This is a genomic window from Alphaproteobacteria bacterium (assembly GCA_033762625.1).
In the GTDB taxonomy this organism is placed as follows: domain Bacteria; phylum Pseudomonadota; class Alphaproteobacteria; order UBA9219; family RGZA01; genus RGZA01.
The window spans coordinates 1-57671 of sequence record JANRLI010000013.1 but is presented as its reverse complement, the minus strand read 5'-3'; the positions used below and the strand labels follow the sequence as shown (position 1 = coordinate 57671).

Sequence of the window (57671 nt, the reverse complement as noted above, 5' to 3'; positions counted from 1 at the left end):
CCAGGTAATCCTGCAACAAAACTTATGTTTCCATCAGCATTGCATCTTTCTGCGCCTTCAGTCGTTGAACATGCTGGTACAGTGTTAGGAAAAGGAAATAGGTCAGTCTCATCAGTTGCAGTATTTTTATATGCACCGCGACCATTTGCACCATGGCTTAGCAATACAACAGCAATGTTTTGCTGTTCGTTCGCTCCACTTAATCTGACTTTCAGTGATGTAGCGGATGAAAATGCAAGGCTACACAGACCATCTGGCCCATTTACAGGTAACATCTTGCTAGGCGGTGTGACAGCAAATTTCGCTAAATTTATGTCAACTGCATAAGTTAACCAGCGCCCATAAGCATCTTTAGCAAAGCTTTGTGATAATCCTAATGACTGAAACGGCACGACCCCAACTGCAATATCGCAATCGCGCTTGCTTTCACTAAACGGAGCGCCTGGATCGATTGGACACGGCACATAACCCGATGCCTGCACAAACGCCGCAATCGAACGCATCACGGTTTGTAGATTTTGTGTTGTAGCTCTTGCTTGTTCGGCAACGCGCACCGATAACAGCGTAGGCACCATTAATCCGATCACAACAGCTATCACAGCCAAAGCAATTGCTGTTTCGGCCAGCGAAAATCCCTGCTGATTTAGGATTAGAGCGCGCGGGTGCATAAAATGTAGGTATTGTTTTCTACATATGGATTTGCAGCGGCCGCACCATCAATCGCTGTGCCAGATCGTATATTTCCTTCCTGCGGGTTTCCATCATCCTGCCGCTGGTCAATAATCGCAGCTGCTGAACCGGGCACATTATTAATGCAGATCACATTCGTGCCAGCAGAAATGCCATTTGTTGTGAATGCACCGTTTTGTATTCCGAATACACCGCCGAACGAATTACCGGGAAATCCTGTATCGTTTTTATCGCCTTTAATCAGCCCTGCAGCGCGAAGATTGGTCCACACCATACGGCTTTCTGCGGGGCCATTACCATTGGCCAGAGCAGCAGCTGTATTGTAGCTTGTAGCATTCCCCACGATACCATCACCGCCACCTTTATTGGCAAGACCAAAACGTGTGTCTGCCTTGGCATCATCCCCCGGCACTGCACCGTAATTTTGATTATATGTGGAAACCGCAGATTGAATGCTTTGCAATGTGCTTATGGTGCTGGTGATGCGCGCATTTTGTAAAATATTCACCGCAACCAGAATACTGCCAATCAGCAGGCCAATCACGACAAGCACAATTGAAACTTCAACAAGGGTAAAACCGGAATTATTATTTTTCGTTAGTCGCGCATACATTTGTAACCTCATGAAACGAAAGTGAACCTGAATAATCCCGTATTCGTTTTTAGCGTATGCGGGGGTGGGCGAGAAGTTCTTTTAGTGCTTGGAATGCTTTTTCTTTTTGTGCTTTTTGACTTTGTGTTTCTTCTTGTGCTGGGCCAGTGGTTTGGCTGCTTTTCTAACAGGCAACGCTTGGGCTGTCGTTTCGCTTTCGTCCAGAACATCTACGGCTTGGATTGAAGCAGCTTGGGGCAGCGGCACTTTTCCATCATCCACAAACTGACCATCAATTTCATCATCATCCCTATCACGAGGTTTATTGCGTGCAATCGGCAATGGGCGACGGTCATGATTGAATTTGTGATATAACTCTGCATCGGCATCATCCGGTTTTACTCCGTCATTCACAACCGTTGCCCGCAGTAGAATGACTAGCTCCGTCAGCTTCGATGAATTGCTACGCGATTTTCCAAGGTTGCCGACAATCGGCACGTCATCAACAAACGGCACACCCTTTTCAAGATTGCCGGATGAATCCTGCATAAGGCCACCCATCACCGCCACCGTGCCTGATTTAAGGGTAAGCACGCTATCCATCTCACGTACCGCAACAACAGGAACGGATGATGATACTTCTGGCACATTGGCATCCGCCGCGGCAATCTTCACACCGGGGTCTTCCACACGGTCAACGATGAAAGAAACGGTTGGACGCAAATTCAGCGTCACTTCATCTCTGTTTTCATTAATCGATGGCTGCACGGTCATTAAAAACCCAACGGGTACCGTGTTTGGTGTGCTGTTTACGGTACGTGTTACCCCCACGGGGCTGCCGCCATTCGTACCGATAATCGGCGTTGTTTCAATGGTCGATGTAAAATAGACCTCGTTGCGCGCAACCTTTAAAACGGCAGGCTGGTTATTGAGCACTGTTAAACGTGGGCTGGATAGCGTGCGCGACGTACCAAAGCTGCGCACAAAATTCAGAATACCACCAAAATCACTATCTTTAAGCGATAACGTCACAACACCGTCAGTCGCGGTTCCAGCAGTTGCGAAAGGAGCGCCTGCTGCAACAGGACCAAAACGCGCCGCAACATTTGCCGTGTTGTTTAATAGGGTGCGCCAGTTAATGCCACTTTTGTAATCTTCATTTAATTCTACTTCCATAATTCGCGCTTCAATCAGAACCTGCGAATTTACGTTATGCTTTATTTTTCCAAGATAAGCTTCAACCGCTTTGTGTTGGCGTTCATTACCAAAGACACTAATCAATCCGGCCTGCTTGTTTACCGCGAAGGCTTTAGTTGGTGAAATGCCTTCCTGTTTTAATTCCTTCGCCGTGTCGCTATCAACGCGCATGGTTCGTGCGCCTTTAGTATTCGTCATAATCGCTTCAATATTCGTCTCAATTTCGCCCCAAAAATCGGCAATCGCCTGTGTTTCTACCTTGGTTGTTGAATTATTGCCGCTAGTGACATCGCTTCCATTATTTACATTGCTGTTTCTGCCTGTGCCCTGAATGCTGGAAAATACATTGGTTGCAATGCCGATTTCACTGTTTGATTTACGGATAAGGGTTAAATAATCAATCGGATAGCTTTTGATATACGGTTCATCAAGTTCGATGCGCAGGAAATTATCTTCAACCGTGTAACGCAGGCCAGCCATGCTACACAAACGATCAAGCACTTTTGAAAAAGGCTGACGAATGGCGGTAAAAATCACGCCGCCAGTGATACGCGGATCAAGCTCCAGATTTACTTCTGCCTTGCTTGCCAGTTCCTGCAACACATCTTTGACCGGAACTTTTTCAGTGATTGAAATAGAAATGATTTTGTCGTTAGCAATTTTATTTTTTGCCTGACGGTTTGATTTAAAAGGAACATAGGGAATGGGCGGGCCATCGGCTTGTTCGCGCTCGCGGCGCAAATCGCGATAATCATCGCGATTCAAATCCATTACAGGATCGATTTTATCCAGCTGCATCTCGTTACAGGCTGTAACCGGAAGAAGTAAAAGTAAAAGCAGAGCCCAAAAACGCATAAAATACCCTTATGAATATTGGGATATGTTTTAACTGGCCTCCATTTAAACTGAAAGAGCGAATTATGGCAGTTTGTTTCGGTATCGTTATTTGTAGGTAACGCCTGTAAAATATAGGCCATGGGGCGGTGCGGTTGGCCCTGCCTTGGCACGTTCCTTGGCTTCAAAGGCGCGCTTGAACTCTTCGACGCTCCACTGCCCTGTTCCAACAAAGAACAGTGTTCCAACCATATTTCTTACCTGATGATAGAGGAACGACTTAGCACCAAAATGGAAACGAAATTCCTCGCCATTTTGCTCAACCCGTGCATCAAGCATGGTTTTCATCGGTGATGGAGATTGGCACCCATCAGCGCGGAAAGATGTGAAGTCATGATGGCCAAGTAATAGCGCGGCCGCTTCTTGCATCGGTTTTAATGTTAGGGGTTTATAAAAATGCACGGCATAGCCACGATCAATGGTCAGCGGACGCGGGCGGTTAATTACGCGGAACATATAATTGCGTGATACGGCAGAAAACCGCGCATGAAAATCAGTAGTTACGGGCTCCGCCTTTAGCACAATCACAGGATGATGCCGCATGTAATAATTAATCGCGTCTCGCACAGTGTCCGCATCCGTTGGGCGGTCAATATCCGCATGGCACACCTGCGCCAGTGCATGAACGCCTGCATCGGTGCGGCCAGCTACGTGAATGCGTACATCTTCATCACAGAATTTTTTTATTGCTTCTTCAATTGTGCCTTGAACGGAACGCGCGTCTTTTTGCAACTGCCAGCCGGAAAAGCCTGCGCCATCGTATTCTACAGTAAGTTTCCAGCGTTGCATTATAATAATTCGCCCACTTTAACAGAAAACCCGCGCAGAAACGATGCGCCATCTGTTGCACTACGGCCTTGGCGCTGCACCTTCGTGAGGGTAATCGCGTCTTCGCCGCAAGCAACCGTGAAGTCATCCTTTAGCAAAGTACCTGCTGCGCCGTGCATGCCGAAGACCACGGCCGCCTCCAGAACTTTGATACGCTCGCCCTTGCTTTCGAAATAAACACCGGGCCATGGCGACAAACCACGTAATTTGCGTTCAATTTCTGCTGCGCTTTCCTGCCAGTTGATGCGACCTTCATCCTTGGTCAACTTGGTTGCATAGGTAACACCTGCTTCAGGCTGCGGGATTGGCTTGATGCTGCCGCTGGCAATCTGCGGCAAGGCTTCGACAATCATTTCCGCGCCTAGTTTGCTCAATTCATCATGCAAGGCGCCAGCTGTAGTTTGGGTGGTGATGGGCACGCTGCGCTTCAACCACATCGCGCCGGTATCAAGCCCGACATCCATCTGCATAATCGTAATACCGCTATCGGCATCCCCTGCCAGTATCGCGCGCTGAATGGGCGCAGCCCCGCGCCAACGCGGTAATAAAGACGCATGAATATTGATACAGCCATAGCGCGGCGCATCAAGTACGGGTTTGGGCAACAAAAGCCCATACGCAACCACCACCGCAACATCTGCATTCAGATCTGCAAAGGCTTTTTGTTCCTCGGGTACTTTCAAACTAAGCGGTGTACGCACTTCAATACCATGCGCTTCGGCGGCCTGATGCACTGCTGATTTTTGTACTGCATGACCACGATTTGCTGGGCGCGGCGGCTGGCTATACACGCATATTATATCGTGCCCAGCCCCACGCAGCGTATTCAGCGCGCCAACGGAAAACTCCGGCGTTCCCATGAATATAATACGAAGGGGCTTAGATGCTGTGACCATAACAAGAAAAGTAGACGAAACTATAGCGCCTTACCATCCTGCTTTTCTTCTGCGGCTAAACGCTGCGCTTTTTCAACGCGTTTCAGCATCATATCGCGTTTCAGCTTTGATACATGGTCAACGAATAACACACCATTTAAATGGTCAATTTCATGCTGGATGCAGGTAGAAAGCAGATCTTGGGCTTCCATTTCAATACGCTTATTGTTCACATCGGTATAGCTGACCTTAATGTGTTTCGGGCGTGTAACTTCAGCATATTGGCCGGGGATGGAAAGGCAGCCTTCACGGTAGGTAAATAATTCTTCACTTCGCCATGTGATTTCAGGATCCGCCATCATGAAAGCCTTAGCGGCGTTCTGTTCCTCTTCCACATCAACCACGATTACGCGTTTTAATTCACCAACCTGTGGCGCAGCCAGACCAACGCCTGCGCTAGCATACATGGTTTCTAACATTTCGTGCATAAAGCGGCTCACCTCGCGGTCAACCGTTTTCACAGGATCCGCAAGCTTGCGCAAAACAGGGTCAGGTACGATACGTAGTTTCAAAACCATAATTCATGTTCACATAAAAGATTTAAGGAAATATATGTGCCTTAACATGCTGATTTCAAGGCTGTTTAGGCAACTTCTTGCTTTTTATTGGGTATTTGCGGAGCAAATACATCATCTTCCGTTATAGTTAATTGCCGTGGGGCAATATCCACCGTTTCGAGGACATCAATTTTCTTATCACTATCAATGCTGTATTCGTCGGCTAGGCGGCGCGCACGGGAAAAGACACGGCTCTCAAACGAACCAACAGACCTATTATAATGCTCTACAGTCTTTCGCAGATTATCACCAATATTTTCAAAATGCGTTGCAAAAGATGCCATCGCTTCATACAAATCTTTTCCAAGACCAGCGATTTTCTGTGCCTGGTCTGCCAGCTTTTCCTGACGCCACGCATGGGCAATCGTTTTTAATAGACCAATCAAATTAATTGGCGTTGCCAGAATTACCTTGTTGGAAAATGCGAAATCAAAGAGCTCAGGGTCGTTTTGTAGTGCGATTGACAAAAAATGCTCCCCCGGCACAAACATAACCACAAAATCAGGCGTTTCATCAAACTGATCCCAATAGGCTTTTTGGCTGAGGCTTTTCACATGGTCGCGTAAATGTCGCGCATGACGTTGGTGGGTTAGTAAAATCTGTTCAGGTTCTGCACTTGTTGCATCCAACAATGCTTCCAGCGGGGTTTTACAATCAATCACAATTTGGCGATTGCCGGGCAAATGCACAATTACATCCGGGCGTAGGCGTTTGTTATCTTGCGTTGTGGTATTGGTTTGTTCGGTGAAATCGCAATGCGAAATCATACCTGACATTTCAAGCACGCGCTTCAACTGCATTTCACCCCAGCGCCCCCGACCTTCCGGTTTACGCAGCGCTTGTTTCAATTGTATTGTTTCAAAACGCAGTTGCGTTTGGGTTTCTGACATCTGACTTAGATGCTGCTTTAATCCCTCATAAGCGCCGATACGTGCCTTTTCCATTTCGCCTGTTTGCGTGTGCAATTGCGTTAGTCGCATTTCCAGCGGTTTAAGCATTTCCGCAACGCTGCTGGTGCGCTTTTCCCAATCGGCACGCGTATTTTCACGTTCATGCGACAATTCATTTTTTGCTAGGTTCAACAATACATCTAAATTTTGTGTCAATGCTTCATTTGATAACGCTTTAAATTGTTCGCTAAGGCGCTTGCGATTAAAGCTTTGCAAAAGTGTTGCAATCACAAACCCAACAACTATTCCGCCAAGACCACATGCAACCCACTCAATTGGAAAGTTCATTTGCTTTTTCCTGTTTCATTCCATGCGTTGACATACGCTGCTTCAAGATCTTTAACAAAGGTCTGGCTGTCAAATAACGGCAACTTCTCGCGGCCCTGCTGCAAATGATGCCGAATGGCTGAACGCTTGCCTTCATCTTTGAGCAATTCACGGATTTTAGTTTCATAAATATCAAGCGACGGCGCAATCAGTTCGGGCAACCCTGCGGCTTTCAACAGGCTTGCGGAAACACGCGAGGCAAAGCTTTTGCCCATCAATCCAACCACAGGCGCACCCACCCATAACGCATCGCTGGTAGTGGTGTGCCCGCCATAGGGCGCCGTATCAAGCACCACATCGGCATGGCGGTAACGCGCAATATGGTCGGCTTGGTTCATTCGGTCAGCGAATATTAAACGCTGTCCTGCCACGCCGCGCTTCTCGGCTTCTTTGCGCAGATTTTCCTGAACAATCGCTTGTGGCGCAAAGAGCCACAGTACCGTCTGCACATCATCTTTTAATATGCGTATCCATACATCAAATACGGAAGGTGTGATTTTATAAGTTTGGTTAAAGCAGCATAGAACTGTCGCATTTTCTGGCAGATGGTATTCGCTGCGTTTTTTTGCTGCAAGTAATGGTCGTTCGCGGTCGTTGATTTGATAACTGTTAGGCAACCGGATAATTTTTTCAGAATACGCCGCGCTTTGTTCAACTGGAATAATCGTTTCATCGGCTATAATGTAATCAACAAATGGAGCTCCCATACTACCGGGGTAGCCCAGCCATTGGATGATAACCGGCGCAGGGCGCGATGCGAGCACTTCGGGCAAGCCACCACGCGTGTAGCCTTTTAAATCAACCAGAATATTGATGCGGTCATTGAAAATACGCTCGGCTATCGCAACAGGCGGTTGGCCTGCGCAATTCACCCAGTGCTCCACGCCGCGCTGCATGCGCGTACGAATGGGGCTTTCGCCCGCCTGGCCATAGCTATAAACAAACACTTCAAACTGGCCACGATTATGATAACCGAATAATTCGGCCAACAAATAACTGGTTGCGTGTTCATGCAAGTCATTTGACAGGTAGCCGATACGCAGGCGCGATGCAGTTGGTGATGGCTTGGCATCAAATTGCGCAACGGGTTTGATACTCCCCGCACCTTTTTTTACGCATTCCAGATGCTTGAATGCATCATCAATAAACACAGGTGCAAGATTAGCAGGCGTTTTATCCAGCGGCAGTTCCTTCCCGCTCCAATCCGCCATCTGGCGGCGCGTCATCGCAATCACGGCTTCCATATCGTGGTTTTTTGGGTCTAATTCCTGCGCTTTTTGAAAGGCAGGAATACTTTCCATCAGCATGCCGCTTTGGCGCAGCGCATGACCAAAATTCGCCCACAAATGCGCGCGCGTTGGCGCAAGCAGCACGAGTTGTTCATATAATGGCACAGCATCTTTAGGCTGGTTGGTAGCCAGCAAAAATACCGCAAGGTTATGCATGATATCGGGCTGGTCTGGGCGCAGCGCATGCGCCGTACGTAGCAGCTTATCTGCTAATTCAATCTCGCCGACATTTTGTTTGATGATGCCGCCAAGGTGTAAGAAATTGATGTTATCCGGATAATCAGCAAGCGCGGATTCAACCTTGATATTCGCCTGTTTCAGATTTCCGGATTGCACAAGGCGCGACACATCTTCAAAGCGTTCGCGCAGATCATCAGTTGGTTTTTGAGCTGTTTTTGACATGCCGTTATTATAGGCCGAGCCGCTTTTTATTGTCAGTAGATTTACGCAGTTGCAGGCACAATTATGCTATTTTTTGGCTTACGACGTGGCCAAACATTAATAAACGAAAGCACAATCGCCGAAAGATAAGGCAGGCTCTGGACAATTAAAATACCCGACCACAGCAGGGCCTGATTATTCGCAGCGCTATACTGCATCACAAGGCCAATGGAGCACACCAGCAGGCCAATAAAGATGATGATTTCATCTCTGGCCATCGCGAAACCTTGATAGAGCGCGGGTTTATCCTCGCATTTAGGTGTTCTAAAGAACGGCTTGCCGCTAGTAAACAAGCCCTGCAACATGGCCGTGCCTACCACGTGGCTGAGCGCGGTGCCTGCGATTGCCGCACCAAAGCGTTCAGGCCAGCCAATTTTTACACGAAGGCCATACATCATGAATCCGCTCAGGATTTTGAATGCAAATACCGCGAGCGTCGGCCATTGAAAAATTTCTGGTGGAAATTCCACCAGTTCAAGAAACAGCAAGATTGACCAAACCAACGAACCCAATACGAACGTCAAATTTGCTGCATCAGCAATCCATGGTAGCCAGCCCGCAATAAAATGGTATTTCTGCGCGAAGGTTAGCTCCCTACGGCCGGGCGCGAATAACGGCAAGTGCCGTTTCATAATCTGCATCGCGCCATAAGCCCAGCGGAAACGCTGTGATTTATAGCCCGCAAAACTATCCGGGATAAGGCCTTTACCAAAACTTTGCGATAGATAATAGGATTCATATTTATGCTCGAACAGCTTCAGGCCCAATTCGGCATCTTCACATATACACCATTCGGCCCAACCCTTTACCTGCTGCAATGCGGTTTTACGGATAAGCGTCATCGTACCATGCTGGATAATCGCATTACGTTCATTACGTTGAACCATGCCGATATGGAAGAAGCCCGCATATTCCCAATGGCACATGGTTTTGAACTGGTCGCCTTCCCAATCGCGGTAATCCTGCGGCGATTGCACAAATCCGACATTCGGCTTTTCAAATAATGGGACAAGCGATGACAGCCAATGGCTATCTACTTGATAATCACTGTCGATAACCGCGATGATTTCTGCATCCTGAGCAGTTTGTTCGAGCGCAAAGTTCAGTGCCCCTGCCTTGAAGCCAGGCCATTTGGGCAGATGATAAAAACGGAAACGCGGGCCAAGTTTTTCACAATAATCCTGCACAGGCTTCCATACCGCTTCGTCTTTGGTGTTGTTGTCAATCACCAGCACTTCGTAATTTGGGTATTTCATCGCCACAATAGCATCAAGTGTTTCCATAACCATCTGCGGTGGTTCATTGTAGCAGGGTATGTGAATGGAAACTTTGCGGGCATTTTCATGCGCATCACTGCCTGAAACATCAACCTTGCGGCGCCAATTTTCGGTCCATACGGTTTCCGTAAATTCCAATCCATCCACCAACAAAACAGCAAATAAAAACAGCTGGAACAGTACAAGGCCTGCCCATGCAAACCCAATGGTTGCGGTATAGACCTCGCCATGCGCGGATAATACGCTCCAAACCAATACGGAGAATATGCCCTGAATAAGCAGACCAAAGAATGCCTGACCCGGCCATGAAATATGCCCCGCCTTGCGCATGAAAAGAATAATAGGTAACAGCGCAAGCAACATCGCAATCAAGCAGGCCTGCGGCCAGTTGCGGCGTTCATTCACATTACCAAACAGCGGGAATTTCTGCTGGCGATGATTATCCCAAATACCCCACCCTGTTCCAACCGTGCCTTCAATTTCCCATTTCCAAGCCTGGTCAAACGCTTCAACGATGATGTAATCCAGCTTTCGCTCGGTCGCAATGTTTAGGAAATCACGGATGAACCGCGCTTGGTTGACCTGGCTTGGCTCCGCGCCATAAATCCATTGCCCCTTGCTGGGCCAGCCAATTTCGCCGATTAATATATGCTTCGATGGAAAAGCGGTGTGCACTTCATCATAACGCTGCAACGCATAGGCAACAGCTTCATTTGCAGGCTTTCCTTCCCAATATGGCAGTGTATGGATGGTAATAAAATCAACAGCCGCCGCAAGACGCGGATTTTTTAGCCATACGTGCCAAGGTTCTGCGGTACTTACCTGTACCTTCACGCGGCGCTTAATCCAGTGGATCATATCGACCATTTCATCAACGCTTATATCGCCGCGCAGAATGGCTTCGTTACCAACCAGAATGCGGTTGATGTTGCGGTTCTTGTTGGTGAGTTCCACAAGGCTGTTCAGCTCTGCCAAGTTTTCTTTGGCATTGGTGCCGTACCACGAGCCCATGGTGACCCACAGACCATATTTTTTGGCGGCCGCAGGAATAGTTTCTAATCCATTGGTCGCGCCATAACTACGAATAGAGCGGACATAAGGCGCAACCGTGCGCACATCTTCTTCAATCTCCTGCGGGGTAGGAAAATTATGCTTGGCGGGATTATGATCGTCGCGGTACGGGGTAAACGAAACGCCAGCTATCACGCCATCCCATGCGCTGCTGTCGCGGCTGAGATTGATTACGCCCCATAATGTGATGTTCACCATAAATACAAAGGCGAGCACAAAAATAATGCGTAAGGCAGATGGGCGTTTTTTCATCGGATGAAGGCATAAAGTCAGTAAATTGGGCAGTATAAATAGCATTTAACTTGCGCCAATGAAACAATATTAACCATGATTTATCGTTGCCGGAAGCCTTTTGGCTGAATATAAAACATCATTATTTTTAATTGATTTTTCAGGATCATTATGAGCAGCGCGCCCGCTTCACCAGCACCCACCACAGTGTGGTCAACCACAGTTGGGGTTGCTGAAAACATCCTTACCCAATATCGCCGCCTAGAAAATAAACCAGCATGGCAAAAGCTTCTCAAAGTACTTGATGTGGGGATGTTGAATAGTTTTCATCCGCCTGTTTTCTACGCAATTATTGGAACAAAATTTGGATGGGGCGCAGCTTTACCGTTTATTGGTGTTGCGCCCATACCAATCATCATCGGTCTTGCCACGGCTGTAACCGCTTATAATATTGTGTTACGACTGCCGATTTTGTTTCCCAAACTTGGCAAATATTTACCCGAGGCCTATTCGAACAATAATCTAAGTGCCATCAAAACCCAAAAGGCGGTAGGTCTATCGCTGCTTGCATTTGGCGCCCTTTCAATGTTATCGGGGACGGCCATGCCAATGATCGCTGGAGCATGGTATGGAGGCTTTAGCGGTTTATCCAACTGGCTACAGGGATTACGAACCGATGCAGTCAACAAAGGTAATGATCCTGAAACTGCGCTGTTCAATACTGCTTACGGCCGTTTTTTAGAACGGACGATTGGCCGCAAATGGGCACAGCGCACACATTTCCCGCCTATGCTGGGGGGTATCAGCATGCTGGGCATGGGTATTATCATGACTGCTGAGGCTGGCAGCACTCTAACCCAAACATTATATGCCGCAGCAACAAAAGTTCCCGTGCTTATTGGCTCCGCATTATTTGTGACCACGGCTGCATTTCAGGCAGCGCGCGTTGCTGGTTATTCGAATTGGGGTGGTTCATTTGGCCGCGTATTGGCAGGCACAGGAATGACCACGATCGCTGCAACCATCGCCGCGACACAAGGTGTTATGAATATGAACTTCCTCCTCGCCTCAGCTTCAAGCTTAACGAACTTTCTTGTTGCGCGCATTGAAGATACAAAGAAAATATCCGGCAAACCAACACCATGGCCTATTAAACTGCCGGCATTCCTGCGCCGCAGTCATGCAGTAGTAACGATACCGCATGCTGCGATGCCATCCATCACGCCTGTGCGCAGTTATGTTCCTGCACCGCAAATCATTTTTGGCGGGGTCACACCTGTTGAAAAGCTACAACGCAGAATTGATCAGCTTCCTAAATCAGGATCAGGCCGCCGCAATCTTGCGGCATTAAGAACGCCGCATGGGGAAACCATTCCAAACCGTCCTGTACGCAGTGGCAAAGTACGCAGAGCCAGCGGCCAACGCCCTCGCATCACTTACAGAAACTGGAACTTACAAGCTTAAATTAGTGGTTATTACTGCGCGAGCTGTTTGCTCTTTTGTTCCAGCACGTTCAGCAAGCCATCTGCGCCACTGGCACGAATAACCGAACCGAATTCGGAACGGCGAGTTGCCATTTCACTAATCGCGCCGTCCACGAATACATCGGCTACTTGCCAACCATTACCGTTGTTGACCATCAAGTAATTGAGCTGGTGAGTGTCTTTGCCGCTTTTCAATGTGGTTTCAACAATTCGTTGATTGGCATTTGGCGCTGGTTTTTCACCAGTTACAGTGAATTCTTCGCCATCATAGGTTTTGAACTGGCTTGCGTAATTCGCAACGGTGAAGTTGTGAAAAGCACGGGTTAGCTTATCTTTTTGTTCCGGCGAAGCCTGTACCCATGACGGACCATAGGATACGCGAGTCATATCGCTTGCGCTGAAGGTTCTCGTAACAGCTTCTTCCAGTTTATGTGCTCGGCCTTCAAACCCAAGCTTATCGCCTTCTTTCATCACCACTTCCAAGGTACGATAAAAATTGCTGATGACTTCACTTGCACTTTGCTTAGCTGCAGCGGGTGGACGCATCGCAACTTCCTGAACGCGGGCCGCATGGCCAGGCATTGCAATTCCAAGCATCATCACGATCAACAGACCAAATAAGCGCATCACAAATACTCCTGAAAAGGTTTAAGTAAAAAACGGTTTAAACGACAATTATGCCCGAACTTTGGCAAAACGCTGCACATTACCACCAGCAGCTGCATTGCCAATCGCCGCACGCGCGGTTGCAACAATATGCTTCGCGTTCAATTGCGCTTCGTCATACTGTTTCACAGGATTGTCATGATCCTGGAAGATATCCGGCAATGTCATGGTGCGTAGCTTCAGGCCATTATCGAGCAGCCCTTCATTCGCCAAGAAATGCGAAATGTGCGAGCCAAAGCCGCCCACTGAACCCTCTTCAATGGTAATGAGCACTTCATGCTCCGCGGCCAATTGACGAACGAGTTCTTTATCAAACGGCTTGGCAAAACGTGCATCCGCAACGGTGGTGGTAAGACCTTGCGCGGCCAGCTCATCAGCAGCTTTCAATGATTCCTGCAGGCGTGTGCCAAGGCTTAAAATCGCAACGCGTGTACCTTCACGGATGATGCGACCTTTACCAATTTCTAAAACCTGACCACGTTCGGGCAATTGAACGCCGTAACCTTCACCGCGTGGGTAACGTACACCGCATGGTCCTTCGTTATAGGCCGCAGCAGTTGCAACCATATGGAACAATTCGGCTTCATCACTTGGCGCCATCAACATCATGTTCGGCAAGCAACCAAGATAGGCAAGATCAAATGCGCCCGCATGGGTGTAACCATCCGCGCCAACCAAGCCTGCACGATCCATCATGAAGCGCACGGGTAGCTTTTGCATTGCTACGTCATGCACCACTTGGTCATAACCGCGCTGCAAGAATGTCGAATAGATGGTGCAGAACGGCTTCAAGCCTTCGGTTGCAAGTCCAGCAGCGAAGGTAACCGCGTGTTGTTCAGCAATACCAACGTCAAAGGTACGCTGCGGAAAACGCTTTTCGAATATATCAATACCAGTACCTGATGGCATTGCGGCGGTAACTGCCACCACCTTGTCATCAGCTTCCGCTTCTTTAATCAGTGCGTCAGCATAAACACGCGTATAGGTTGGGGCAGATGCTTTTACCTTGACCTGTTCGCCTGTTACGACATCAAACTTGTTAACGGCATGGCATTTATCAGCAGCGGTTAATGCTGGCGCAAAGCCTTTACCCTTTTGGGTTACGACGTGAATCAAAACCGGACCGGGATCTGCATCATCGCGGATATTTTCAAGCACAGGCAATAGGTGGTCTAGGTTATGACCATCAATCGGGCCTACATAATAAAAACCTAATTCTTCAAACAAGGTTCCACCGGTCACCATGCCACGCGCATAGGATTCAGCCTTGCGCGCTGCTTCGCGAACAGGTTTGGGGAAAATCTTCGACATGTCTTTGGCAAGATTGCGTAGACCGCGATATTCCTTGGACGACACGATACGTGACAGGTATGCGCTGAGCGCGCCGGTTGGCGGCGCAATCGACATGTTGTTATCATTCAGGATAACGATAAGCTTGCTGCGCATAGCGCCTGCGTTGTTCATTGCTTCGTACGCCATACCCGCGCTGATAGAACCATCGCCAATAACTGCAATAACGTGATTTGGTTTTTGCAATACGTCGCGCGCAACCGACATCCCTAAACCAGCAGAGATTGAGGTGGAGCTATGCGCCGCACCAAATGGGTCATATTCGCTTTCGCTGCGCTTGGTAAAACCGGATAAGCCGCCACCTTGACGCAGCGTGCGAATACGGTCACGGCGACCTGTCAAAATCTTATGCGGGTATGCTTGGTGACCAACGTCCCAAATTAATCTGTCGTCCGGCGTATTAAACACGTAGTGCAATGCAACAGTAAGCTCCACAACGCCTAATCCAGCGCCCAAGTGACCACCTGTAGTTGACACAGTGTCGATGGTTTCCGCGCGGAGTTCGTCAGCAACTTGCTGCAATTGCTCAGGCGCCAGTTTGCGCATGTCTTCTGGAATAATAATGGTGTCCAGAAGTGGGGTTTTATGATGTGGATTAGTTGAAGGATTTGGCACGTATGCGCTCCACTACTAAAATAAAAGTTAACAAACTGATGGGATTCACTCAGAATTTTACTGGGAATCTTACGGCTTGATACGAAGTGCTGACCTTAACGAAAGCGGTGCTTAAAAAGCAAGCAAATGAAATGCTTGCATGGGAAAAAAGCGTTAAAGACTACATTTATTGTGGTGTTTCAGGCACTTTGTTGCCATTAAGTTCTTGAAATAATCGCGTTTAAGTTAACGCCAGCGCCTTTTTTAAATCACCTTCCAACACAGACTCGCAATCCCAGTTTCCACGAATGATATAACTGGGATGATAGGTCGGAATGACCGGAATGCCCGGTGCAAGGCGGCAATCCTGTTGCTGTCCGCGAATGTTCAAAATTCCTTCCAAACCGGTGAGCGCCCAAAGCGGTGTGCGGCCCAGCGTGATAATCGCTTTTGGTTTTTTGGCGCGAAGCGTTTCACCCAGATGCTCAAGTTCACCTGCATATTTTTTTAAAACATATTTGCTGGCAAAGCGGCCATATTTTTCTTCAATCTCCTCCCCGCGCTCGATTGCGCCGCGAATGGAGGAGAAAAAATGATCGACTTTATTTTTGGGCGGCTGGAAACGGAACACATTTGCAACCAGAATAGATGCCCGCACAATACCGGCGCTCTGCATATTTTTTTCCAGCAATTGCCCGCTACGTCCTACAAACGGCCTACCCTGCTTTACTTCATTTGCGCCAGGCGCCTCACCCACTACCACCAATAATCCACGGTCACTTTTTTGTGTAGGAAATTGATAGTCAACAAATGGAAGCTGGTCATCAGTGCCATGTTGCGGAAAAAGATTTTGGGTTTGTTGGAGTTGCGATTTGGACATTGCCGCACTTTGCAACGGATGTGCAAACGCTGTCAATAAAGGGGTAGGTGCTATGCGCTTGGCGGCAAATTACGGCGTTCAAATTGCCGCGCCGTTTCTACACCCAGAATACCATCTTTGAATGTACGGCCTGGTGCATTCATGGATAACTGCTGCTGTGCTTCAAAGGTTGCTTTTTGCAAAGCACGTGCAGCAATGTTGGTTTCAGGACCAAAATGCCCAGCTGTAAATTGTTCCCGCGTCAATTGACCTTTGTAATAACCGTAATCATACAGGAATTGCTGGAATTTCTGGCGTTCTTCCACTGTCAAATGCAATCCCTTACCACGCAGTGCGGCTGTATGAGCTTTGCCAAATGCTTCTGCTGCCCGGTAAAGGTCTGTTTCATTCGGTGTCCCCACTGCGCGCGCAAGATTATCTCTGAACTGATCATAGACGGCTGTTGGGCGTTGTTGTGGCGAAGCAGATGGAACTGAAGAGGGAGCATTCGATGGAACTTCAGATGGTGCCGAAGAAGGCGCGCTGGATGGTACCGAAGAAGGCGCGCTGGATGGCACCGCAGATGCCTGCGTACTTGCCGCAAGGCTCTCCAATGTAATTTCTGGTCTGTCAGTTAACTTATAAGGGCCATTCCATCCGGGTGCTGATATCGCCGTAGTTGAAAGTGTACTTGTTGGTGCACTGGACGGCGTACTTGATGGAGCACTTGATGGCGTACTTGATGGAGCACTTGATGGCGCGCTAGATGGAGCAGATGACGGTGCACTTGTTGGTGTTGTCAGTTCCTCAGCATCAAGTGCACGTGCTTGCAACCTAGCTACCTCACTTTGAATCAATGCTTGCGAGATACGTTCCGTTAGATTTGCAGCACCCGAAATGCTATCATACGCTTGAACAAAAGCTTGAGCTTCGCGCGCGGAGATGTTGTAATAGCTACCTGCCTTTGCAACCGCTTCAGCACCCGTAGGATCTGGATCTTTGTATCCACGCAATAATCTATAATCCCGATAGATATCACTAAAGACACCCCAAGCATTCGACATCTCACGAATAGGCACGCGCGCATCGAACGCCGCAATCAGATCGTTCGTAATCGGGCCATCCATATTTGGGATGTACGGTTTATTATCCGCCACAGGTAATCCTATAGAAATTCGTCTTCGCTAAGTGTGCAAAATATAAGGATTAGTGTACTGGTTGGGTGCTAATGGTTATTTAATTTTAACTGCAATTTCTGCGTTATTGTTTCTTTAACAATCTAAAAGCATCAAAGGCTTAGGTGGCTTTCTTCATCTTCCACAACATGGTTTTGATATTTCCTGGTCTATCCATGCTGGCTGGAAAGTCAGGATAATCAATCCGCTGGTTTTCACGCATAAAGACTAAACGCTGGCTCAGCCTATCGCGCATCTTGAGGTTTTCGCGGCGCACTTTCCCAAACGGGCTATCCAAACAAAATCGGAAACTGTTTAACCAAGCAGATGCACGCACATTCACCTCATCAATGATCGCGCACATGCGGTCATAGGAAATACGGTAAGTAGCAGAAAAATTGATGGGTTCAGGCACATAAATGGAAAGTGTTTTTACATGATGCGCTTCGAGTTTTTGCATCAGTTCCAATAACACATCCGCATGGTCATTTACATGACGTAGCATAGGAAAATGGTTGTATAACCGAATACCATGCGCATGCATGCGCTCCAGCAACGCAGCCACCTCATCACAAATTTCATAAGGATGCACGCTGTGCAAAATCATCCGCACATTATGTTTTGCAAACAGAGCCAATTTATCATCATTCTTCAATGCCGCGGGAGAAAAAATCGGTACACGTGTGTGAATTCGCACATCGGTTACTGTTTTTACAGTCGCAATTTTTTCAAAAATGGTTTGCAAATCACCGTATGAAAGCGTGAGCGGATCGCCGCCCGATAAAATCACTTCATACACTTCCGGATGCGCTTTTAAATGCTTTATCAGCGCATCGCATTGCTGTTCGATGCTTGGACGCGGTGCAGTTTTTTGTTGGCTTAGCACATCCTGACGGAAACAATAGAGGCAATGCGCAGCGCAGGTGGATGTCGGTGTAAACAACACGCGGTCAGGATATTTTTGAATAAAAATATCTTTCGCATCATCTTCCATATTACTGCGGTCATCGACCCAATCCGCCACTTCTCCCGGTGCACGAAGTGTAAGACGTTCAGCGCTGGGATATACCGTGCGCGCCAACGGCCCTTCGTAATGGCCAAGCGCTGCAACTTCCTGATCAATTTTTCTTTGATAGAATGGCGTAACTTTTACCGATAACAAGCCATGTGTCTTGGCTAATGCAGCATAGGCTGTATTGCGGTCTTCTTGCGTATCAATGAATTGACGCTGCGCGACTAACATTACATTCCAAACATGGTTTGTGATGCATTGCTGTTTTTTAGCGTTTTATAGCGTGCCAGCGCCCATTGCGGGAAGAACGCCTTATAGCCGTGATAGCGAAGATAAAACACCTTTGGGAATCCAACAGCGGTGTAATAATCCTCGTTCCACAGGCCTTCCGGCGTTTGTGTTTTGAGCAAGTAGTTTATGCCCTTATTCACAGCATCGCTGTCGATTTCACCAAATGCCATCAACCCAAGAATAGCCCAAGCGGTTTGCGCAGGCGTGCTTACCTTGCCCTCACCTTTCGGCTGATCGCTCCAATAGCTTGCGCCATCCTCGCCCCAACCGCCATCGTCGCGTTGCTTGGATACAAGCCAGTTAATAGCACGGCGAACCATCAAATCATTCTTGCCTATACCAATCGCGTTTAGAGCGTTCAGTACCGACCATGTACCGTAAATATAGTTCGTGCCCCAACGGCCAAACCAGCAACCTTCTTTTTCCTGTTCTTTACGCAGGTAAGCAATGCTGGCTGCAACCGCAGGATGGTCAATTTTGTAACCCAGCTGCGCAAGCATACCCAAACAACGTGCTGTCACGTCCGCGCTTGGTGGATCAAGCAATGCGCCATGGTCAGCAAACGGAATGTGGTTGAGATAGTAATAGGTGTTGTCAGCATCAAATGCGCCCCAACCACCATTTTTGCTTTGCAGACCCAATACCCATTCCGTGCCGCGCTCAATGGCTTCGCGGTATTTGGCGCTATCCAATCTATCCATTGCCATAACAACCACAGCGGTATCATCCAAATCTGGATAATACGCATTGTTATATTGGAAGGCCCAACCGCCTGGGCGAACATTCGGGCGCCAATTTGCCCAATCGCCAACGACATCTAATACCTGGAGTTTTTTGAGCCATTCTGCTGCACGCCTTGTTGCCGCAATTGCTTCCGGGCTGCCGTCTTCCAGCATGGCATGCGCCATGAGCGCTGTATCCCAAATGGGTGAGAAACATGGCTGGCAATAAGCGCTGGTTTTTTCTTCAATCACCAGATTATCAACGGCTTTGGTTGCAATGACGCGGTCTGGATGATTTTTATCATAACCCAGCGCGGAATACATCATCACCACATTTGCCATAGCGGGATAAATCGCGCCAAGACCATCTTCGCCATTCAGGCGCTCCTTTACAAAGGCAACCGCCTTGTCAATCGAGTACTGCCGAAGCCCCTTTGGCATGTAGGGTTCAAAGAAACGCAGCACATCGTCCAGTACACGAAAAATGGGGTTGAGTATGGATTTGGTTTCATTCGAATTCCAATCTTTCACCGTTTCAGGTGGCGCAACGAATAATTCATCCAATGTAATTTTCTTTGGATTGACAGCTTGCGGCTTTAACGTCATCAAAACCAGCAATGGCACAATCACGGTGCGTGACCAATACGCCACTTTTGATAAATGAAATGGAAACCAACGCGGCAGCACCATAATTTCTATCGGCATGACCGGCACAGCATGCCAAGGCAAAATGCCGAATAATGCCAATTGAATGCGGGTAAATACATTGCATTTGGCAAGGCCGCCATGTTTTAAAATCGCATCACGCCCACGGATCATATGCGGCGCATCAGCGCTATCGCCTGCGGCCTTCAATGCGAAATACGCCTTCACACTGGTACTGATATTGAAATCGCCGCCATGAAACAGTGCCCATCCATCATGCACATTCGATTGGTCATTACGTAAATAGACCGCCATCTTGTCATGCAGCGGCTGGTTTATCTCATCCAGAAAATGTTGTAGCAAAATGTATTCAGCAGGAATGGTCGCATCGGCTTCCAATGGGAATGCCCAGTGGCCATCCGCCTTTTGGAGTTTAAGTAACGCATCGCGCGCGTTATCCACGCCCTTGGCAACATCATCGATGCTGAAGCCCGCCGCATCGGCCAGATTCTTTTCCTTACGTAATGGCTGAGTGTACATGCCCGTTCCTAGCAATTAAAAAAAGGCAAAATAGCCAAAAAAAGCCAATAAAGCTACTGGTTTATAGAGGGGTCTAATCGCTTCAATTTTTGATGATTTGGCAGCGATGGCCTTGTTCTGAAAATTTAACATGCCATACTACGTCGCATGACCCATGACCATCTTATGCTTTCATTGGCAATTGCGCTGCTGTTGTTTATCTCTGCCTTACTATCGGCCGCTGAAACCGCGTTTACCTCCTGCTCCAAGCCGCGCATGCTCACTCTCGAAAACGAAGGGAGTAAACGCGCAGCGTTAGTTAACCGTATTATGCGCCAGCCCGATTTGCTGATTGGTGCTATTCTGGTGGGGTACAATGTTATTAATGTTGTCTCATCCGCCCTGACGACCGCTGCGATGATTGATGCTTTTGGCGAAGCGGGCTTGGCATACGCCACCGCCATTATGTCGGTGTTGATTGTACTGTTTGTTGAAATACTGCCAAAAACGGTTGCGCTACAACGCCCAGACGGCACCGCGTTGCTCCTTGCACCCTTTGCACAATTGCTAGTGTTTATTCTTGTGCCCATCACCATGGTGTGCCGCGCGATTATCAATTTCATTCTCAAGCCATTTAAACTTGCCAAACAGGATGTCGAGATTGAAGAAAACGCGGAACAGGAAATCCGCGGCGTGATTGATATGCATGCCGATATTCTCGGCGCTAGCCAAGCAACCGCCAGCATGCTTCACGCTGTGGTTGATTTAAAAGAAATGACGGTTGCCGATGTAATGACCCACCGCCGCGATATGGTTAGTGTTTCATCAGCCCTACCCGCTGACACGCTGATTAAAGCATTGCTGGATGCAAAACATAGCCAAGTTCCATTATGGGGCAAAACACCGGAAGACATTGTTGGCGTCATTGATGCGCGCAAACTAATCAGCGAACTTGCCATTCGTGAAGGCAGCACAGCAGGAATTGATGTTGCTAATATCGTTGCAACGCCGTGGTTTATTCCAAATACTACCGGGCTGCTTGACCAGCTAAGCAGTTTCCGGGCTCGCGATGTGCGCGTTGCATTTGTGATTGACGAATACGGCGTATTGCAGGGCATGCTTACCCTTGCCGATATTCTGGAAGAAATTGTTGGCCATTATGACAAGGGCCAGTTCAATGCCCTCGCCGTTCCCAAGGCCCAGCCCGATGGCAGTATTATTATTGATGGCCGCTTTCCCATTCGTGAGCTTAACCGTGAAATGGGCTGGGAATTATCGGACGAAAACGCAACCACCATCGCAGGTTTTATCATTCATGTAGCCGAGCGCATTCCAGAACCCGGCGAGACGATCTATTTCGACCCGTTTGCATTTCAGGTATTGGCACGCAAACAAAAGCAGATTTCCAAAGTCAAAATCAGAATACGGAAGACTTCGTAATGGACAATAAAGCCATTGGCATCCTTTGCGGGTTTGAAGCAGAAGCGATGGTTGCACGCAAACTGACGCAGCATGTGGCATGCAGCGGCGCAGTCGAAGCCCTCGCCTTTGAACGTGCGGAAAGTCTTGTTCAACGTGGCGCAAAAGCGCTGGTTAGCTTTGGCGTGGCTGGCGCATTAGCGCCGGATTTAGGTAGCCATAATATTGTTGTTGCAAGCCATGTCGCCGGAAAAGGCGGCCAAACATGGCGTTGCGAAACTGGGCTGGTTTCACGCTTCATAACTGCTGCAAATTATGCGCTATCGGGCGGCGTCTATGGCAGCACCGTTCTGGTGCCAACGCCGGAAGAAAAAAAGCAGCTGCATGTTCAAACATCCTGCCTGATTGTGGATATGGAAAGCCATGTAGTAGCGCAGGTTGCAAACAAACATAACCTGCCGTTTGCGGTACTACGCGGGGTAAGTGATAGCGTGAATGATAGCTTTCCGGACGCCGCATTAAACGGCATCAATCCCGATGGCACAAACAACATGAATGCGGTTTACAAAAGCCTGCTACGCAACCCCTTGCAAATTCCCGCATTGATGAAGCTGTTCAAGCACACAGGCATTGCGCTCAAACAACTCGATGCGGTTATAGCTAAACTTTAATTATTCGGCAGCTTCAGCAGAACGTGATACAGCGGCGTTCTTGGCCTTTGCATCCTCTTCAATCTTCGCCATGCGGTTTTCAACGTGACGGCTGAATACGTATTCAGCAGGGCGTTGGTTCGCGAGCGAGATTTCAGGCGCCATTTCACCTTCGGTCTTTGGACCGTGCAATGCGGCTTGCAATGCCTTCAACGGGTTCTTCACGGAATCCATAACTGCTGTTGCTTCAAAACCGGAATGCACCATGCAATCAGCACATTTTTCGTAATTGCCGGTACCGTATTTATCCCATTCGGTTTCTTCCATCAATTGCTTGAAGGTTTGGGTATAGCCTTCGCCCAGCAAATAGCATGGACGCTGCCAACCGAATACGGTGCGCGTTGGATTGCCCCATGGGGTGCAATGATATTCCTGATTACCAGCAAGAAAATCCATGAACAGGCTGGATTGGCTAAAACGCCATTTCTGCTTGCCTTGGGATGCGCGTTCTTTGCCCATGCGGAACACATCGCGGAACAATTCCTTGGTCGCCTTGCGGTTCAAGAAGTGTTCTTGGTCTGGCGCACGTTCATACGCATAACCTGGGGAAATGGTCATCGCGTTTACGCCAAGCGCCATGACATCATCAAAGAAGTTGGCAATTTTTTCTGGCGCGATACCTTTAAAGAAGGTCGCATTGATGTTCACGCGGAAGTTTTTGTCTTGTGCAATTTTAATCGCGGCAACCGCTTTTTCGTAAACACCTTGTTGGCATACACTGCGATCGTGTTCTTCCTTCGCACCATCCAAATGCACCGACCAGTTGAAACGTGGGTGTGGCTTGAATTGATCAATTTTCTTTTCCAGCAGCAATGCGTTGGTGCAAAGTGTTACCCACTTGCCCTTGGCCAGCAACCCTTCCACGATTGCTTTGGCATCTTTGTGCAGCAATGGTTCACCGCCTGCCAATACAACGATTGGCGCGCCGCATTCATCCGCTGCAGCAAGGCAATCTTCAACGGAAATACGTTGGTTTAAAATCGCATCCGGGTAATCGATTTTACCGCAGCCAGCGCAAGCAAGGTTGCAACGGAACAATGGCTCCAGCATCAACACCAAGGGATAACGCGCCTTCTTGCCTTTGAAGAATGCACTGATGTGTTGGCCCATAATATAAGAACCAACGTCGATTTGTTGCTGTAGTGGTACTGACATTAAAACCTCGAATTATAATAGAATGATTAAGCAGCGCCTTGCGCGGACCGTTCTGCGCGGGGTTCAGCCTTGGTAAGGGACAATGGCAAACGGAATTTCACATTTTCCTGAACACCATCAAGCAGTTCAACTTCAACCGGTTCAATCTTGCGAATGGCTTCGATTAAATCCTGAACCAAATCTTCCGGCGCAGAAGCACCAGCAGTAATACCCACCGCCTTTTTGCCTTTGAGCCATTCGGGTTTCAGCTTACTGGCATCTTCAATCAGATAGGATGGGATGCCATGCTCCTCAGCCAATTCGCGAAGACGGTTGGAGTTGGATGAGTTATGCGCACCAATCACCAGAACCACATCAGCGTGCTTTGACAAATCACGCACTGCTGCTTGGCGGTTTTGCGTTGCATAACAAATATCCTTGGTGGATGGGCCAATAATCGCCGGGAAGCGTTTTTGCAACGCTTCAATCACCTCTCTTGTATCATCAACGCTGAGTGTAGTCTGAGTGATGTATGCCAGTTTCTCAGGATCCGATACTTGCAAATCGGCAACGTCTTCAACTTCGGAAATCAGATGGATTTTTCCTGGAACGCGGCCCAGTGTGCCTTCAATTTCCGGATGGCCTTCATGACCAATCAGGATGATTTCGAGCCCCATCTTGGTGTAACGCTGGCCTTCGGTATGCACCTTGGAAACCAGCGGGCAGGTCGCATCAATGATTTCGAGGCCGCGGGTTTTTGCGTGATCTTCAACAGCTTCAGCAACACCGTGCGCACTGAAAATGGTAATCGCGCCTTGCGGGATTTCATCCGTTTCCTGAACAAAGATGGCGCCTTTTTGACGCAGACGATCAACCACATGCGGGTTGTGTACGATTTCATGGCGCACATAAACGGGCGGGCCAAAACGCAGCAGCGCTTCTTCTACAATTTCAATCGCACGTTCAACGCCTGCGCAAAAACCGCGTGGTTGTGCCAGAATAACTTTCATACATTCTCCGTGGAGCGAATGCCCCATATTTAATCAGTACCAAATTGATACAGTATTTAATCAAGTGGGTCAATTAACTAGCATAACTCGCCTTTGCAAGGCAAATGGTAGATAGCTTAATCTTTTTCAAGGGTTAGCGGTTCTTTGAAGCAAACATTCTGGCAATTTGTTGCCATATGTTCTGAGTCTCACAGTAACTATCCCGCATCACAATGATACCCATAGGCACACCGTAATAGTTCCGGCACACCTCCACGCTTTCATATCCGGCTTTTTGGAAAATGCGCTTTACCTGTTCGATGAAGGTCATGCTGACATGGAATATGCCAATGCTGCCAGCATGGCTAACCTTCAAAAAATCACGGGTCAGCTGTCGATAAAACCGCAACCCATCTTTCCCGCCATCCAGCGATGCTTTGGGATCATGCGATTTCACTTCAGGGACAAGCGTAGCGATGAGTTCGCTTGGAACAAAAGGCGGGTTGCATAGGACAATATCAAACGTCTCCGTTATATCTTCTATCCAGTTGCTTTTACGGAATTCGGCGCGCACGCCTACTCCGCTTGCCACCGCATTTTGTGCGGCCAGCGCCACCGCTTCATCGGCGATATCAACGCCAACGCCTGTAGCGTGCGGCACTTCATTCAGCGCAGACAATAATAAGCAACCTGTTCCGGTTCCAATATCAAGAACGCGCAGCCCGCCCTTATGCGGATTTTTTTCTAATACCAAATGCAGATGCTCAATTAGCGTCTCGGTTTCAATGCAGGGCTCAAACACACCATCCCCCGTTTTAATACTGATCCCGCGAAACATGGTATGGCCGAATATGCGCGCAATCGGCACACGGTTTTCACGTTGCTGTACGGCTTCGATTATTTTGGCATGCACATCCGGGGGCACGGTTTCATCAAGCCGATCTTTCAAATGCTCGCGCGTAGTTTTCAAAATGGCACTGATGATAATGGCTGCATCCGCATCAGGGCTATACACACCGGCAACCTGTAAGCGTTGCGTTGCGTCTTGAAGCATTTGGCGAAATGTATTCATAGATGTGGGTTAGCACAGAGCGGTTTAATAAAACAAAAAAATCCGCCAAAAAAATCCCCGGGGCATAAGCCACCGGGGTTATAAAAGTTTTGCTTTTGGGATAGATAAATAAATAAGGAAACAAGTCCTACTCACAAATTGCGTCTAAGCAGGACCACATCCCAAACGCAGAATCTAAAAGCTAAAAAAGCACGGCTTAAGTATCACTCACCGTGCGGACTGTTTTGTAATGGAACCGGATATAAAAATCAACACAAAACTAATCAAAAGGGTCAGAAAAAAGAGCTATAAAGATTAATATATTAACTTATTGTGGATTTTATTGAGGAAAACACTGGTAAAATGGCCTTTTTGAATGGTTTGGTTATAAAAACCGATAGTTACGCAACGCGGCTTTGGGGTATTTCCAGATAATCGGAATCATAATCGGTCATTCGCTTCATCGAGCGGAGGGCAATGTTAGCGTTATAATAATTGAAATGGCGTTGCTCGGCTTTCGCAATCTCCTCGCAAATCTTCATCGCGAGTGAGGTGCCATAACGCTTTTCAAGCGATTTAAAATCTGTATCCATGGTTTGTGTCCTTCCACGTTTATTCTTTTTGACCCGTCCTATTTATCGAATTCCTGCTTAAAACCGATTCTATCAACAACCCAAGCTATTGTTTTATATTTGTTCTAAGGCTACCAGATATAGAGTTATCCACATCTGCGAGTGACCACATCTTGTTACAGCTTGGTTAATATTTCATTAAATAGAAGAACAAACCAGGATTTTGAGAATCTCTGCCGATTCCAGAAATATGCTGGAATCTGAAGGAGCTATGCCTTTAATCACATCCAATCACCCGGAAAATGCCAATAAATATTCCATGGGACTTACATAAACTGACATACAAAACGCATAACCAGTGTGCAGCACATTCTTATAGAGAAGCCCGCCTACTCCCCCCACTGCACTGGCATTCGGAAAACTATCTAAGCGCACTATGTCATTAGTGGCTGCGGTTGAATCATACTGATGTTGGATTCTGAACGGATTCTGTTTGGATTCTTATCATCATTTTGGTTCGAGGTTTTCTAACCCAGCGCTGTGTTTTGTGTATTATATCGGTATTTATTGAACGCAGACGATGTCTGAAAATCTTCAAGCACTTTCCATCTATGGTTTTTACTTTTTTTGATTTCCTGATTTCTTCCACAAGAAATTCGGAATTTGAGTCTGCCTTTTTTTGAACAAAATCAAACGACCTCCACCCTTAATCCTGCATTTTTCTGTATGCGGAATGGTGTGTTTAGGAGGTGACAGGGGGACTATGTTTGGTATGATGCGTTCCGTTCAACACAAGATGTGGTATGTTTTGAACTTATCCACAGTCATTTAGTACAAGGCCGTGGATAAAATTAAGAATTTAAACGCACTACCTCTCTGCCAATAGGAAAACCAGTGAAAAACACCAACCCAACCATTCAACAGAGCTGTGCAGAAAGCTGGGGACTTCCCCTGAATGATGTACTTGCGACCCTGTTTGAAGCGAAGGGTATTTTTTCCGGCAGAATACCATCAAAAACCACACAAAATCATAGCAAAAACAAGACTTTGCTGCTCTTTGCTTTTGCCGCAGACTTAACTTTTCGTTTTGATTCGTTCATAGGAGAACAGGCACATGTTTGATATCGTACAGGTTGAACAAGGCCCTAAAGTCATTATTGATCGCTCACGCAATAGTCGTTTGACCGCATTTGGTCAGGCCACGCTTGCTGACCGCTATTTGATCCAAAACGAAGACCCGCAGGACATGTTCGCGCGTGTTTCCATGCAATATGCCGATGATACGGCGCATGCGCAGCGTATGTACGATTACATTAGCAATCTATGGTTCATGCCTGCCACCCCCGTGCTCAGCAATGGCGGCACCGAACGTGGCCTGCCCATTTCCTGCTTCCTGAACGAAGCATCCGACAGCCTTGATGGTATTGTTGGCCTTTGGAACGAAAACGTGTGGCTGGCATCCAATGGCGGCGGTATCGGCAGCTATTGGGGTAATCTGCGCTCCATCGGCGAAAAGGTGAAGGGCGGCGGTAAAACATCAGGAATTATGCCATTCATCAAAGTGATGGATGCACTTACCCTTGCTATCAGTCAGGGCAGCTTGCGCCGCGGCTCTGCTGCAACTTATCTACCGGTCAGTCATCCTGAAATCGAAGAATTCATCGAAATGCGTCGCCCAACCGGTGGCGATTCAAACCGCAAATCCCTTAACCTGCATCACGGTATCGTGATCCCCGATGCGTTCATGCGCGCCGTTGAAAACGATGAAGAATGGGGTTTAACCAGCCCGAAAGATGGCAGCATCATCCGCCGTATTTCCGCACGTGGCTTGTGGATTCGTATTTTAACCGCACGTATCGAAACGGGCGAACCCTACATGTTGTTCATCGACCATGTGAACCGCGCCATCCCTGAACACCACAAGCTTGCAGGTTTGAACGTAAAGATGTCAAACCTGTGCAGTGAAATTACCCTGCCAACAGGTATTGACCGTTTTGGTGAACAACGCACGGCGGTATGCTGCCTCTCCTCGCTTAATCTGGAATATTTCCTGGAATGGCAAGACCATCCGACCTTTATTTCCGATTGCTTGCGTTTCCTTGATAATGTTTTGCAAGACTTTATTGAAAAAGCACCAAGCCATATGAGCCGTGCAAAATACGCAGCGATGCGTGAACGCTCTATCGGTTTGGGCGTGATGGGTTTTCATTCATTCCTTCAGGCCCAAAATGTTCCTTGGGAATCCGTAATGGCAAAGGTGTGGAACAAACGCATGTTCAGCCACATCAAGCGCAATGCAGATGCGGCATCGCAAATGCTTGCTGAAACCAAAGGTCCATGCCCCGATGCCAAGGATTACGGCATCATGGAACGCTTCTCCAACAAGATTGCGATTGCTCCAACCGCATCCATCTCCATCATCTGCGGCGGTGCATCACCCGGTATTGAGCCTATCGTTGGAAACTCATTTACCCATAAAACACTCTCCGGCTCCTTCCCTGTTCGCAACAAGTATTTGGAAGCAGCTTTAGAAAAACATGGCCGTAATGATGAAGCGACATGGAGCAGCATCACGACAAACGAAGGCTCCGTGCAGCATCTCGACTTCCTTGATGAGCATGAAAAAACTGTTTTCAAAACTGCATTTGAAATTGATCAACGCTGGGTAATTGAACTGGCCGGTGACCGCGCACCGTTCATTTGTCAGGCGCAAAGCTTGAACATTTTCTTACCTGCAAATGTTCATAAGAAAGACCTGCACCAAATCCACTTCCAGGCATGGAAGAAAGGCGTGAAGAGCCTTTATTACTGCCGCTCACGTTCTATCCAACGCGCGGAAAGCGTAGAATCGGCAAAGGTTAACTTCAGCGCTTCAGGCCCTGCCAAATATGCGGCAAATGACGAACCACGCCTGCCGATGGGGGTTGGTCTCGCTCTTGCAAGTGCAGCAGCAGCAATGACTCAGCCTCAAAATCATGAAAATAATGATGAAAGTAATAAATACGAGGAATGCCTAGCCTGTCAGTGATATACTCAATTTGTTAACGGGTATGTACAGTTGGTTAAAAACTCAAAAAGCGTAGAGAAAGAGTACAAAATGGAAAAATCATCATCGCTTCTTCCACATACTCCAAACACCATGATGGGTTTCCGTCAGGAAATTCTGGTTGATACCTCTGCCCTGTTGCAAAAAGCCGTTAAAAAACAACTTGGCGAAAAGCTTCCTGAACTTACACAGGAAGGCCGCGATATGTCTTATCTGGCTGCGTTCGAAGCATTGCGCATGTTCCGCCATATTGCCCATGAGCAAAAAGCCCAGTACTCCGACCAAGAAAAAACACAGCTTGCCGAAGTAGAAGTTGAGTGGTGCCTTGATATTCTTGGTCGTTTGCAACGTGCTGGCAAAATCGATAGCGAATAACCCACAAACTACCCCCCAAGAAGTTCACACTAAACTGACACGAATCTAGCCCCAAGCTACGTTTTACAGGAGAACCGCGTACGTTCATGGCTTATGCTATGAGCATACATTTCAAAAACACTCTATATCACTACAGGAATACAGCCGCACCATGTCTAATCTTCTCACCGCAAATCCTGTCTATAAGCCATTCCGTTACCCTTGGGCGTATGAAGCATGGCAAAAACAACAGCAACTCCATTGGTTGCCCGAAGAAGTTCCGCTCGCGGATGACGTGAAGGATTGGCACAAGAAGTTGACGCCCGGTGAACAGAATTTGCTGACGCAAATTTTCCGTTTTTTCACGCAGGCTGACGTCGAAGTGAATAATTGCTATATGCGCCACTACAGCCGTGTGTTTAAGCCAACCGAAGTATGCATGATGCTGGCGGCGTTTTCGAATATGGAAACCGTGCACATTGCCGCTTATTCCCATTTGCTGGATACCATCGGCATGCCCGAGGCTGAATATTCCGCATTCCTCAAATACAAGGAAATGAAGGATAAGTACGATTACATGCAGGGCTTCAACGTGGACAATCCCACGCAAATCGCCCTTACCCTTGCTGTATTCGGTGCCTTTACCGAAGGCCTACAATTATTTGCCTCTTTCGCGATTCTCATGAACTTCCCGCGCTTCAATAAAATGAAGGGCATGGGGCAAATCGTGACATGGTCGGTGCGCGATGAAACCCTGCACTGCCAATCCATCATCCGTCTGTTCCGCAGCTTCATTGAAGAAAACCAGAACGTATGGACCGATGAATTCCAAAAGGAACTTTACAAATCCTGCGATACCATTGTTCACCACGAAGATGCGTTTATCGATCTGGCATTTGAAATGGGTTCGATTGAAGGTCTGACCGCGCAAGAAGTCAAAAACTATATCCGCTATATTGCCGATCGCCGCTTAACACAGCTTGGCCTGCAACCAATCTACAAGACCGATAAAAATCCGCTGCCGTGGATGGATGAAATGCTCAACGGTATGGAACACGCCAACTTCTTTGAAGCACGCGCCACCGAATATTCCAAAGCCGCCACCCAGGGTTCTTGGGAAGAGGCATTTGAGTAAGCTTCGCACCATCCGCACGCCTGTTCCAGGTCAGGCGGCAATTGAACTGGTCGATTATTACCCGCAATTTGAAGTCTATTTCGCGGATTGCGAAATGCAGACCAAGCAATGGTGTGCGCAGAATATCCAACCTGATTGGACGATATTCGATATTGGCGCCAATATTGGCTATTACAGCATTTTGTTTTCGTGCCTTGCCAGTAACGGGATTGTTCACGCGTTTGAGCCTACCAGCACGGCCGATATGCTGGATAAGAATCTGGCGCATAACAATTGCACGAATGTGCATGTTCACCGCACCGCGATTAGCAGCAGGGTAGAAACCAAAGAAGACAAGATTTTTCGTATCTGGGGCGAAGAAGCCGAGAAATCTGTTTATCCTTTTACCACGCTTGATGCGTTTGTGGCCCAGCACAACATTGGCCGCCTCGATTGCATTAAAATTGATGTCGATAGTTATGAGCTGGACGTATTAATTGGCGCGCAGCACGTACTCGAAAGCTTCAATCCAACCATCATCTGCGAATTCAATAACGCCGCGCTATTACAAAGGCAAACCGACAGCATGGCGTTAATGGAATGGTTTGCAACACGCGGCTATCGCACGGGTCTGATACTTGATAAGGAAAACATCGTTCTAAAGCGCGAGGTGAAAAAGAATGATGCGCAATCATTCGAGTTTATCTATTCAAACAATCACGTCGCCATCAATGACCGCAATACAGGGTTTTATGAGTTGGCGGAAGATTTCCCGCTGAAAACCACTGAAATCCTGACCTGCCCCCAACCACCCCACAATCCGCTGCATGTGGTTACAACGGCCGCGCAACCCAATACTGCGGCAATGGCTATTCGCTTTATCACCGATGTAAAAAAGAAAAAGCAGTGGGTTGCAGAATTGATGGTCGAGGTTTTGAAAGGCGAAATCTCTGTTGGAATTGTTGATTCCAAGAATAACTATGTGTCAACGCGCCGGCGCATTCATGCCTGCCCGCAACCGCAAATCATCCATCTCCTTATCCACGAAGCCAACGAAGCAACCGAAACCCATTTTCAATGTGTTGCAGAGAATATTAATACCAGCTGGCAATCATCCGAATTTCGCCTGTTGAGTTTACGGGCCTATAGCCTTTAAACGAATCCTTGCTGCGTTCTACTGCAGGATTAAGCTTAGCAGATGCTCGACACTTTATTTACGCACGAAAACATCAAAATCATCAGCCATCTCGGCTTTGCGATGCTTGCTGGTGGCTTTATTGGACTGGAGCGCAGCTATTACGGCCGCCCTGCTGGCTTTCGCACCCACACTCTTGTCTGCCTCGCATCCAGCGTATTGATGGTTGTTACCGTCAACCAGTTGGAATGGATGGGCACAGCAACTCCCGATGTAATCAAGACCGATCCTACGCGTATGGCACAGGGCATTATGACCGGTATCGGTTTTCTTGGTGCAGGGGTTATTTATAAAGAAGGCTTTACCGTGCGCGGGCTTACCACTGCCGCATCCATTTGGATAACGGCAGCGATTGGTATTTTATTTGGCGTTGGGCTTTATTTTCCTGCCACACTCGCCACCTTTGGAACGATTGGTATTCTCTCCCTCTTCCACCGCGTGGAACGCTGGATGCCAAAACACAGCTATGTGCATTTTAACATCAGCTTCGCTCGAAAAAGCCGAATGCCGGAAGATCAGTTGCGTCAAGTACTCAAATCACATGGGTTCAGCATAGGGAATGTCAGCTATCACATCGTTGATGATGGTGAAATCTCAGAATACCGATCTATTATCCGCACCAAGGATCATACTGCTGTAAAACGTCTTGCCGAGTATTTAATTGCCATGGAAACTGTTCACGAATTTAAAATAGCGCCTTCTGGTGACTAGGGGTTGGTAGATAATGCGCTTCTTTGTTGCTCTCCTGCTTTGCTGCTTCTCGTTCAATGCTATCGCCGAGGGCATAACCGGCGAGATGCAGACCATCGAATTGGAAGGCAAAAAAATCTATTATTGGTCACCGGAAACCGCGCGCAAGGCACCGCTGATTGTACTTTCCCACGCTTTTTCAGGTTGCGCGGATAATTTCAAATATCTTGCACGGGCACTGGCAGAAGATGGGTTTTGGGTCGCAGCCGTAAACCATAAGGATAGCGGGTGCTCCAATAGAAAGGCTGCAAAAATGCAACCTTCCGTCCCGTTCGGCAAGCCAGAGGAATGGGATGATACGACCTATGCCGACCGCAGAGATGATATAAACACTCTTTTAGAATTGATGGTAAAAAATGATTTATTCCTGAAACACATCGATTTTGAACATGTGGGTTTGGCTGGCCATTCACTTGGCGGCTATGTCGCGATGGGAATGGGCGGGGCTTGGCCGAGCTGGAAAAACCATAACATAAAAGCTGTGTTAGCATTATCCCCACATAACGCGCCGTTTTTGAACAAAAACACCATAAGCAGCATCAATGTACCTATCATGTATCAAGGCGGCACAAGAGACATTCTCATCACGCCGTTCCTTAAAAAAGCGGATGGTGTCTTTGCGCATACGCATCCTGATAAGTATTTGATGATACTGGATGGAGCGACCCATTTCGCATGGGTGGATTCTGTGACCACATTTCATAACAGCATCACCAGCTATTCATTGGCGTTTTTTGATTATTACCTAAAAGGTAACGCATCGGCTGGAAAATTGTTGATTGAAAAACTTAATGACGTTCATGCGCTGTATTACGATAACCGCATGGGCAAGGTTGATTTGCCGAAAGATGCGAATATCGATAATCCTCGCACCAAATTGCGAGATAAAATTCGTGAACGTATAAAAGAAAAAATGGGACGCTAATTAAATCTTGGCAAGATTTTGCGGGGGGATGATTTGTTCAGCGGCGCTGCGTCCGGAGCGAATGGCGCCTTCAATCGTGGATGGCAGGCCCGTATTGGTCCAATCCCCGCATACCACAAGATTGGTGTTACGCGCAGCAATTGCAGGCCTGCGGATGATTTCTTCAGGTGTTGCAGCAAAAGTTGCGCGCTTTTCTTTTACGATACGATAAGGTGGAATTTCCTGCACATTAAGCCCATATACCTTGGCAATATCGCCCCATAACAGCGCTGCTATTTCTTCGGCAGATTTATCAACAATTTTTTCAGCCGCGCTGGTGGTGGTTGAAATCATATTTGGCTTTTCAAATATCCATTCCACATCGCCGCCAATTAATCCCAGAATGCCTGTTTCGCTTTTGGACGCAACAGAGACTTTAAAATGCGCGTTCACAATGCTGCGGAAATGAATTGGCGTTGGTATTGTTGGCAGTAAATCATTAATGACCCATGCGGGCAGCGCAAGCACGACCCAATCAAGATGTTCAAGCCCCACGTCCTGATCAACGAAATGCAAGGTTTTGATTTCATCTGCCTCCATTTCTAGGCTTCGCAAGCGCTTGCCATAGTGGATAGCCACACCGCGTTCTTTTAAATAGCGTTCAGCAGGATCCACAAAACTTTGCGACAACCCTTCTTTTACAATGACCGGTTTGCAACCAATACCACCAGCGCCAAATGCTTCACGCAATACATTGCCAAACACCTGCGCCGATGCTTCGTGGGCTTGCGTATTCATGATGGCAACACACAGCGGCTGCCAGAAGCGCTGGTATAAAACCGAATTCTTATCCACGCAATCCGCCACATGCGCCCAGCGATCTGCCGATGTTAGTTTTAATGCTGCTAAATAATCGCTCCACTTCGTATCAGGAACACGTGCATTTTTATCAAACACCCAGCCGGGAAAACGCCCCTGCCCCATTCTGATTGTCCAGCATTTTCCGCTTTGAATATCCATGAACGGGAAAATGGGCGCTGAAGCAATCTGTAACGTGTCCTCCGCGCCAATCATCATTAAATAGGATAATGCCGCTTCATTGCATGACAGCATCAGATGATTGCCGTTATCAATCAGGCAATCCAATTCCTTATCATGGTACGAACGGCAGCGCCCACCGCCATGCTGCCCCGCCTCATAAAGCACAACCTTATGCCCCGACGCTGTTAAATGCACCGCTGCTGAAAGTCCGGCAAGCCCTGCCCCTATAATGTGAATGGTGCCAACAGGCATGTTTTAAAACCACGATTTGATAAACATACCAATTTTCTCGAACGCTGTCAGGCTTACGCGCGGGCGCGGATAATCCCAGCCTATTTCAAGTAATACGCGGAGAATTTTTTCATAATAATCACGCATCAGGCGTGCAGGCTTCATTGCCTTGCGCTCGCACTTTTCCATTGCCTCATCGGCTGCACCAAAATGTTCAACCGCGCGGCGGGCCACAGCGCGGCACGCATGATCAAGCGATGCATGCTGTAAAATCATAGCATGGTTATCGATGCTGATACCTGCTTCTTCAAGCGCTTCAAGGGGCATATATAACCGCCCACGCAAGGCATCTTCATCAATATCACGAAGAATATTTGTAAGTTGCAGCGCACGGCCTAAATGATACGCAACCTCGCTGCCGTTTTCAGTTGGCTCGCCAAATATGCGCACCGAAACACGCCCAACAGCGCTGGCAACGCAATCACAGTATGTATCCAGTTCATCCCATGTGGGCGCAAAAATCACCTGCTGCGCATCCATTTCCATGCCATCAATGATAGATAGAAAATCTTTTTCAACCAATTGGAATTCTTTCACAGGATCAATGAGCAATTCCATAACCGGATGGCTGGCCTGTCCCTTAAACAAATTAGCCGTATGCACGCGCCATTCTTGCAGCATGGTAAGGCGCTCGGGCGCCGGCAATTCACTATCGGCAATATCATCCACTACGCGGCAAAATGCATAAAGACCAAACATGCCCATGCGTCGTTCATGCGGCAGCGCCATCATACCCAGCAAAAATGAACTGCCTGAATTTTTTACAATATCCAGAACTGCTTCCGCATCTTTTGCATAAAGCAATGGCGAAATCATAGCTTCGCTTATGGGTAATGCATCAGGCGATGGTTGGGGTGCGTCGTTAGTCATCTAAAAAAATGCGCGGGCGATACCGTTGAAAATAGCCATGAGCATGGCGGGCTTGGATAGTTTTACATTATCACAAAGCGGGTCACGTTTTTCCAGCAACTTAATAAGGCTTTCAGCCAATGCATGAATAATCGATGTTTCCAGCTTTAAACGGATATTCGGCACATTTCTTGGCAAATCACGGGCAATGAGCATCATCGGTTTTAACCGCTCCAGCTGCATATCCAACACCTTGCGCAAGGCTTCGGGTGATTTGGCCTTGGCAAGATCGCCGGGGTTAGCGCCGGTTTTTTCCATATCATCCAGCGGAATGTAAACGCGGTCCACTTCGCGGTAATCATCAGCGCAATCTTGAATGTGATTGATGATTTGCAGTGCCGTGCATAATGCATCATTCGATGGCCAGGCCTTCTCGCCAATACCGTGCAATGCCAATACATAACGGCCAACTGGCGATGCCGAATAACGGCAATAATCCAGCAACTCTTGCCAGTTTTGATAACGACGCTTCATGGCGTCTTGTTTAAATGCACGGATTAAATCCAGCGCATGCGCAAATGAAATATGGGTTTGCTGCAAACTGATACGCAATGTCAGCGCAACCGCAACATCCGTTCCATTGCCATTCAGGCATTCTTCAAATCGCGTCAGGCGTTTGATTTTTTCATCAGCGTCCATAAGCGGGTCATCGCCAATATCATCAGCAGCCCGCGCCCAGTTATAATAGGCATGAATATGCCCACGCAAATGCGCCGCAATCAAAAACGATCCTACCGGAAAGTTTTCCGTGTTTTTGTTTTTGATCGGTTGTTCAGATTGAATTTTCATTTCTAGCACTAGAACATACAATTAAGTTGGAAGCCCGAGCCATTTTAATGGGATTTTTTCAAAGACATAATGGCAATTAACACTGCTTATATAATCTAAAACATCTTTATATTTTGGTTTTTTAAACCAAGAATTTAAAACATACACATATTCAACTTTTAATTCTAAGTCGGCGACAAGTTTTTGGTACTGCTTCCTTTTAAAATCGCAAGTTTGCAATTTTTCATCAACAGATCCCTCTACTGTTTGAGTTTTGACCTCAATAATGAATAAAGTATCGCGAATAATCACAAGCAGTGCATCGTCTGGAAGTAGACGTTTTGAAATTTTATCTTCCCAAACAACATTTCTCTCTTTAAGAAATTTATAAAAATCATTCTTTGCATAGTTAAAAGCTACTAATTTATCATGATAAAATATCCCTGTCCCCGCCTTGCCTTTAACAGGCCGGACTGCATAACCATTAGTGCCAATTAATATAGTTTTAAAATCTATTGCTTTTTCGAATATTAAGCCTGATTTAGTATTTGCCCCGCCCTTGCCACCTTTTTTCATTTTATCCCCCCGCTGCTATTAAGCGCTTGATTGACAAGTCGACAAATTCTTTTTCTTTTTCAACGCCACAAAATCGTCGTCCAGTATTGATAGCCGCTACACCAGTAGTTGAACTACCTGCAAAAGGGTCAAAAACAAAATTATCCTCTTTAGTTGAAGCAAGAATACAGCGCTCAATTAAAGAAACTGGCTTTTGCGTTGGATGCTTTCCATGCAATTTTTCTGATTTATCTGGCGGCAAAATACGCCATACAGATTTCATTTGCTTTCCATCATTTTCAGATTTCATAAAGTCATAATCAAAATAATGCTTTGATTTGGCATTTTTTGCAGCCCATAAAACAGTTTCTGTTGAATGAGTGAAATAGCGGCAGGCCAAATTAGGAGGTGGGTTTGGTTTTTCCCATACAATATCATTTAGCATTTTAAACCCAAGCTGCTGCATAGCAAAACCAATAGAATAAATTGCATGCATGGTGCCAGAAACCCAAATTGTACCGTTTGGCTTGAGCAATTTTTGACAGCGTGAGAGCCAATCTAAATTGAATTCATGATTTTTTTCCGCGCCTTTTGATTTATCCCATTTTCCTTTATCAACCTTCACCATCTTTCCAGCATGGCAAGTAATACCGCCATTTGATAAAAAATAAGGAGGATCTGCAAAGACCATATCAAAACATCCGTCTGGATATTTCTGTGCAATCTTATCCATCAATTCAAAGCAGTCTTGCTGATAGAGATATATTCCGTTTATGCCATCTTCATATGCAAGCGCATTTTTAAATTGAGGTTCTGAAAAACCAAGTACAAACGATGAGGGTTGCGCCAGCATCGCGTCGTCTAACTTAACTTTTTTAGACTGCGACGCTCGCATTAGGAAAACACAGCTAACAATTCTTGCGCTGCCCCTCGGTTGTCGCCATCACTAGAAATGAACCTTTGCACATCAAATTTTTTAATTTTTGCTGATTTATATGCACTACGAGTAAATGCAGTATTATGATTTGAAATAACGACCGTAACACCTTGGGCCTGCAACTCTTCGGCAATATCTGCGAGATCCTGCTGTTCTACTGGCCCGAACCCACTCTGAGTATAGGCCGTGAAATTTGAGGTTTTAGATAAGGGAACATAAGGAGGGTCGCAATATACAACATCACCACGTCTAGCTTTTCTCATAATCTCCTTAAAATCAGCACGAATGAATGTCGCGTTCTTACTTTTATCATAAAAATACAACATTTCATCATTAGGAAAGTAAGGGTTTGTATATTTACCAAAAGGTACATTGAACTTCCCTCTGGAATTATAACGACAAAGACCATTAAAGCAGTGCCTATTTAAATAAAGAAATAGCGCAGCTTTCAATTCTAAAACTGAAGTCTGGTTAAACCTCTCTCTCAACTCATAAAATCTTTCTTTAGTATTATTACTTTTAATAAAAAATTTTCTGCAATAATCAATGAAATCTTTGCCGTTTTCTTGTAGGTGTAGATAAATATTTATAATATCAGCGTTTGAATCAGAAATTAGATTATCGCGATAATCAGTATTCAAAAAAACGGCTGCCGAACCTGCAAACGGCTCGATCAGCCGCTTACCTGCTGGAAGCGCATCCTTAATTTTGCCTACAATACGGTACTTTCCGCCGGCCCATTTCAAAAATGGCTTCATAAGCTACCCCGTTGCGCGCCAAAAGATTCGATAACTCAGCATACTTAATTTTACTGCCTAGCAATAGCCATTTGACTTAAACCATACGGTTGCATCATGGATGGCTTCACGCGCCGGGCGGTGGGTATAACCCAGTTGCACTTCTGCTTTCTTGCTGCTGAAATACATTTTTTTTGCAGCCATTTTAAGCGCATCGACTGTCAGCATCGGCTCAATGCCTGTGATACGACCAATCGCCTGCATCGCATAAGCTACGGGAAACAAAGCATTGCGCGGCAATTTAATGCGCGGCGGCTTAAATCCTGCTTCCTTGGCAATCATTCCCAAAATCTGCTCCAGCGACAGATTTTCGCCGCCCAGAATATAACGCTGGCCAATTTTTCCTTTTTGGAAGGCAAGCAAATGGCCATTCGCCACATCATCCACATGGGCTATATTTAAACCCGTATCTAAATAGGCAGGAATTTTGCCGCGCACACTATCAACAATAATGCGGCCTGTTGGCGTTGGCTTAATATCGCGCTGCCCGATTGGGGTAGATGGATTGACGATTACAGCTGGAAGTTTTTGCTCAATAATCATTTTGCGAACAACATCTTCAGCCAAAAATTTGGAATGTTTATAAACGCCAATCATGTCGGCTTCGGTTACTGGCGTATCTTCATTGGCTGGCGTGCCATCTTTGTTACTCCCTAGGGTTGCAACCGAGCTGGTATAAACAATCCGCTTCACGCCGGCTTTCAGCGCGGCTTCCATCAGCATGCTGGTTCCAACCACATTCGCCTGATACATCTCCTTGGGGTTTGGAACCCAAATGCGGTAATCCGCCGCCACATGCAGCAAGCCTTCACAGCCTTTTACCGCGTGGATAAGTGACGCCTCATCCTCAAGGCTGCCTTCAACCAGTTCGGAATGCAGGTCTAATACGTTGCGGCGGTCACTGCCCGGGCGCACCAAGCAGCGCACGGTATAGCCGGCATTTAGAAAGTGCCGGGCCACGGCTGCGCCTACAAACCCCGTCGCACCTGTGATTAAAACCTTCATTCGTTAAACCTTTTGTCTTTTTGGCAGTTCATGGTTATATAGACTTATGGCCTCTAGATTGGAACAGATTTGTATTGAACGCGGTCTTAAGATGACCGAACAACGGCGCACCATTTGCCGTGTCCTGTCTGATTCGTCTGACCACCCCGACGTGGAACAAGTTTACCGCAGAGCCAGCGCGATTGATCCAAAAATTAGCATAGCAACCGTTTATCGCACCATGCGTCTTTTGGAAGAATCAAACGTGATCCGGAAGCATGATTTTGGCGATGGCCGCGCCCGTTTTGAAGAAAGCAGTGATGAACATCATGACCACCTGATGGATGTGAAATCAGGCGAAGTGATTGAATTCACCAACCAAGCCATTGAGCGCCTGCAAGAAGAAGTTGCCAAACAACTTGGGTACGAGCTCATCGGGCACAAGCTGGAATTGTACGGCGTTAAGATAAAAGACAAGAAATAATCGTTATTTAGCTTTGATTTCCACATGACGCGCCCTTGTAATTGAAAGGCGCTTGCGCTAGTTTCGCCCATTCCAAAGCCGTCACAATCGCCGTTGTAGCTTAGGGGTAGAGCAGGGCTTTCGTAAAGCCAAGGTCGGGGGTTCAATTCCCTCCAACGGCACCATTCCACTCGCATTTAAGCCGTCCCTCGTGCGCAATAGCAAACCCTTTAAACACAAACGCACAAGGTCGAGTTACAAGCCACGCGGAGCGCGCCGTAAAGGCCCCTCTTTTTTCAAAAGGCTTGGCGCAGTTATCAATGAAATTGGTCAACGCAAAAATCTTCTCAAGTTTACGTTGCTTGTTGCGATTTGGGGAACAGTGATTGGCGGCATCATTCTTGCCTACTTTGCATATGAAATTCCCGACATCCTGCGGCGCACTGATTTGAAACGCCATCCATCGGTGATTATCGAAGCACGTGATGGTACAGTGTTTGACCGCTATGGCGAATATCATGGCGACACGTTGGCGATAAAAGATTTACCGCCTTATCTTGTACAAGCATTTTTGGCGATTGAAGACCGGCGCTTTTATGAACATGGCGGCGTGGATGTATGGGGCATTTTACGAGCCAGCTTCAGCAATCTGCTTGCAGGCCATTTGGTGCAGGGTGGCTCCACCATTACACAGCAGCTTGCCAAAAACCTGTTTCTTGGTTCCCAACGCACCTTCCGGCGCAAAATTCAGGAAGTCATGATATCGCTGTGGCTCGAGAATAAACTCAGCAAAGATGATATTCTTGCCGCCTATTTAAACCGTATTTATCTGGGTTCGGGTGCTTATGGTGTTGATGCGGCCGCGCATTTATATTTCAATAAATCGGCGCGTGATGTAACGCTGCGTGAAGCTGCTATCCTCGCCTCCTTGCCTAAAGCCCCCTCACGTTATTCACCATTGAATAATCCCGAAGCAGCCGAAGCGCGCAGCCGCGTTGTAATTCAAGCCATGGTGGATGCCAAATTTCTGCTGCCGACACAAAAAATTGAAACGGTTACCCAAGCCCCGATACCTACGCAAAAACCAGGCGGTGGCGGTGATGGAAAATACTTTGTCGATTGGACGATGGACCAGCTTGGCGATCTGATTGACGAGCAGGATGAAGATGTGATTATCCGCACCACCCTTGATTTATCAATGCAACGCGAAGCCGAACGCCAGATTGATAATATCCTTGCAAGTAAGGGCAAGGAAGCAGCGGTTACTCAGGCGGCGCTGGTCAGCATCGGGCAAAATGGTGCAGTGCGTGCATTAGTAGGCGGGCGTGATTACGCACAAAGCAGCTATAACCGCGCAACGCAGGCCAAGCGCCAACCAGGTTCATCGTTTAAACCGATTGTCTATTTAGCTGCGCTTGAAAAAGGCATCGACAAAAATGAAAAGCTGCTCGATGCGCCGCTGAAAATCGGCAATTGGTCACCACAAAACTATACCGAAAATTATCGTGGCGAGATTAGCATGAAGGATGCGCTCGCCTACTCCATCAACACCGCCACAGTTCGTTTGGCAGAAAAAGTTGGCGCGGGGCGTATTCAAAAAATGGCTGGTACTTTGGGGATCAGCACACCGCTACACCGGGAGCTTAGCCTTGCGCTTGGCACCAATGAAGTAACCGTCATGGATATGACAACAGTTTATGCGGTATTGGCCCATGGTGGGCGCGCAATTATTCCCTATGCTATTGAAAAAATTACCACCAAATCCGGCACGGTGCTGTATGAACGCGATGCGCCGACCATGCCACAGCTGGTGGATAGCGATAATGTTGCAGCGCTTGATGATATGCTGCAAGCTTGCGTAAGCTATGGCACGGGAAAGAAGGCAGCACTATCCGTGCCCGTATCAGGCAAAACGGGCACTACGCAAGATTACAGGGACGCATGGTTTATTGGTTATACTGGCCGTATGACAACAGGGATTTGGATGGGTAACGACGACAATCAGGCGATGAATAAGGTAACGGGCGGCAGCCTGCCAGCGGAGCTTTGGCACGATTATATGAAAACCGCCTACACCCATGAAGAGCAGGACAACCAGCCCGCCTATACGAAAGAACAATCTGGCAGCTTCTCGCGCTTCCTCGATAATTTGTTCGAAAGCAGCAAGAAAATGAAGATTGAACAAGACTATCCACGAGATAAACGATAAGAGGTAGTTGTGGCTGTCTATACACGTATTACTGATCATGAATTATCCGAATTTGTAAACCGCTATGCGATTGGCAAAGTGATTGATGTAAAAGATATTTTATCCGGTGTGGAAAACAGCAATTTTTTCCTGACTACCGAAACCGGCAAATACATCCTCACCATCTATGAAAAGCGCACGCGCGAAGAAGATTTGCCGTTTTTTATCAATTTAATGCGCCATATTGCGGCCAAGGGTATTCCTTGTCCTGCGCCGATTACTGATAAAAAAGGCGCGGTTTTACAGCGTTTAGCAGGTAAGCCCGCAGCGCTCGTCAGTTTTTTAAATGGCAACGCAACCCATGCGGTTTCGGTCGAACACTGCCGTCAGGTGGGGGTTGCGCTGGCACAGATGCATATCGCCACAGCCGATTTCATGGAAAGCCGTGCGAACAATCTATCGCTGGAAGGCTGGGCAGGACTTATTACCCGTTGCCTTGAAAAGGGCGATACCGTGCAACCGGGCCTTACCCATAATCTGGTCAACGAATTGAAGTATCTTGTCGCGCACTGGCCCGATATGGGGACTATGCCCTACGGCGTTATTCATGCCGATTTGTTTCCGGATAATGTGTTCTTTGAAAAAGACAAACTATGCGGGTTGATTGATTTCTATTTCGCATGTTCTGATTTTCTTGCTTACGACCTTGCAGTTTCAATGAATGCATGGTGTTTTAATGATGCGCATCAATTTCAAGCGTTGCATGCGCAAGCGATGATGGATGGTTATCAATCCGTGCGCAAACTGGATGCACACGAGAAAAAAACAATGCCCGTGCTGCTGCGCGGCGCTTCATTACGCTTTCTCTTAACGCGCTTATATGACCTTTTGAACCATCCCAAAGGCGCATTAGTAAAACCAAAAGACCCGCTTGAATATGCAGCTAAACTCAAATACTTCCAGAGTTTTCCTTATGAATGCTGAGAAAAAGAAACAAAACCAAAAAAATCGCGTGATAATTTATACAGATGGTGCATGCAGCGGTAATCCCGGCCCTGGCGGCTGGGGCGCTATATTGCGCTATGGCGATAAGGAAAAAGAAATCAGTGGCGCAGAAGCAGAAACAACCAATAACCGCATGGAACTCATGGCCGCCATTATGGCGCTGGAATCCCTGAAACGACCCTGCAAGGTCGATTTATATACCGATAGCGAATATGTTCGCGGCGGCATAGAACAATGGATAAAAAAATGGAAGGCTGATGGCTGGAAAAAAAAAGGCGGCTTAAAAAATGCCGATCTTTGGCAACGGCTGGATGCCATCGCGGCCAAACATGACGTTAAAGTCCATTGGGTCAAAGGCCATAGCGGTCATCCTGAAAATGACCGCGCCGACGCATTGGCTACAAATGCAATAAGAGACCTGCTTTAAGCGATTTTCAGCATCGCTTCAGCGCTGGAAACTTCAAAGCTTCCTGGCTTTTCAACATTAACCGCTTTGACAACACCATTATCAATCAGCATTGCAAAACGCTGGCTGCGTTGGCCAAGGCCATAACCTGCGCCATCCATTTCCAAACCAAGCGCACGGGTCAACGTGCCATTCCCGTCAGGCAGCATGGTGACTTTGCCTTCGGCGCTGTTTGCTTTTGCCCATGCGTTCATCACGAACGGGTCATTCACAGCCATGCACACAACTTCTTGAATGCCTTTACTCTTGAATTCCTGAATATGGTTCACGTAGCCAGGAAGATGTTTGGCAGAACATGTTGGGGTAAACGCACCCGGTACCGAAAATAGAACCACCTTCTTGCCCTTCATTAGGCTTTCGGTGCTGACATCTTCAAGACCGTTAGTCGTGAGATGCTTCAAGGTCACGGATGGAAAGGTATCGCCAACTTTAATGGTCATGTTTATTGCTCCAAACGGGTAACAGGTGCATAGGATTTAGGCGTTTTGCCTAAATCGTGCAAGCCCCACCCTGCAACCCGCAGAAAACCTTGGCTAAAGCTTATAAGCCTGCCTTTTTAAGGCCATCCAGCACCGCTTCTTTGCTTAATAATTCTGGCAAAGGCATCCCTTGAGGCATAGCGGCACTATAAATGACATTAAATGGAATACCATAACGCATGAAACTTTTCAGATATGCGCCAATCGTTTCATCGCGCTTTGTCCAATCGGCAATCATCACTACAACCTTGGGGTCGGACAATATTTTTTGAACATCGGGAGTTTCCAACACGAGCTTGCGATTGACTTGACATGTCAAACACCAATCCGCTGTCACATCGACAAATACAATTTTGCCTTGCGATACCAGTTCGGGAATTCTCTTTTCATCAAATACTTCCCATTTTTCTTTCATGGCTTGGCTATGCGTCGTTGGCGCTTCCGGTGTTAATTGGTTGTATAACACATATCCAAGCCATAACGCGGTGATGGTTAGTAATACTCCCAAAAACTTGCGTACATTTTCCATCCACGCGCCGGGTTTTGGCAACCAGGTGGCACAATGCGGAAAAATAGCGATTAAAAGGAATGGCGCAGCCAGTCCAATACCCAGCGCGGCAAAGATGATAAGAATTTCAAATGCCCCGCCAGCCAGCGCAAAACCAACCGCCGTACCCAGAAATGGGGCGGTGCAAGGCGTTGCCAAAACGGTGGCAAAAGCGCCGGAAAAGAAGTCTTTTGTTAAACTTCCATGGCCATGCGTCCAGCTTAAACGGTCCGCCAAAAAACGCGGCAAGGGTATTTCATAAAAACCGAACAGATTGAGGGAAAAGAAAACCAATATCACAATCAGCACAGAAAGGAATATCGGGTTCTGGAATTGCACCCCCCACCCTACACTCATCCCAATATCTTTCAGCGCAATAATAATTCCTGCCATGACAAGAAATGAGAAAATAATACCCGCGCTAGTTGCAAGGAAGCTTAAGCGCACGCCCGATGGCGTACCGCCGCCATGCTTTATGAATGAAATGGATTTCAGCGCAATAACAGGCAATACGCATGGCATCAAATTCAAAATCAACCCACCCAGCAATGCGAATAATATCATTGCAACCAGATTTGGTTGTTCAGCGGCTGCGGCATGCGATACCACCGCCGGAGCTGAAATAGGCGCTGATGCCAGCGCCGCCCCGCTGTTAATCGCCAGCTTCTTCTCTACCGCTGCTTGATTGGTATTATCAATCAGCGTGAAGATCATTTCCTTACCGTTCAATTCCTTGGGCGCATCTTTGGTTAGCGTGACCGTAACGGTCTTGGTCTGCGCATCATGCTTTAAATCAGTATAAGGTAATGTGCTGCCATCCCCTACTTCGCCAACAATTTCAAGGTCTGAAGCGGGTTGTAGTGAATTGTATTGCAGCGCTAGCATGCGTGCGCCACTTGCCTCGTCCAGCTTGACAGACAAAATGCTTAGCCCCTGCCCATCATCTTTTTTGGGCACACGGGCCAGCGCGTCTTTGATCAACTTTGTCGCTTCATCATCTCCTGCCGACTGGAAATATCCGGCAAGCGGCAAATCAAATGTAAAATCTGCCGGTATACAAATATCGGAGCAAACCAGCAGGCTCAGCTTCGCCTTCAAATCTATATCAGCTGCCTGGTCTTTTTTTGTAATCTTGATGGGGAATACAACCTCCCCTTCATAGCCGTAGGTTTCCAAACCCTGCATCGCATAGCGATGTGGCCATGGAAACAGTAATTCTGCTTTTTCAAGATTGACCGCTTCTTTCCATTCGGGCGCTGGCGGAAAACCTGCATCACCCGGAGAACGCCAATAGGTATGCCAGTTCGGCTTTAATTTAACATGCAATCCAACATATAATGCGCCATCAGCAGAAGCCTTCGTTGATGCAATCAATCGCGCATCGGAGGATTCATGATGTTGCCATTCACTTGCCTGCGCTTGTGCATGGAGTGGCATAGCGGCTGTAAAAAGAAAAACAGCGCATAAAATTCGTAATAGCATTTGCATCGGGTATTCCCTTAAGTGGCGTAGTCGGCAGCTTATACCAAAATAATGCACAAATTGTGTTGCCGCCTGAATTACTTTAATTTAGGATTCGTAAAGATATTAGAAAGAGTTACAGCTTGAAAGCTACGCCCCTCACTGGTCAATTCCTTATTGCCATGCCCAACATGAACGACCCGCGTTTTTCGCACGCGGTCGTGTTTATCTGTACGCATAATGAAACCGGCGCGATGGGGCTTATTATCAATCGGCTTTATGGCGCGATTGATATGAAGGGCCTCTTGGAACAACTTACTATTCCAACGACAGAACAAACACCCGAATATCCGATTTATTTTGGTGGTCCTGTTGAAACAGGGCGCGGTTTTATTTTGCATAGCGATGATTATACGCTGGATGCTTCCATGCGGTTGGAAAACGATGTTGCGCTTACAGCGACCATCGATATTCTGCGCGCTATTGCAGAAAATCGTGGGCCTGCGCGTTGCCTTGTCAGCCTTGGTTATTCCGGTTGGGGTGCAGGGCAATTGGAACAGGAAATTCAGGCGGGCGGCTGGCTTACCGCGCCAGCAGATTTGGATATTTTGTTTGATACCGATAACGATACCAAATGGGAACGGGCCATCGCCAAATTGGGCTTTAGCCCATGGTTGCTGTCAACCGAAACAGGCCATGCCTAGTTTTTTTGGCCTAGTTTTTTAATTGCCGCATCACTTCATACATCGCAACCGCTGCTGCGTTTGATACGTTTAAACTACCCACCGGTGGCGCAGTTGGAAGCTTTGCAATTTCATCACAACTTTCAATAGTAAGGCGGCGCAGCCCCTCACCTTCCGCGCCCAGCACCAGCGCAACTTTGGCTGGCATTTTTATGTGGTGCAGTGCGCTTTTACCCGTTTCATCAAGGCCGATGCACCAATATCCGGCATTCTGTAACTTCTTGAGACTTTGCGAAAGATTACCCGTGCGAAAAATCGGCGTATGTTCCAATGCGCCTGACGCGGTTTTGGCAAGCACGCCTGTTTGTGATGCAGCGTTTCGTTCGGTAACCAACACTGCACCAATTCCAAATGCACAGGCCGAACGCAAAATTGCACCGACATTGTGCGGGTCGGTGACTTGATCTAACACCACGATGGCGGACGGAAGATTTTCTAGTTCTAGCAAATCTTCCAATTCCCTATCAGGCAGATTTTCTGCTTCCAATAAAATTCCCTGATGCACTGTGCCATTGGGTAATTGCTTGTCAATTGCACGCGGGTCGATTATTTCCGGCGATGGACGCTTCAGGTTCAGTTTTTTTGCCTGCGCGATGATGGGTTCAAACTGGCGAAGGCTTGTCTGGGTCAGAAGCAAACGATGGCAATTGCGCGAAGGGTTCAGCCAAGCCGCCGATGCGGCATGAAAGCCGAACATCTGCACGCCCCCGCCACGTTTATTACCACCGGGTTTATGGTCATTTCTGGCATGTTGCTGTCTGGAATTGCGCAAGCGACTTCACCTTTATAAGTAACAGTTTTGTTTAAGTTACTGAAAAAAGCGGCAATTTGCTACAATCCTTCTTGACCTATGCCAAAACAGCTTTTAAGCAATACGCCTTCAGGATGGGTGGCCGAGCGGTCAATGGCAACTGACTGTAAATCAGTCGACTCACGTCTACGTAGGTTCAAATCCTACCCCATCCACCATTTCCCTAAATTTTGTTTTAAAAGAACCTACGTCTTATATGTGGCGCACAAAGCGCGCCCAAGGGTTCAAATCCTACCCCATCCACCATTTCTCTTAAAATTTGATCTTAACGCCCAGCGCAAAGGTCTGGTCAAACATGGTGCTGACCGGAAGTCTCACATCATAGCTGATGAACCCGTCAACAATATCATCCAGCTTCACGCTAGCACTCGTTCCCAGTGACAATGTATTTTTTGCTGCCGCTACGCCTGATGCGCTAAATGCAACCCCGCGCGCCGTGCCGTTTGCCTTACGCGAAGCATCCAATGCTTCATAGCTGTATTTAATATGCGCTTCAGGCGTTACAAAATAACCTTCGATATCCTTCGTTGGAGCAACAGCAGTAAAACTCGTGAATAATTGGAGACTATCCGTATCATGCTCCGCAAAGGTTGCATTAAATGCGCCTGCGCCGCTTTCGCTAAAGGCGTCTTCGTATAAATGCGTGAAATGCAAACCTGCGCGCGGAGTTAATTTAAAGCCCGCTGCACGGAAGTCCTTGGAACCTTGGAAGGCACCAGAAAATTCATGGCCATGATGATTGCTGGTTGCATCGGTACCCGTTATGCCAACAAAGCGCTGATTATCGAACATGTGCAAGGCATAACCAGCCTGCCCATCAAGCGCAATTTCATCAAACACCATCTGACGGCCATATAATGCAACGCGCATCGTGTCGGCAGCGCCTTCACTCTTGGTTACTGTAAACCCGTCAACATCCGTGTGTTCATAACCACCTGCCGCGCCGATACGTAATGTTTTGGAAATCGCCTTATCTGCACCAAACATAAACCCACCGCTTTGGCTACTGTATCCCGTATTGGCGCTGGTGCTATCAACCGCACCCAGATTGCCATAGGCTTTAAACCAGCCGCCTTTATCTTTCATTACAGCGGGCAATGCCTTAGCAATATCATTTATGCCCGCCGCGTTTTCGGCGTTCACTAGCTGACTATTGCCGATACTGCTGAATGCCAACGCGGCTGTTTGGTCATTCGAATTATTCGTATTGCCGGAAAGCTGATCAAAAATCGTATTACCAGCGCGGATACTTGATTGAATAGCAGTTGAGGTTAAGCCCATAAAGCTTGTTGAATTGCTCGGCGTTGAGCTTACCGTAAATGCATTAACGCTAAAGCTGACTGATGTTGCGTCATAAAGTGTGGGTACTGCGGTTTGCAGTGTGACGATGCCTGCATCCGTAACTTGTGCTACTGTGATGGTTGCAAATTGCCCACTAACACCGCCGGCACCCGTTAGGAACGTGTAGGTTTTTGGTGTATAAACACCGGGTTCAAATATAATATTCAACCCGCCATTTACACTTGCTACGCCCTGAACATCCAATAACGACGATGCAGATGGTGATACGCTAACCGCCAGAGTAGCTGCGCTGGATTGGATATAATTACCCGTTATCGTCAGTGTGCCGATCGAACCACCGGGACTAATTGTTCCTCCATCATTCAAAACACTGCCATCAAACGTCCCGTGCCCTGCCAATGTGGCGTTTGGAAGAATAAACGCAACGCTCGAACTATCGCCAAGTGTTGCAGAAGAATGGGCATCATCACCGATTTTGAATGTACCACCACCAAGATACAGCACACCTCCAAATGACGATCCATCGCCATTATAGGTCAATGTGCCAGCACCATCTTTCCTTAATCCCCCGATACCATATATGGCTCCATTCAATGTCATATCGAATGACTGTGTATCAATAGTTCCAAAGGTGCATGGGCAACCTGTAATGATGTCATTTGCGATGACCATATTGTTAATACCCGCCCTTAAAAATGTGCCATCATTTAGCGCAACAAGACCAGTGCCAAGCGCCTGAGCATTTCTAAGTTCAATTGTGCCGCCATAAATACTTGTGCCGCCGGTGAAGGTATTCGCACCGGTAAGCACCAAGGTACCAACATTATCTTTTATGATAATACCGTCTCCAGTAATTGACGCATCGAGTGTGTAGCTATCAGTAAAATCGAAATCTATTCTGGAGCCAGACGTTGCCATGTGTATTTGGGCAGCCCTTATTATTCCGTGAGCACTAAGATCACCAACTTTTAATCTCCCGCTACCAACATCTCCAAGCACAATTGTACCTGCGCCATTGTCAATATTTAGCTCACCGCCATTTTCAACTGTGACAACACCACCCAGATCTTTGCCAACAATCAATGTGCGACCTGATAGCTTTGAACCTCCTCCGTTGACGATGATATGGCCTTGACCACTATTCGTTGAGATCACACCAGCATCAAATGTAACCACACTACCGTTAATAATATTAAGTGTAGAAATACCGCCTACACTGCCAATCGTCAGCGCACCACTTGCACTCAGCGTCGTGCTTAATAAATTAATTAGATTGCTATTCCCAAGGCGTAGCGACTGCATGTGCGCAGGAGCAGTAAGCGTAAGCACATAACCTGGCAGCCCTGCATCGACGATTGCATCATCCGACACGCTTGGTGTTCCGGCTGTCCAATTACCGTTATTGAACCAGTCAACATCACCATTACCGTTATTAAATGTTGTCGTGGCAGCAAACCCCGGCGACCCGCTAAACAGCAAAAACAGCGCAACAACAAAAATGACAGCTTTTTTGCTTTTCATTGAAATAGGGATTGGTGCAAGAGAATAGCGCGTGGTGCACGTACAGTATTGATAACCCATGAAATGCACAAGCCGTTTAGCTGAACACGTTATGAATGGCGGAATTCATACCAAAACCACAAAAAACGCCAACTATCGGCAAGCTGGATTGCTATTAATGTGCCGGTATTGCTTGTTTTTTTGATGCGCATTATGGTATCGGTTACGCACAATATTTTGCCCCTTGAACGGAGATTGCAATGATGAGTATCGGCAAAAGCTTCCTGATTGCTGTTTTTACGCTAGCCTTCTTTGGCATGGCGCACCCCGTGGTTGCGGAAAGCCCAGCATCCGTAAAAGTCGATGCAAAAATAGCTGTACCAGCAGATGTAAAAACACCAGCTATGGATGAAAAGCAACCCGCAGCAAAAACAGAACCTAAAACCGAAACGTCTAAGCCTGATGTAAAAGAATTACCCAAGCAGGATCCAAAGACGGTTGCGCCGCCTGCTGATGCAAACGCAGCAGTAAAGCCTGCGGAAAAAACCAAAGAGATGCTTGAAGCAGAAGAAAAAGCAAAGCAACTGAACATAAAAGCCCAGGCAAAGATTGATTTAAAAAATCTTCCCAAAAACCTAAGTTCTATTCTACCAAACGATAACGAGATTTTTGCTGTTGCAGTCGGTGAAACCAAACCCATTGCCGCCGCCCGCCAGCGCAAGTGCCTCCTTAAGGAAGCACCTAAATGGGAAGACACCAAGGCACGCTTACCCATCACCGACCTTGTTCAGTTTTCGGATGGCGGCGTCTATGAACGCGATAGCAGGCGCTGTGGTGGGGCTGTGCCTGCACGTGCCGTCTTCGCAACTGGCGCAAAAGTAGGCAGTGAACGTGTTGTTATTTTTGGCAGCACCATTACAGTTATTGTAAAACCAGCTGAAAAATAATATATGTTTGGTGGCCAGCGCCGACATAAGCGGGTGTAGCTCAATGGTAGAGCACTAGTTTTCCAAACTAGCTACGAGGGTTCGATTCCCTTCACCCGCTCCAATCTTCTGATCGATTGAAGCTCGAAGCGCTCTCCAACGAGGAGAGCCAATCCATGAAATTACCAATCATTACAAGCCTTTCCGGGAAAGGCCGCGCTATGCTTGGCGCGCACTGCCAGTGCGTCACTCCGGCAGAGCAAGCAAATCGTCTAACAAACTGTCTAACAAATCGTCTAACAAACCGCCGCCGCATGTCCGATTTTTTGACCCGCCGCAATGGTACTTGGTACTTCGTCCGCCGCGTCCCTTTGGAGTTCGCGTCGTTCGACGAGCGGGTCATCGTATGGCAATCGACGAAGGTAAAAGTGCAGGACGACCGCAATGGCCGTCGCGCCTCCCAGATAGCTGAGAAATTGAACGCCGATCTTGAGGCCTCCTGGCACGCTGCGTCCCTTGGTCAAACGTGGGAGACCACCGAGCGGTTTGAGACAGCCCGGCAGTGCGCGCGTGCCCTCGGCTATGACTATGTGGAAGGTGAACAGCTACTCCAATTTCCCATCGAACGACTACTAGAACGCCTTGAATCCTTAGTCAGCAAGGGTGTCGCCGACAAACCGGTCGCACGGGCAGCGGTGCTTGGGACAGAGAAGCGCCCGATCCCGATGCTTTCCAAGCTGTGCGAAGAGTTCGAGGCTCTTGTTGTGGACGAGACGAAGGGCCTTTCACCCGAACAACTGCGCATCTGGCGCACGTCTCGTGCGCGGTCGGTCAAACAATTTGTCAGTCGCGTCGGCGATAAACCGTTGACCCATGTCACCGAGGATGACGGGTTGGATTACGTCGAATGGTGGCGCAGCCGTATCGCCGCTGGCAACGCCGTCGCAAAGAGCGCCAATCGCGACATTGGCCAAATTAGCCGGATGTTGAAGGATGTGAGCGTCAGGCGGCGCCTCAAAATTCCGGAGATCTTTAAAGGGCTTCGCCTGCGCGGGGAGACAGAGAACGCCCGCGTGCCCTTCGAAACAAACTTCATCCAAAACATCTTGCTCGCAGAAGGAGCGCTAGATGGACTCAATGAGGAGGCTCGTAGCGTGATCTACGTTATGGCTGATACGGGGCTTCGGCCATCAGAGGTGGTCAACCTGACGTCGGCAACGATATGCCTGGACACGCCGATTCCACATGTGAAAATTCTGCCAGAAGGTCGGCGGTTGAAGACGGAGGATTCAGAGCGCGAAATACCGTTGGTTGGCGTGGCTCTCGCCGCACTGCGTCTGCATCCAGACGGCTTTCCGCGATACCGCGACAAATCATCGAGTCTATCAGCGACGCTCAACAAATATCTGACCGAGAATAAGCTGCGACCCACGCGGGGTCATACGGTCTATTCGCTGCGTCACAATTTCAAGGACAGGCTAATTGGCGCGGAAGCTCCCGACAGTCTCATCGATAGCTTGATGGGTCACAAAACCTACAAACCTAAGTACGGAAAAGGGCCGTCGCTGGAGCTCAAACTCAAATTCTTATCGGCAATCGCCTTCAATCCACCACTGCGGTTGTAGCTTGAGAGCAATCGGCGCGCGCGATCTTTGGTGGTCTCCGCACGTTGCAGCCGCTCAAGTTCGGCTTCAAACCGCTCGTACATCGGCACATGCGCGTCGCCATCCATTTCAATGAATGCTGCGAGCAACATCAGAGCACGTTCAATGCGCTCGATCATGTATGCTGTTTCGTCTTTCATGCGCGTTGGCCAGTTGCATTATTTGATAGCTTTGATGGCATGCTCTCAGAAAGAATGTTCCATTTCAATCCGTTGGCGCATTGGTTCGCGGAGTTTCCAAAACATCACCAGAGGATCGAACGTGCTTCGTCGTTTTCCCGGATATTACTAGGCTATATTTTTAGTCTTCATGTAAGGAGCACGTTCCCAACAAACGGCCTCAGATGATGGTGCTTGGCCAATGCACATCTCTATTGACCGTTACCCAATATATCTGTATATCTCGACATATGGACGATGAAGCAACCATATCGGCGCTCTCTGCTTTGGCGCAACCAACACGGCTCGCGGTATTCCGCTTGTTGATCAGTCACGAGCCCGGCGGATTGCCGGTCGGTGAAATCGCGCAAGCCCTCGATGTTCCGCACAACACGATGTCGACCCATCTCTCGATCTTAGCTCGCGCCGGTCTCGTGAAATTCACACGGCACAGCCGGTCCATCGTGTACCAGGCAAGCTTGGATCAGTTGCGCGGAGTGGTGACATTTCTTTTGAAGGATTGCTGCGGAGGTCGCCCCGAAATTTGCGCCCCGCTCATCGCCGAACTCAACCCCTGTTGTCAGCCCAAAGGAGGCTCCCGCCATGTCCGTGCAAAAAAGTGATCGCGTCTATAATGTTCTGTTTCTTTGCACCGGCAATTCGGCGCGTTCGATCCTGGCTGAATCAATCTTGCGCAAAGAAGGTGCTGGCCGGTTCCAAGCCTTCTCAGCAGGTAGCCAACCCAAAGGCGCGGTGAACCCTTTCGCACTCAAAGTTCTGAGCAGCTTTGGCTATCCAACCGATGGCATGTCCTCGAAAAGCTGGGATGTGTTTGCTGGACCAGAAGCGCCGCAGATGGATTTTGTCTTCACGGTCTGCGACGACGCTGCCGGCGAGGCCTGTCCCTATTGGCCAGGGCAGCCAATGACCGCGCATTGGGGCATTGAAGATCCCGCCGCCGTCGAGGGAACGGATATTCAGAAAGAGGCGGCGTTCGTCACAGCGTTTCGCTACATGAAAAATCGCATTCTCGCTTTCACCAATCTTCCCCTCAAATCGATCGACGAACTCTCTCTCAGATCGAGACTTCGCGAGATTGGACGATTGAACGGCGCGTCGATCCCCACACCGAAAGCGGGTTGAGATGGCCGACATCAAGAACCCCATCGACATCGTCATCTATCACAACCCGGATTGCGGCACCTCTCGCAATGTATTGGGTCTGATTCGTAACGCCGGCTTGGAGCCGCACATCATCGAATATCTGAAAACGCCGCCGAACCGCGAACTTTTGATCTCGCTCATCAAGCGCATGGGCGTTTCGGTTCGTAGTGTGCTGCGCGAAAAAGGCACGCCCTTTGCCGAGCTTGGGCTAGGCGACCCATCACTCTCCGACGATCAACTGCTAGATGCGATGATGGCACACCCTATCCTGATCAATCGTCCGGTTGTTGTCTCGCCGCTCGGTGTCAAATTGTGTCGCCCATCCGAAGCGGTCCTAGATTTATTGCCGACAGCGCAGCGCGGCGCGTTTCAAAAAGAAGATGGTGAGCGTGTCATAGACGAACATGGCCGCCGTGTGGGGAATAATGGAAACGTTTGATCGCAATCAAAGACTGGCCGCCGAGGCTTTGGGCACTGGCCTGCTTGTCGCAACCGTCGTCGGCTCCGGCATCATGGCCGCCAAGCTTGCGGGCGGCAATATCGCACTTGCCCTTCTCGGCAATACGCTTCCCACCGGCGCAATTCTTGTCGTGCTGATCACGGTGTTGGGGCCGATCTCCGGTGCCCATTTCAATCCAGCCGTCAGCCTCGTCATGGCGATGCGTGGCGATCTTAGTAAAGCAGAACTCGTTCCTTTCATCATTGCGCAAATTATCGGCGGCTGTTTGGGCACCATGGCCGCGCATGCCATGTTCGACCTGCCACTGCTCCAATTTTCAACGACGGCACGGACAGGACCATCCCAATGGTTTGCCGAGTTTGTTGCCGCGTTCGGATTGCTCGTCACCATCCTTGGTTGCGTGCGGTTCAAGCCAGACTTTGTCGCGGTCGCTGTTGGGCTCTATATCACCGCCGCCTATTGGTTCACCGCATCGACCTCGTTCGCAAATCCCGCAGTGACGATCGCACGCGCATTGACAGACACGTTTGCCGGCATAAATCCACTGCATGTCGCTTCATTTATAATTGCGCAGTTGCTCGGCGCATTGGCCGGATGGCGTCTGATGGCTTGGCTCATCGGCGATCTTTCGAAGCAATCCGACCGTGCCAGCGGCGAAGGAACGAAATCTGTGTGAATGTCGACACGGTGGCGATGGCGACCCTTTCAAACGAAAACACCCGCGAGCTAAAAGCTCGCGGGTGTGATAGAAACCTAGAAGTCATTTTATTGCTGGGGCGTAGGTTCTGCCGCACCATTCACTTGCCGTCTTCGCTGTTGTCGGCGCACCATACTTTCATCTGGCAATTCGGATGCGATGCTTGGAGAAGCGATGCTTCTATCAGTGTCACCGCGTAAGACAACCGCGAGAACCGTTTCCGGCGTCGCAAGCAGCAACTTGCTCTGATCATTGCCGTCTCGGTCACGCCACAAGAGCCGCGTCGCAAATGCCTTGCTCGGAGTGAACCCGTCCGCTGGCTCGAAGGTCTCGACACGGAAGCCGATGGAAGGGTTGGTCGCGATCTGATCCGCTTCCAACACCCGGAACCCATGCGCCTCGGCAAAGGTCTGCGGTGTCTGTTCGGTGAGGATGCTTTCGCGATTGATCATCACGATGCGCGACTTGTAGTCCCGGCTCGTCTGTAGTTTGGGATTGGTCGAGGGATCATAGGGTTCGACAAACGCGATGTGCTCGATGGGGATCAGTCGCTTGCCGATAGTAATGACGTTGTTCATGGTAGGCCTCCTTCGTTGAGTGATTGAAGTCGGCCTCATCCTGCTGCTGCGCCCTGCCTCCGTTCAATGAGGAGGTCCGTCAATGGATGGGAACGATTGTCGATTGGTTCGCTCAATCCCCAAACATCGACTTCCGGCCGCCCGGCCTGATCGTCTAAAGATCTTTGTCAAATCGCGTCGTTCGTAGACAGGTTGATTGCGATTACGGTGTGCCGCATCGAGACAGTGCCATTTCCGTTTACGCATTGACGTCATGCTGCATCGCCCTTGTGTGACTAAGGACCTTTCACCGCAATATATTGTGGTTGATGCGAGATGGCCCTGGCGTACAAAAGAGATTCCCAAACATTCCTACGCATCCGAATGAATAATAATACAGTACTTATTGAATAACAAAACTATACGCTTTATGAATCGAATAATCCATTCGATCTGTCCTTTTGAAACTCGTTTAGCGGTGAAAATGTGTCGATCGTTGACATCAACACTTATATATGAGGAGGCCCTATGATGAATGTTCTTGCGACACCCATACACTCGACCGCCCCAATGCTTGTCAATGAAGCTCTTGCCGACGACGTACTACGTGGTGCCGAAGCGATTGCCGATTTCCTATTTGGCGATGCTACGCAAAGGCGCAAAGTCTATCACCTTGCGGGGACCTCCCGCCTTCCCATCTTCCGGCTGGGTTCGGTTCTGTGCGCGCGCCGCACAGTGCTGCTTCACTGGATCAATCAGCAAGAACAACGCGGCTATCGCCCGCCGCATAAGGCTGCCTAGAAATCATCCCCCTGGAGCCACCGTCGCTCGCACGCCCAGACAGGCGAGCGACGCGTGGCGGATGGGGGTGAAACGTCAACCCCCAGGTGAACCCCAGCACCTCATTTTACAGAGCAAAAAAAACGTCAAAAGCACGGCAAAGCACCCAACCGAGCAGGTTATC

53 protein-coding genes and 3 tRNA genes (1 of these 56 running past the window's edge) are annotated in these 57671 nt (G+C 48.1%); 25 read left to right on the top strand and 31 right to left on the bottom strand.

What is annotated here, in order from left to right:
- From SFW65_07180 to SFW65_07140, 9 genes are all read right to left on the bottom strand, one after another.
- Positions 1-668, bottom strand: partial view of a type II secretion system protein gene (locus tag SFW65_07180; protein MDX1922893.1) — the 5' portion only. Its footprint begins 127 nt before the window's first position; 668 of the gene's 795 nt are visible here — the first part of the coding sequence; the start codon lies at positions 666-668; its stop codon lies beyond the left edge, outside the window.
- Positions 650-1303: a prepilin-type N-terminal cleavage/methylation domain-containing protein gene (locus tag SFW65_07175; GenBank protein MDX1922892.1), complete on the bottom strand. Its 654-nt coding sequence runs from the start codon at positions 1301-1303 to the stop codon at positions 650-652. The genes SFW65_07180 and SFW65_07175 overlap by 19 nt, the downstream gene beginning before the upstream one ends.
- An 81-nt stretch (positions 1304-1384) precedes the next feature.
- Positions 1385-3334, bottom strand: a complete 1950-nt coding sequence (locus SFW65_07170) for a secretin N-terminal domain-containing protein (protein ID MDX1922891.1) — start codon at positions 3332-3334, stop codon at positions 1385-1387.
- A gap of 87 nt (positions 3335-3421) precedes the next feature.
- Positions 3422-4162 (bottom strand): tRNA pseudouridine(38-40) synthase TruA, encoded by a 741-nt coding sequence (gene truA, locus SFW65_07165; protein ID MDX1922890.1) that lies wholly within the window; start codon positions 4160-4162, stop codon positions 3422-3424.
- Positions 4162-5097: a methionyl-tRNA formyltransferase gene (gene fmt / locus SFW65_07160; GenBank protein MDX1922889.1), complete on the bottom strand. Its 936-nt coding sequence runs from the start codon at positions 5095-5097 to the stop codon at positions 4162-4164. Before fmt ends, truA begins: the two co-directional genes overlap by 1 nt.
- 20 nt (positions 5098-5117) lie before the next feature.
- Complete coding sequence (def, locus tag SFW65_07155) at positions 5118-5654, bottom strand: peptide deformylase (protein ID MDX1922888.1); 537 nt, start codon at positions 5652-5654, stop codon at positions 5118-5120.
- 65 nt (positions 5655-5719) lie between these two features.
- Positions 5720-6931, bottom strand: coding sequence for a DNA recombination protein RmuC (locus SFW65_07150; protein ID MDX1922887.1), 1212 nt, complete (start codon positions 6929-6931; stop codon positions 5720-5722).
- Positions 6928-8661 (bottom strand): hypothetical protein, encoded by a 1734-nt coding sequence (locus SFW65_07145; GenBank protein MDX1922886.1) that lies wholly within the window; start codon positions 8659-8661, stop codon positions 6928-6930. Before SFW65_07145 ends, SFW65_07150 begins: the two co-directional genes overlap by 4 nt.
- 41 nt (positions 8662-8702) lie before the next feature.
- Entirely contained in the window at positions 8703-11300 is a 2598-nt protein-coding gene (locus SFW65_07140) for a glycosyltransferase (protein ID MDX1922885.1), read from the bottom strand.
- 150 nt (positions 11301-11450) lie between these two features.
- On the opposite strand from SFW65_07140, the gene SFW65_07135 reads away from it, so the two are divergent.
- Positions 11451-12743 (top strand): hypothetical protein, encoded by a 1293-nt coding sequence (locus SFW65_07135; protein ID MDX1922884.1) that lies wholly within the window; start codon positions 11451-11453, stop codon positions 12741-12743.
- An 11-nt stretch (positions 12744-12754) separates the two neighbouring features.
- Here the strand turns inward: SFW65_07135 and SFW65_07130 are convergent, their stop codons facing one another.
- From SFW65_07130 to shc, 6 genes are all read right to left on the bottom strand, one after another.
- The gene (locus SFW65_07130) at positions 12755-13390 is read right to left on the bottom strand and encodes an ABC transporter substrate-binding protein (protein MDX1922883.1); all 636 of its coding nucleotides are present in this window, start codon (positions 13388-13390) and stop codon (positions 12755-12757) included.
- 48 nt (positions 13391-13438) lie between these two features.
- Positions 13439-15394, bottom strand: a complete 1956-nt coding sequence (gene dxs / locus SFW65_07125; GenBank protein ID MDX1922882.1) for a 1-deoxy-D-xylulose-5-phosphate synthase — start codon at positions 15392-15394, stop codon at positions 13439-13441.
- A 220-nt stretch (positions 15395-15614) separates the two neighbouring features.
- Positions 15615-16253 carry a uracil-DNA glycosylase gene (locus SFW65_07120; protein MDX1922881.1) on the bottom strand — a complete coding sequence of 213 codons (639 nt, stop codon included), beginning with the start codon at positions 16251-16253 and terminating at the stop codon, positions 15615-15617.
- A gap of 50 nt (positions 16254-16303) precedes the next feature.
- Positions 16304-17389 (bottom strand): hypothetical protein, encoded by a 1086-nt coding sequence (locus SFW65_07115; GenBank protein ID MDX1922880.1) that lies wholly within the window; start codon positions 17387-17389, stop codon positions 16304-16306.
- Between the two features lie 139 nt (positions 17390-17528).
- Positions 17529-18650, bottom strand: a complete 1122-nt coding sequence (locus SFW65_07110) for a 4Fe-4S cluster-binding domain-containing protein (GenBank protein MDX1922879.1) — start codon at positions 18648-18650, stop codon at positions 17529-17531.
- Positions 18650-20617, bottom strand: a complete 1968-nt coding sequence (gene shc / locus SFW65_07105; GenBank protein MDX1922878.1) for a squalene--hopene cyclase — start codon at positions 20615-20617, stop codon at positions 18650-18652. The genes SFW65_07110 and shc overlap by 1 nt, the downstream gene beginning before the upstream one ends.
- Positions 20618-20782: 165 nt before the next feature.
- Here shc and SFW65_07100 point away from each other — a divergent pair, with 165 nt between their 5' ends.
- Both SFW65_07100 and SFW65_07095 read left to right on the top strand, forming a co-directional pair.
- Complete coding sequence (locus tag SFW65_07100; protein ID MDX1922877.1) at positions 20783-22036, top strand: CNNM domain-containing protein; 1254 nt, start codon at positions 20783-20785, stop codon at positions 22034-22036.
- Positions 22036-22686, top strand: coding sequence for a phosphorylase (locus tag SFW65_07095; protein MDX1922876.1), 651 nt, complete (start codon positions 22036-22038; stop codon positions 22684-22686). Before SFW65_07100 ends, SFW65_07095 begins: the two co-directional genes overlap by 1 nt.
- Here SFW65_07095 and hpnH read toward each other — a convergent pair whose 3' ends face one another.
- The 4 genes from hpnH to SFW65_07075 form a co-directional block, all read right to left on the bottom strand.
- Positions 22687-23880, bottom strand: coding sequence for an adenosyl-hopene transferase HpnH (gene hpnH, locus SFW65_07090; protein MDX1922875.1), 1194 nt, complete (start codon positions 23878-23880; stop codon positions 22687-22689).
- A 26-nt stretch (positions 23881-23906) separates the two neighbouring features.
- Positions 23907-24869: a 4-hydroxy-3-methylbut-2-enyl diphosphate reductase gene (ispH, locus tag SFW65_07085; GenBank protein MDX1922874.1), complete on the bottom strand. Its 963-nt coding sequence runs from the start codon at positions 24867-24869 to the stop codon at positions 23907-23909.
- A gap of 133 nt (positions 24870-25002) precedes the next feature.
- Positions 25003-25920 (bottom strand): peptide chain release factor N(5)-glutamine methyltransferase, encoded by a 918-nt coding sequence (locus tag SFW65_07080; protein MDX1922873.1) that lies wholly within the window; start codon positions 25918-25920, stop codon positions 25003-25005.
- A gap of 380 nt (positions 25921-26300) precedes the next feature.
- Positions 26301-26492 carry a hypothetical protein gene (locus tag SFW65_07075; protein MDX1922872.1) on the bottom strand — a complete coding sequence of 64 codons (192 nt, stop codon included), beginning with the start codon at positions 26490-26492 and terminating at the stop codon, positions 26301-26303.
- An 873-nt stretch (positions 26493-27365) separates the two neighbouring features.
- Here SFW65_07075 and SFW65_07070 point away from each other — a divergent pair.
- From SFW65_07070 to SFW65_07040, 7 genes are all read left to right on the top strand, one after another.
- Entirely contained in the window at positions 27366-27593 is a 228-nt protein-coding gene (locus SFW65_07070; protein ID MDX1922871.1) for a hypothetical protein, read from the top strand.
- Complete coding sequence (locus SFW65_07065; GenBank protein ID MDX1922870.1) at positions 27586-29499, top strand: ribonucleoside-diphosphate reductase subunit alpha; 1914 nt, start codon at positions 27586-27588, stop codon at positions 29497-29499. Before SFW65_07070 ends, SFW65_07065 begins: the two co-directional genes overlap by 8 nt.
- A gap of 69 nt (positions 29500-29568) precedes the next feature.
- Positions 29569-29892 carry a hypothetical protein gene (locus SFW65_07060; GenBank protein MDX1922869.1) on the top strand — a complete coding sequence of 108 codons (324 nt, stop codon included), beginning with the start codon at positions 29569-29571 and terminating at the stop codon, positions 29890-29892.
- Between the two features lie 151 nt (positions 29893-30043).
- Positions 30044-31006, top strand: a complete 963-nt coding sequence (locus tag SFW65_07055; protein MDX1922868.1) for a ribonucleotide-diphosphate reductase subunit beta — start codon at positions 30044-30046, stop codon at positions 31004-31006.
- The gene (locus SFW65_07050; GenBank protein MDX1922867.1) at positions 30999-32141 is read left to right on the top strand and encodes an FkbM family methyltransferase; all 1143 of its coding nucleotides are present in this window, start codon (positions 30999-31001) and stop codon (positions 32139-32141) included. The genes SFW65_07055 and SFW65_07050 overlap by 8 nt, the downstream gene beginning before the upstream one ends.
- Positions 32142-32183: 42 nt before the next feature.
- Positions 32184-32891 carry an MgtC/SapB family protein gene (locus SFW65_07045; protein MDX1922866.1) on the top strand — a complete coding sequence of 236 codons (708 nt, stop codon included), beginning with the start codon at positions 32184-32186 and terminating at the stop codon, positions 32889-32891.
- A gap of 13 nt (positions 32892-32904) precedes the next feature.
- Positions 32905-33855, top strand: coding sequence for an alpha/beta fold hydrolase (locus SFW65_07040; protein ID MDX1922865.1), 951 nt, complete (start codon positions 32905-32907; stop codon positions 33853-33855).
- Here the strand turns inward: SFW65_07040 and hpnE are convergent, their stop codons facing one another.
- From hpnE to SFW65_07005, 7 genes are read right to left on the bottom strand one after another with little or no spacing between them, the layout of a single operon-like run.
- Positions 33856-35127, bottom strand: a complete 1272-nt coding sequence (hpnE, locus tag SFW65_07035; GenBank protein MDX1922864.1) for a hydroxysqualene dehydroxylase HpnE — start codon at positions 35125-35127, stop codon at positions 33856-33858.
- A 3-nt stretch (positions 35128-35130) separates the two neighbouring features.
- On the bottom strand, positions 35131-36036 hold the full coding sequence (hpnD, locus tag SFW65_07030) for a presqualene diphosphate synthase HpnD (protein MDX1922863.1): 906 nt from the start codon (positions 36034-36036) through the stop codon (positions 35131-35133).
- Positions 36037-36864, bottom strand: coding sequence for a squalene synthase HpnC (gene hpnC / locus SFW65_07025; GenBank protein MDX1922862.1), 828 nt, complete (start codon positions 36862-36864; stop codon positions 36037-36039). It abuts the gene before it with no gap.
- A gap of 21 nt (positions 36865-36885) precedes the next feature.
- Positions 36886-37419 carry a hypothetical protein gene (locus tag SFW65_07020; GenBank protein ID MDX1922861.1) on the bottom strand — a complete coding sequence of 178 codons (534 nt, stop codon included), beginning with the start codon at positions 37417-37419 and terminating at the stop codon, positions 36886-36888.
- Position 37420: 1 nt separating this feature from the next.
- Positions 37421-38251 (bottom strand): site-specific DNA-methyltransferase, encoded by an 831-nt coding sequence (locus tag SFW65_07015; GenBank protein ID MDX1922860.1) that lies wholly within the window; start codon positions 38249-38251, stop codon positions 37421-37423.
- A 41-nt stretch (positions 38252-38292) separates the two neighbouring features.
- On the bottom strand, positions 38293-39093 hold the full coding sequence (locus SFW65_07010; protein ID MDX1922859.1) for a Dam family site-specific DNA-(adenine-N6)-methyltransferase: 801 nt from the start codon (positions 39091-39093) through the stop codon (positions 38293-38295).
- A gap of 57 nt (positions 39094-39150) precedes the next feature.
- Positions 39151-40137: an NAD-dependent epimerase/dehydratase family protein gene (locus SFW65_07005; GenBank protein MDX1922858.1), complete on the bottom strand. Its 987-nt coding sequence runs from the start codon at positions 40135-40137 to the stop codon at positions 39151-39153.
- A 46-nt stretch (positions 40138-40183) separates the two neighbouring features.
- Here SFW65_07005 and SFW65_07000 point away from each other — a divergent pair, with 46 nt between their 5' ends.
- From SFW65_07000 to rnhA, 5 genes are all read left to right on the top strand, one after another.
- Positions 40184-40600 carry a Fur family transcriptional regulator gene (locus tag SFW65_07000; GenBank protein ID MDX1922857.1) on the top strand — a complete coding sequence of 139 codons (417 nt, stop codon included), beginning with the start codon at positions 40184-40186 and terminating at the stop codon, positions 40598-40600.
- 89 nt (positions 40601-40689) lie between these two features.
- Positions 40690-40764 (top strand) — tRNA-Thr (locus SFW65_06995).
- Positions 40765-40790: 26 nt separating this feature from the next.
- Positions 40791-42788 (top strand): PBP1A family penicillin-binding protein, encoded by a 1998-nt coding sequence (locus SFW65_06990; protein ID MDX1922856.1) that lies wholly within the window; start codon positions 40791-40793, stop codon positions 42786-42788.
- A 9-nt stretch (positions 42789-42797) separates the two neighbouring features.
- Positions 42798-43751: a homoserine kinase gene (locus SFW65_06985; GenBank protein MDX1922855.1), complete on the top strand. Its 954-nt coding sequence runs from the start codon at positions 42798-42800 to the stop codon at positions 43749-43751.
- A complete protein-coding gene (rnhA, locus tag SFW65_06980; GenBank protein MDX1922854.1) occupies positions 43741-44199 on the top strand; it encodes a ribonuclease HI in 459 nt (152 codons plus the stop codon). The genes SFW65_06985 and rnhA overlap by 11 nt, the downstream gene beginning before the upstream one ends.
- Here the strand turns inward: rnhA and SFW65_06975 are convergent.
- Positions 44196-44678 (bottom strand): peroxiredoxin, encoded by a 483-nt coding sequence (locus SFW65_06975; GenBank protein MDX1922853.1) that lies wholly within the window; start codon positions 44676-44678, stop codon positions 44196-44198. The genes rnhA and SFW65_06975 overlap by 4 nt on opposite strands.
- Before the next feature lie 100 nt (positions 44679-44778).
- Positions 44779-46701: a protein-disulfide reductase DsbD family protein gene (locus tag SFW65_06970; GenBank protein MDX1922852.1), complete on the bottom strand. Its 1923-nt coding sequence runs from the start codon at positions 46699-46701 to the stop codon at positions 44779-44781.
- Positions 46702-46868: 167 nt separating this feature from the next.
- On the opposite strand from SFW65_06970, the gene SFW65_06965 reads away from it, so the two are divergent.
- Entirely contained in the window at positions 46869-47429 is a 561-nt protein-coding gene (locus SFW65_06965; protein ID MDX1922851.1) for a YqgE/AlgH family protein, read from the top strand.
- A 10-nt stretch (positions 47430-47439) separates the two neighbouring features.
- On the opposite strand, the gene rlmB is transcribed toward SFW65_06965, so the two are convergent.
- Positions 47440-48240 carry a 23S rRNA (guanosine(2251)-2'-O)-methyltransferase RlmB gene (gene rlmB / locus SFW65_06960; GenBank protein ID MDX1922850.1) on the bottom strand — a complete coding sequence of 267 codons (801 nt, stop codon included), beginning with the start codon at positions 48238-48240 and terminating at the stop codon, positions 47440-47442.
- A gap of 111 nt (positions 48241-48351) precedes the next feature.
- Between rlmB and SFW65_06955 the strand changes: the two genes are divergently transcribed.
- Positions 48352-48437 (top strand) — tRNA-Tyr (locus SFW65_06955).
- A 94-nt stretch (positions 48438-48531) separates the two neighbouring features.
- On the opposite strand, the gene SFW65_06950 is transcribed toward SFW65_06955, so the two are convergent.
- Positions 48532-51102, bottom strand: coding sequence for an autotransporter domain-containing protein (locus tag SFW65_06950; protein MDX1922849.1), 2571 nt, complete (start codon positions 51100-51102; stop codon positions 48532-48534).
- Between the two features lie 239 nt (positions 51103-51341).
- Here SFW65_06950 and SFW65_06945 point away from each other — a divergent pair, with 239 nt between their 5' ends.
- The 7 genes from SFW65_06945 (at position 51342) to SFW65_06915 (ending at position 56129) form a co-directional block, all read left to right on the top strand.
- Positions 51342-52028, top strand: coding sequence for a hypothetical protein (locus SFW65_06945; GenBank protein MDX1922848.1), 687 nt, complete (start codon positions 51342-51344; stop codon positions 52026-52028).
- Positions 52029-52057: 29 nt separating this feature from the next.
- A tRNA-Gly gene (locus SFW65_06940) sits at positions 52058-52131 on the top strand.
- A 52-nt stretch (positions 52132-52183) separates the two neighbouring features.
- Positions 52184-53632, top strand: coding sequence for a tyrosine-type recombinase/integrase (locus SFW65_06935; protein ID MDX1922847.1), 1449 nt, complete (start codon positions 52184-52186; stop codon positions 53630-53632).
- A gap of 448 nt (positions 53633-54080) precedes the next feature.
- Positions 54081-54452 (top strand): metalloregulator ArsR/SmtB family transcription factor, encoded by a 372-nt coding sequence (locus tag SFW65_06930; protein ID MDX1922846.1) that lies wholly within the window; start codon positions 54081-54083, stop codon positions 54450-54452.
- Positions 54433-54972: an arsenate reductase ArsC gene (locus SFW65_06925; GenBank protein ID MDX1922845.1), complete on the top strand. Its 540-nt coding sequence runs from the start codon at positions 54433-54435 to the stop codon at positions 54970-54972. The genes SFW65_06930 and SFW65_06925 overlap by 20 nt, the downstream gene beginning before the upstream one ends.
- Before the next feature lies 1 nt (position 54973).
- On the top strand, positions 54974-55432 hold the full coding sequence (arsC, locus tag SFW65_06920; protein ID MDX1922844.1) for an arsenate reductase (glutaredoxin): 459 nt from the start codon (positions 54974-54976) through the stop codon (positions 55430-55432).
- Complete coding sequence (locus SFW65_06915) at positions 55419-56129, top strand: MIP/aquaporin family protein (GenBank protein ID MDX1922843.1); 711 nt, start codon at positions 55419-55421, stop codon at positions 56127-56129. The genes arsC and SFW65_06915 overlap by 14 nt, the downstream gene beginning before the upstream one ends.
- A gap of 89 nt (positions 56130-56218) precedes the next feature.
- Here SFW65_06915 and SFW65_06910 read toward each other — a convergent pair whose 3' ends face one another.
- Positions 56219-56728 carry a hypothetical protein gene (locus SFW65_06910; GenBank protein MDX1922842.1) on the bottom strand — a complete coding sequence of 170 codons (510 nt, stop codon included), beginning with the start codon at positions 56726-56728 and terminating at the stop codon, positions 56219-56221.
- 507 nt (positions 56729-57235) lie between these two features.
- Here SFW65_06910 and SFW65_06905 point away from each other — a divergent pair.
- Positions 57236-57508 (top strand): DNA-binding protein, encoded by a 273-nt coding sequence (locus SFW65_06905; protein MDX1922841.1) that lies wholly within the window; start codon positions 57236-57238, stop codon positions 57506-57508.
- Positions 57509-57671 lie beyond the last annotated feature (163 nt).

Bases quoted from the DNA above. Each gene is read 5' to 3' on its own strand.
- SFW65_07080 (MDX1922873.1), bottom strand. From the start codon at position 25,920: ATGAATACATTTCGCCAAATGCTTCAAGACGCAACGCAACGCTTACAG.
- SFW65_07150 (MDX1922887.1), bottom strand. From the start codon at position 6,931: ATGAACTTTCCAATTGAGTGGGTTGCATGTGGTCTTGGCGGAATAGTT.
- ispH (MDX1922874.1), bottom strand. From the start codon at position 24,869: ATGAAAGTTATTCTGGCACAACCACGCGGTTTTTGCGCAGGCGTTGAA.
- SFW65_07075 (MDX1922872.1), bottom strand. From the start codon at position 26,492: ATGGATACAGATTTTAAATCGCTTGAAAAGCGTTATGGCACCTCACTC.
- hpnH (MDX1922875.1), bottom strand. From the start codon at position 23,880: ATGTCAGTACCACTACAGCAACAAATCGACGTTGGTTCTTATATTATG.
- shc (MDX1922878.1), bottom strand. From the start codon at position 20,617: ATGTACACTCAGCCATTACGTAAGGAAAAGAATCTGGCCGATGCGGCG.
- SFW65_07170 (MDX1922891.1), bottom strand. From the start codon at position 3,334: ATGCGTTTTTGGGCTCTGCTTTTACTTTTACTTCTTCCGGTTACAGCC.
- SFW65_07055 (MDX1922868.1), top strand. From the start codon at position 30,044: ATGTCTAATCTTCTCACCGCAAATCCTGTCTATAAGCCATTCCGTTAC.
- SFW65_07060 (MDX1922869.1), top strand. From the start codon at position 29,569: ATGGAAAAATCATCATCGCTTCTTCCACATACTCCAAACACCATGATG.
- hpnC (MDX1922862.1), bottom strand. From the start codon at position 36,864: ATGAAAATTCAATCTGAACAACCGATCAAAAACAAAAACACGGAAAAC.
- arsC (MDX1922844.1), top strand. From the start codon at position 54,974: ATGGCCGACATCAAGAACCCCATCGACATCGTCATCTATCACAACCCG.
- SFW65_06935 (MDX1922847.1), top strand. From the start codon at position 52,184: ATGAAATTACCAATCATTACAAGCCTTTCCGGGAAAGGCCGCGCTATG.
- SFW65_07130 (MDX1922883.1), bottom strand. From the start codon at position 13,390: ATGCGCTTATTTGGTCTGTTGATCGTGATGATGCTTGGAATTGCAATG.
- SFW65_07175 (MDX1922892.1), bottom strand. From the start codon at position 1,303: ATGTATGCGCGACTAACGAAAAATAATAATTCCGGTTTTACCCTTGTT.
- SFW65_07135 (MDX1922884.1), top strand. From the start codon at position 11,451: ATGAGCAGCGCGCCCGCTTCACCAGCACCCACCACAGTGTGGTCAACC.
- SFW65_07145 (MDX1922886.1), bottom strand. From the start codon at position 8,661: ATGTCAAAAACAGCTCAAAAACCAACTGATGATCTGCGCGAACGCTTT.
- SFW65_07020 (MDX1922861.1), bottom strand. From the start codon at position 37,419: ATGAAAAAAGGTGGCAAGGGCGGGGCAAATACTAAATCAGGCTTAATA.
- SFW65_07140 (MDX1922885.1), bottom strand. From the start codon at position 11,300: ATGAAAAAACGCCCATCTGCCTTACGCATTATTTTTGTGCTCGCCTTT.
- truA (MDX1922890.1), bottom strand. From the start codon at position 4,162: ATGCAACGCTGGAAACTTACTGTAGAATACGATGGCGCAGGCTTTTCC.
- SFW65_06970 (MDX1922852.1), bottom strand. From the start codon at position 46,701: ATGCCACTCCATGCACAAGCGCAGGCAAGTGAATGGCAACATCATGAA.
- def (MDX1922888.1), bottom strand. From the start codon at position 5,654: ATGGTTTTGAAACTACGTATCGTACCTGACCCTGTTTTGCGCAAGCTT.
- SFW65_07095 (MDX1922876.1), top strand. From the start codon at position 22,036: ATGGACAATAAAGCCATTGGCATCCTTTGCGGGTTTGAAGCAGAAGCG.
- SFW65_06930 (MDX1922846.1), top strand. From the start codon at position 54,081: ATGGACGATGAAGCAACCATATCGGCGCTCTCTGCTTTGGCGCAACCA.
- SFW65_06975 (MDX1922853.1), bottom strand. From the start codon at position 44,678: ATGACCATTAAAGTTGGCGATACCTTTCCATCCGTGACCTTGAAGCAT.
- SFW65_07010 (MDX1922859.1), bottom strand. From the start codon at position 39,093: ATGAAGCCATTTTTGAAATGGGCCGGCGGAAAGTACCGTATTGTAGGC.
- SFW65_07045 (MDX1922866.1), top strand. From the start codon at position 32,184: ATGCTCGACACTTTATTTACGCACGAAAACATCAAAATCATCAGCCAT.
- SFW65_07110 (MDX1922879.1), bottom strand. From the start codon at position 18,650: ATGTTAGTCGCGCAGCGTCAATTCATTGATACGCAAGAAGACCGCAAT.
- SFW65_07100 (MDX1922877.1), top strand. From the start codon at position 20,783: ATGCTTTCATTGGCAATTGCGCTGCTGTTGTTTATCTCTGCCTTACTA.
- SFW65_06910 (MDX1922842.1), bottom strand. From the start codon at position 56,728: ATGAACAACGTCATTACTATCGGCAAGCGACTGATCCCCATCGAGCAC.
- SFW65_07065 (MDX1922870.1), top strand. From the start codon at position 27,586: ATGTTTGATATCGTACAGGTTGAACAAGGCCCTAAAGTCATTATTGAT.
- hpnD (MDX1922863.1), bottom strand. From the start codon at position 36,036: ATGACTAACGACGCACCCCAACCATCGCCTGATGCATTACCCATAAGC.
- fmt (MDX1922889.1), bottom strand. From the start codon at position 5,097: ATGGTCACAGCATCTAAGCCCCTTCGTATTATATTCATGGGAACGCCG.
- SFW65_07000 (MDX1922857.1), top strand. From the start codon at position 40,184: ATGGCCTCTAGATTGGAACAGATTTGTATTGAACGCGGTCTTAAGATG.
- rnhA (MDX1922854.1), top strand. From the start codon at position 43,741: ATGAATGCTGAGAAAAAGAAACAAAACCAAAAAAATCGCGTGATAATT.
- SFW65_06915 (MDX1922843.1), top strand. From the start codon at position 55,419: ATGGAAACGTTTGATCGCAATCAAAGACTGGCCGCCGAGGCTTTGGGC.
- SFW65_06905 (MDX1922841.1), top strand. From the start codon at position 57,236: ATGATGAATGTTCTTGCGACACCCATACACTCGACCGCCCCAATGCTT.
- hpnE (MDX1922864.1), bottom strand. From the start codon at position 35,127: ATGCCTGTTGGCACCATTCACATTATAGGGGCAGGGCTTGCCGGACTT.
- SFW65_06925 (MDX1922845.1), top strand. From the start codon at position 54,433: ATGTCCGTGCAAAAAAGTGATCGCGTCTATAATGTTCTGTTTCTTTGC.
- SFW65_07120 (MDX1922881.1), bottom strand. From the start codon at position 16,253: ATGTCCAAATCGCAACTCCAACAAACCCAAAATCTTTTTCCGCAACAT.
- SFW65_07005 (MDX1922858.1), bottom strand. From the start codon at position 40,137: ATGAAGGTTTTAATCACAGGTGCGACGGGGTTTGTAGGCGCAGCCGTG.
- SFW65_06945 (MDX1922848.1), top strand. From the start codon at position 51,342: ATGATGAGTATCGGCAAAAGCTTCCTGATTGCTGTTTTTACGCTAGCC.
- SFW65_06950 (MDX1922849.1), bottom strand. From the start codon at position 51,102: ATGAAAAGCAAAAAAGCTGTCATTTTTGTTGTTGCGCTGTTTTTGCTG.
- SFW65_07015 (MDX1922860.1), bottom strand. From the start codon at position 38,251: ATGCTGGCGCAACCCTCATCGTTTGTACTTGGTTTTTCAGAACCTCAA.
- SFW65_07040 (MDX1922865.1), top strand. From the start codon at position 32,905: ATGCGCTTCTTTGTTGCTCTCCTGCTTTGCTGCTTCTCGTTCAATGCT.